This window comes from Streptomyces scopuliridis, from assembly GCF_042790125.1.
Taxonomy (GTDB): Bacteria; Actinomycetota; Actinomycetes; order Streptomycetales; family Streptomycetaceae; genus Streptomyces; species Streptomyces scopuliridis_A.
In genome coordinates, this window is sequence record NZ_JBHTZS010000005.1 from 224,252 (window position 1) to 281,922 (window position 57,671).

37 protein-coding genes (2 of these 37 running past the window's edge) are annotated in these 57,671 nt (G+C 72.9%); 16 read left to right on the forward strand and 21 right to left on the reverse strand.

Going from position 1 to position 57,671, the window contains the following annotated elements:
- The 9 genes in view from ACFRKB_RS10130 to ACFRKB_RS10170 are tightly spaced (at most 31 nt apart) and all read right to left on the reverse strand, a layout consistent with a single transcriptional unit that may run on beyond the window.
- A protein-coding gene (locus tag ACFRKB_RS10130; protein ID WP_383104848.1) for an amino acid adenylation domain-containing protein crosses the window boundary here: on the reverse strand, positions 1-6,203 show its 5' portion. It extends 3,133 nt beyond the left edge of the window; the window shows 6,203 of its 9,336 coding nt (coding positions 1-6,203); the start codon lies at positions 6,201-6,203; the stop codon falls past the left edge of the window.
- Positions 6,200-13,390 carry an amino acid adenylation domain-containing protein gene (locus tag ACFRKB_RS10135; RefSeq protein WP_383104850.1) on the reverse strand — a complete coding sequence of 2,397 codons (7,191 nt, stop codon included), beginning with the start codon at positions 13,388-13,390 and terminating at the stop codon, positions 6,200-6,202. The genes ACFRKB_RS10130 and ACFRKB_RS10135 overlap by 4 nt, the downstream gene beginning before the upstream one ends.
- Positions 13,383-14,378: a 3-hydroxyacyl-CoA dehydrogenase family protein gene (locus ACFRKB_RS10140; RefSeq protein WP_383104851.1), complete on the reverse strand. Its 996-nt coding sequence runs from the start codon at positions 14,376-14,378 to the stop codon at positions 13,383-13,385. The genes ACFRKB_RS10135 and ACFRKB_RS10140 overlap by 8 nt, the downstream gene beginning before the upstream one ends.
- Positions 14,379-14,405: 27 nt before the next feature.
- Positions 14,406-19,976, reverse strand: coding sequence for a condensation domain-containing protein (locus ACFRKB_RS10145; protein WP_383104852.1), 5,571 nt, complete (start codon positions 19,974-19,976; stop codon positions 14,406-14,408).
- 31 nt (positions 19,977-20,007) lie between these two features.
- The gene (locus tag ACFRKB_RS10150; protein WP_383104853.1) at positions 20,008-22,053 is read right to left on the reverse strand and encodes a non-ribosomal peptide synthetase; all 2,046 of its coding nucleotides are present in this window, start codon (positions 22,051-22,053) and stop codon (positions 20,008-20,010) included.
- Positions 22,054-22,068: 15 nt separating this feature from the next.
- Positions 22,069-23,142, reverse strand: coding sequence for an HAD-IIIC family phosphatase (locus tag ACFRKB_RS10155; protein ID WP_383104855.1), 1,074 nt, complete (start codon positions 23,140-23,142; stop codon positions 22,069-22,071).
- Positions 23,139-24,413: an acyl-CoA dehydrogenase family protein gene (locus ACFRKB_RS10160; RefSeq protein ID WP_383104856.1), complete on the reverse strand. Its 1,275-nt coding sequence runs from the start codon at positions 24,411-24,413 to the stop codon at positions 23,139-23,141. Before ACFRKB_RS10160 ends, ACFRKB_RS10155 begins: the two co-directional genes overlap by 4 nt.
- Entirely contained in the window at positions 24,397-24,666 is a 270-nt protein-coding gene (locus ACFRKB_RS10165; RefSeq protein WP_383104858.1) for an acyl carrier protein, read from the reverse strand. Before ACFRKB_RS10165 ends, ACFRKB_RS10160 begins: the two co-directional genes overlap by 17 nt.
- Complete coding sequence (locus tag ACFRKB_RS10170) at positions 24,663-25,676, reverse strand: 3-oxoacyl-ACP synthase III family protein (protein WP_383104860.1); 1,014 nt, start codon at positions 25,674-25,676, stop codon at positions 24,663-24,665. The genes ACFRKB_RS10165 and ACFRKB_RS10170 overlap by 4 nt, the downstream gene beginning before the upstream one ends.
- A gap of 437 nt (positions 25,677-26,113) precedes the next feature.
- Between ACFRKB_RS10170 and ACFRKB_RS10175 the strand changes: the two genes are divergently transcribed.
- Positions 26,114-29,326: an amidohydrolase family protein gene (locus ACFRKB_RS10175; RefSeq protein WP_383104861.1), complete on the forward strand. Its 3,213-nt coding sequence runs from the start codon at positions 26,114-26,116 to the stop codon at positions 29,324-29,326.
- Positions 29,327-29,358: 32 nt separating this feature from the next.
- On the opposite strand, the gene ACFRKB_RS10180 is transcribed toward ACFRKB_RS10175, so the two are convergent.
- The gene (locus ACFRKB_RS10180; protein WP_383104863.1) at positions 29,359-29,508 is read right to left on the reverse strand and encodes an ATP-binding protein; all 150 of its coding nucleotides are present in this window, start codon (positions 29,506-29,508) and stop codon (positions 29,359-29,361) included.
- A 121-nt stretch (positions 29,509-29,629) separates the two neighbouring features.
- Here ACFRKB_RS10180 and ACFRKB_RS10185 point away from each other — a divergent pair, with 121 nt between their 5' ends.
- The 4 genes from ACFRKB_RS10185 (at position 29,630) to ACFRKB_RS10200 (ending at position 33,929) form a co-directional block, all read left to right on the forward strand.
- Positions 29,630-30,349, forward strand: coding sequence for a GntR family transcriptional regulator (locus ACFRKB_RS10185; RefSeq protein WP_383104864.1), 720 nt, complete (start codon positions 29,630-29,632; stop codon positions 30,347-30,349).
- A complete protein-coding gene (locus tag ACFRKB_RS10190) occupies positions 30,346-31,338 on the forward strand; it encodes an ADP-ribosylglycohydrolase family protein (RefSeq protein ID WP_383104866.1) in 993 nt (330 codons plus the stop codon). The genes ACFRKB_RS10185 and ACFRKB_RS10190 overlap by 4 nt, the downstream gene beginning before the upstream one ends.
- A gap of 147 nt (positions 31,339-31,485) precedes the next feature.
- Positions 31,486-32,964, forward strand: coding sequence for a purine-cytosine permease family protein (locus ACFRKB_RS10195; RefSeq protein ID WP_383104868.1), 1,479 nt, complete (start codon positions 31,486-31,488; stop codon positions 32,962-32,964).
- Positions 32,961-33,929, forward strand: coding sequence for a PfkB family carbohydrate kinase (locus ACFRKB_RS10200; RefSeq protein ID WP_383104869.1), 969 nt, complete (start codon positions 32,961-32,963; stop codon positions 33,927-33,929). The genes ACFRKB_RS10195 and ACFRKB_RS10200 overlap by 4 nt, the downstream gene beginning before the upstream one ends.
- A gap of 112 nt (positions 33,930-34,041) precedes the next feature.
- Here the strand turns inward: ACFRKB_RS10200 and ACFRKB_RS10205 are convergent, their stop codons facing one another.
- From ACFRKB_RS10205 to ACFRKB_RS10215, 3 genes are all read right to left on the reverse strand, one after another.
- On the reverse strand, positions 34,042-34,755 hold the full coding sequence (locus ACFRKB_RS10205; RefSeq protein ID WP_383104871.1) for a ribonuclease H family protein: 714 nt from the start codon (positions 34,753-34,755) through the stop codon (positions 34,042-34,044).
- A gap of 105 nt (positions 34,756-34,860) precedes the next feature.
- Entirely contained in the window at positions 34,861-35,766 is a 906-nt protein-coding gene (locus ACFRKB_RS10210) for an NADP-dependent oxidoreductase (RefSeq protein WP_383104873.1), read from the reverse strand.
- 169 nt (positions 35,767-35,935) lie between these two features.
- Complete coding sequence (locus ACFRKB_RS10215; RefSeq protein ID WP_383104874.1) at positions 35,936-36,457, reverse strand: MarR family winged helix-turn-helix transcriptional regulator; 522 nt, start codon at positions 36,455-36,457, stop codon at positions 35,936-35,938.
- Between the two features lie 125 nt (positions 36,458-36,582).
- Here ACFRKB_RS10215 and ACFRKB_RS10220 point away from each other — a divergent pair, with 125 nt between their 5' ends.
- Positions 36,583-36,999 carry an organic hydroperoxide resistance protein gene (locus ACFRKB_RS10220; protein ID WP_383104875.1) on the forward strand — a complete coding sequence of 139 codons (417 nt, stop codon included), beginning with the start codon at positions 36,583-36,585 and terminating at the stop codon, positions 36,997-36,999.
- Positions 37,000-37,063: 64 nt separating this feature from the next.
- Here ACFRKB_RS10220 and ACFRKB_RS10225 read toward each other — a convergent pair whose 3' ends face one another.
- From ACFRKB_RS10225 to ACFRKB_RS10240, 4 genes are all read right to left on the reverse strand, one after another.
- The gene (locus tag ACFRKB_RS10225) at positions 37,064-38,389 is read right to left on the reverse strand and encodes a DUF3089 domain-containing protein (protein WP_383104876.1); all 1,326 of its coding nucleotides are present in this window, start codon (positions 38,387-38,389) and stop codon (positions 37,064-37,066) included.
- Between the two features lie 297 nt (positions 38,390-38,686).
- A complete protein-coding gene (locus tag ACFRKB_RS10230) occupies positions 38,687-39,562 on the reverse strand; it encodes an LLM class F420-dependent oxidoreductase (protein ID WP_383104878.1) in 876 nt (291 codons plus the stop codon).
- Between the two features lie 252 nt (positions 39,563-39,814).
- The gene (locus ACFRKB_RS10235; protein ID WP_383104879.1) at positions 39,815-41,407 is read right to left on the reverse strand and encodes a glycerol-3-phosphate dehydrogenase/oxidase; all 1,593 of its coding nucleotides are present in this window, start codon (positions 41,405-41,407) and stop codon (positions 39,815-39,817) included.
- Positions 41,404-42,003 (reverse strand): TetR/AcrR family transcriptional regulator, encoded by a 600-nt coding sequence (locus ACFRKB_RS10240; protein ID WP_383104881.1) that lies wholly within the window; start codon positions 42,001-42,003, stop codon positions 41,404-41,406. Before ACFRKB_RS10240 ends, ACFRKB_RS10235 begins: the two co-directional genes overlap by 4 nt.
- An 84-nt stretch (positions 42,004-42,087) precedes the next feature.
- Here ACFRKB_RS10240 and ACFRKB_RS10245 point away from each other — a divergent pair, with 84 nt between their 5' ends.
- Together ACFRKB_RS10245 and ACFRKB_RS10250 are read left to right on the forward strand one after the other, a co-directional pair.
- On the forward strand, positions 42,088-43,731 hold the full coding sequence (locus ACFRKB_RS10245) for an FAD-binding oxidoreductase (protein WP_383104882.1): 1,644 nt from the start codon (positions 42,088-42,090) through the stop codon (positions 43,729-43,731).
- Between the two features lie 2 nt (positions 43,732-43,733).
- The gene (locus tag ACFRKB_RS10250; RefSeq protein ID WP_383104884.1) at positions 43,734-44,615 is read left to right on the forward strand and encodes a diacylglycerol/lipid kinase family protein; all 882 of its coding nucleotides are present in this window, start codon (positions 43,734-43,736) and stop codon (positions 44,613-44,615) included.
- A gap of 30 nt (positions 44,616-44,645) precedes the next feature.
- Here ACFRKB_RS10250 and ACFRKB_RS10255 read toward each other — a convergent pair whose 3' ends face one another.
- Complete coding sequence (locus ACFRKB_RS10255) at positions 44,646-45,317, reverse strand: TetR/AcrR family transcriptional regulator (protein WP_383104886.1); 672 nt, start codon at positions 45,315-45,317, stop codon at positions 44,646-44,648.
- A gap of 78 nt (positions 45,318-45,395) precedes the next feature.
- Between ACFRKB_RS10255 and ACFRKB_RS10260 the strand changes: the two genes are divergently transcribed.
- The 7 genes from ACFRKB_RS10260 to ACFRKB_RS10290 all read left to right on the forward strand — a co-directional run bounded on the left by ACFRKB_RS10260 (position 45,396) and on the right by ACFRKB_RS10290 (position 53,951).
- Positions 45,396-46,277 carry a sterol desaturase family protein gene (locus ACFRKB_RS10260; RefSeq protein ID WP_383104887.1) on the forward strand — a complete coding sequence of 294 codons (882 nt, stop codon included), beginning with the start codon at positions 45,396-45,398 and terminating at the stop codon, positions 46,275-46,277.
- A gap of 91 nt (positions 46,278-46,368) precedes the next feature.
- Complete coding sequence (locus tag ACFRKB_RS10265) at positions 46,369-47,529, forward strand: substrate-binding domain-containing protein (protein WP_383104888.1); 1,161 nt, start codon at positions 46,369-46,371, stop codon at positions 47,527-47,529.
- 101 nt (positions 47,530-47,630) lie between these two features.
- On the forward strand, positions 47,631-48,995 hold the full coding sequence (locus ACFRKB_RS10270; RefSeq protein WP_383104889.1) for an ABC transporter substrate-binding protein: 1,365 nt from the start codon (positions 47,631-47,633) through the stop codon (positions 48,993-48,995).
- A gap of 44 nt (positions 48,996-49,039) precedes the next feature.
- Positions 49,040-50,071 (forward strand): carbohydrate ABC transporter permease, encoded by a 1,032-nt coding sequence (locus tag ACFRKB_RS10275; protein WP_383104891.1) that lies wholly within the window; start codon positions 49,040-49,042, stop codon positions 50,069-50,071.
- Complete coding sequence (locus tag ACFRKB_RS10280) at positions 50,068-50,943, forward strand: carbohydrate ABC transporter permease (RefSeq protein ID WP_383104893.1); 876 nt, start codon at positions 50,068-50,070, stop codon at positions 50,941-50,943. Before ACFRKB_RS10275 ends, ACFRKB_RS10280 begins: the two co-directional genes overlap by 4 nt.
- Before the next feature lie 60 nt (positions 50,944-51,003).
- Complete coding sequence (locus ACFRKB_RS10285) at positions 51,004-52,032, forward strand: hydroxyacid dehydrogenase (RefSeq protein ID WP_383104895.1); 1,029 nt, start codon at positions 51,004-51,006, stop codon at positions 52,030-52,032.
- The gene (locus ACFRKB_RS10290; RefSeq protein WP_383104897.1) at positions 52,029-53,951 is read left to right on the forward strand and encodes a DUF2264 domain-containing protein; all 1,923 of its coding nucleotides are present in this window, start codon (positions 52,029-52,031) and stop codon (positions 53,949-53,951) included. Before ACFRKB_RS10285 ends, ACFRKB_RS10290 begins: the two co-directional genes overlap by 4 nt.
- 101 nt (positions 53,952-54,052) lie before the next feature.
- On the opposite strand, the gene ACFRKB_RS10295 is transcribed toward ACFRKB_RS10290, so the two are convergent.
- The 3 genes from ACFRKB_RS10295 to ACFRKB_RS10305 all read right to left on the reverse strand — a co-directional run bounded on the left by ACFRKB_RS10295 (position 54,053) and on the right by ACFRKB_RS10305 (position 56,885).
- Complete coding sequence (locus ACFRKB_RS10295) at positions 54,053-55,399, reverse strand: 6-phospho-beta-glucosidase (RefSeq protein ID WP_383104899.1); 1,347 nt, start codon at positions 55,397-55,399, stop codon at positions 54,053-54,055.
- Between the two features lie 185 nt (positions 55,400-55,584).
- Positions 55,585-56,277: a hypothetical protein gene (locus tag ACFRKB_RS10300; RefSeq protein WP_383104900.1), complete on the reverse strand. Its 693-nt coding sequence runs from the start codon at positions 56,275-56,277 to the stop codon at positions 55,585-55,587.
- On the reverse strand, positions 56,277-56,885 hold the full coding sequence (locus ACFRKB_RS10305) for a SigE family RNA polymerase sigma factor (RefSeq protein ID WP_383104902.1): 609 nt from the start codon (positions 56,883-56,885) through the stop codon (positions 56,277-56,279). Before ACFRKB_RS10305 ends, ACFRKB_RS10300 begins: the two co-directional genes overlap by 1 nt.
- Before the next feature lie 363 nt (positions 56,886-57,248).
- On the opposite strand from ACFRKB_RS10305, the gene ACFRKB_RS10310 reads away from it, so the two are divergent.
- On the forward strand, positions 57,249-57,671 hold the beginning of the coding sequence (locus tag ACFRKB_RS10310) for a lysyl oxidase family protein (RefSeq protein ID WP_383104904.1). It continues 1,269 nt past the right edge of the window; the window shows 423 of its 1,692 coding nt (coding positions 1-423); the start codon lies at positions 57,249-57,251; its stop codon lies off the right edge, out of view.

The window sequence follows — 57,671 nt, forward strand, 5'->3', positions numbered from 1 at the left end:
GGCAGTGCGGCCCGGTCGAGCTTGTGATGGCGGGTCAGCGGCAGCCGGTCCAGGACAACGACAGCCCCCGGCACCATGTACTCGGGCAGCACACCGGCCGCGTACTCCCGCACCGCCGCCTCATCGACCCTCCGGCCCTCCTCCGGGACCGTGTACGCCACCAGCCGCCGCTCCCCGGGCCGGTCCTCCCGTACCACCACCACGGCCTGGCCGACCCCGTCGCACCCGGCCAGCACCGCGGCGACCTCATCGGTCTCGACGCGGAATCCGCGCAGCTTCACCTGACCGTCGACGCGGCCCGCGAACGCCAGCACACCACCGGGCAGCCACCGGGCCAGATCGCCCGTACGGTACATCCGCCGCCCCGGCGGGCCGAACGGGTCGGCCACGAACCGCTCGGCCGTGAGTCCGGGCCGGTTCAGATAACCCCGCACCACACCCGCGCCCGCCACATACAGCTCGCCCGTCACTCCGGCGGGTACGGGCCGCAGGAAGCCGTCGAGCACGTAGACGCGGACGCCGTCCAGTGGGCGCCCGATCGGCACACCCGACCGGGCCGCCGGATCCCCGGGGCCGGCCGGCACGGGGCCGGTGAGCGGGTGCCGGGTCGCGAACGTCGTCGCCTCCGCCGGTCCGTAACCGTTCACCACACGGGTGGACGGGCAGTGCCGGCGCACCGCGTTCACCGCGCGCGGCGCCACGACGTCTCCCCCCGTCCACACCGCGTCCAGCTCACGCAGACAGCCCGGATTCTCCTCGGCGACGAGCTGGAAGAGCCCCGCGGTGAGCCACAGCGTCGTCACGCCCGTACCGGTGATCAGGCGCTCCAGCGTCGCCAGGTCCAGCTCGCCGGGCGGGGCCACCACCACTTCCCCGCCGTTCAGCAGCGGGACCCACACCTCCAGGGTGGACGCGTCGAAGGAGAGCGGGGAGTGCATCAGGATCCGCTGCGGCCGGCTCTCCTGCCAGCAGCTGTCGAGCGCGAGAGCGAGCACATCGCCATGGGTGACGGCCACGCCCTTGGGCACACCGGTCGAACCGGAGGTGTAGATGACCTGGGCCAAGCCTGCCGGGCTGCCCACCGGAAGCGGCCACACCGTACCGGCCGCCGCCTGTCCCTCCTCATATACGTCGACGGTCCGCGGGCCCTCGGGAGGCCCGTCGACCAGGGGCGCGCCCCCGTCGGCAAGGATCAGCTCCGCGCCCGATTCGGCCACCACCCGGTCCCGCCGGGCGCGCGGCGACCGTGCGTCCAACGGCACATACGCACCACCGCACTTGAGGACCGCGAGCACCGCCACCACGAACTCCGCGCCCCGCTCCATCAGGACCGCGACCCGGGTTTCGGTACCGACACCGAACCCGGCCAGCCGTGCCGCCAGCCGGTCGGACCGGGCGTCCAGCTCCGCGTAGGTCAGCACCCGGCCCGAGGCCCGGACCGCCGGGGCCCCGGGCGTACGGCGCGCCTGCTCGGCGAATCTCCGTGGCACGGTGTCATGCGTGAGCCGCGCGGGGACCGGGGAGGCGCCCCAGGTGGTGAGCAGCCGGTCGCGCTCGCCGCTCTCCAGGATGCCGGCCAGACGGAGGGGACGGTCCGGTGCGGCGGCCACGCCCTCCAGCAGGCGCGCGAAGCGGTCGCCGATCGCCTGTGCGGTGGCCCGGTCGAACAGTCCGGTCCGGAAGTCCAGTACGCCGTCGATTCCCAGGAAGGCACCGTCCGGGCCGCGGTGTTCGTACAGGCTGAAGGAGAGATCGAACTTGGCGGCGCCGGTACCGACCGTACCGATCTCGGCCGACAGGCCGGGGAGTTCGAGCCGTCGCGGAGGCGCCGCGGTGACGACCAGCATCACCTGGAACAGTGTCTGCCCGTTCGCGGAACGGTGCGGTGCGAGGGCGTCCACCACCAGGTCGAAGGGGATGTCCTGATGCGCGAAGGCCGCCAGATCGGCGTCCCTGACCCGTCCGAGCAGCTGCCGGAACGTCACCGTGCCCGAGGGGTCGGCGGTATCGGTGCGCAGCACCAGCGTGTTCACGAAGTATCCGACGATCCCGTCCCAGCGCGCCTCCGCGCGGTCCGAGACCGCCGTTCCCACCGGGATGTCCGTACCGGCGCCGAGCCGGGTGAGCAGTGCCGCCAGCCCGGCGTGCACCACCATGAACACACTGGCGCGCTCGGTGGCGGCCAGCTCCGCGAGCCTGGTGTGCACCTCGGCGGGGACACGGAACGCCACGGTGTCCCCGCCGTCCACCGCCTCTTCGTCCGCCGCTTCCTCGTCCACCGCACCCGCCGTCCGGTCGGCGGGCAGCTCGATCCGCTCCGGCAGTCCGTCCAGCTCCCGGCTCCAGTGCGCGAGCCCGCGCTCCGCGGACGGGGTGGGGCGGGCGGCCGTACCGAGCGCTCCGCGCTGCCACAGGGTGAAGTCCGCGTACCGCGCCGGCAGGGGCGCCCAGTCGGGCGCCCGGCCCCGCAGGCGTGCCGTGTAAGCCGTACGGAGATCGGCCAGCAGCGGAGCGAGGGACGCGTGGTCGCAGGCGATGTGGTGCAGCAGGAGCAGCAGCACCTGTTCGTCCGGGCCGGTCACGAACAGTTCGGCCCGCAGCGGGCATTCGGTATCCAGCCGGAACCGGTACCGGGCACCCGCCGCGAGCGCCTGTGCCGCCTCCCCCGCACCGGTCCGCGTCACGGTCAGCCGGGGACGGGCAGCCGCCGGTGACAGGATCCGCTGGACCGGCGAGCCGTCCACCTCCTGGACGACCGTGCGCAAGGACTCATGACGTGCCGTCAGATCCGCGAGTGCCGCCCGCAGCGCCTCCTCCTCGGCCTGCCCGGTCAGCCGCAGCACCAGAGGCACGTTGTAGGCGCTGTCCGGCCCGGTGAGCGAGTGCAGGAACCACAACCGCTGTTGGGCGAAGGAGAGCGGAAGGTGCTCCGGCCGCCCGCCCCGCGCCGGAGCCGGTACCGGATCCCCGCTCTCAGACCCGTCCGGTTCCCGTCCGCCGTCCGGGGCGTGCCGCCACAGGTGCGCGGCGAGATCCGCCACCGTCGGATACGCGAACACGTCCCGTACGTCCAGCTCCACCCGGAACCTCTCGCGCACCGCGCTGACCAGCCGCGTCGCGCGGAGGCTGTCACCGCCGAGATCGAAGAAGCTGTCCCGCGGCCCCACCCGCCCGGTACCGAGGAGTTCCGCGTACAGGGAGGCGAGCCGCGTCTCCTGAGGGGTACGGGGTGAGCCCTCGGCGCGTACGGGCTCCGCCGGGACGGGGGCGGGCAGCGCCGCCCGGTCCAGCTTCCCGTTGGCGGTGAGCGGCAACGAGTCGAGGACCGTGAACAGCGCCGGGACCAGGTGTCCGGGCAGCCGCTCGCGCAGGTGTTCCCGCAGGCGCGCGGTGAACGGACCGTGACCGCCCACCGCCGCCGTCCCGCCGCGCGCGGGGACCACGTACCCCACCAGCCGCGCGTCACCGCCACCACCGTCGCTGTGCTCGGCGTCGTCCGGTACGGCGGCCACGACCGCCTGGGCGACCCCGGGCACGGCCAGCAGCGCGCCTTCGATCTCGGCGGGCTCGATACGGAAGCCGCGGACCTTGATCTGGTCGTCGGACCTGCCGAGGTACTCCAGGCCGCCGTCCGGCCGCCACCGTACGAGGTCCCCCGAGCGGTACAGCCGCGTCCCCGGCGGGCCGAACGGATCGGCGACGAACCTCGACGCGGTCAGGTCCGGCCGGCCGAGATATCCCCTGGCCACCCCCGGGCCCGCCACATACAGCTCGCCCGCCGCCCCGGGCGGCACCGGACGCAGCCGGCCGTCCAGCACATACAGCCGCGTTCCGGGCAGGGACGTTCCGACCGGGCTGCCCGGTTCCGTGCCGTGACGGGCGGCCAGGTCGAGCCGGGTGGCGTGGACCGTGATCTCGGTGATGCCGTACATGTTGACCAGGACCGGCGAGGCGCCGCCGCGCCGCCGGAACCAGGAGCTGAGCCGCGCGGGCCGCAGCGCCTCGCCGCCGAGGATCACCCAGCGCAGCGCCACGTCCCGGCCCCGGTCCGGCTCCTCGTCGTCGGCCGCCGCCAGCGTGTAGAAGGCGGACGGTGTCTGGTTCAGCACCGTTACCCGCTCCCGGGCCAGCAGGTCCAGGAACTCCCGGGGCGAGCGGCTGACGTCGTGGGGGACGACCACCAGCCGGCCGCCGTGCGCCAGCGCGCCCCACATCTCCCACACGGAGAAGTCGAAGGCGCAGGAGTGGAACATCGTCCACACATCCCCGGCGTGGAACCCGAACCCGGCGGCGGCGCCCTCCAGCAGCGACACCGCGCTGTGGTGCTCCACCACCACGCCCTTGGGCCGGCCGGTGGAGCCCGAGGTGTAGATGACATACGCGGCATGGCCGGGCGTCAACGGCCCCGTACGGTCCGCGTCCACCGGATCGTCCGGCGGGAACTCCTCCAGCGGCCCGGCCGGATCGTCCGGCGTGAGCACACACACCGGCCGCGCGTCCGCCATGATCAGGCCGACACGGTCGGCGGGCCAGGCCGGGTCGATGGGCAGATACGCCGCGCCCGTCTTGGTCACCGCGAGGATCGCCGTCACCAGTCCGACGGAGCGGGGCAGCAGGACGGCGACCGTGTCCCCGGGACCGGCGCCCCGCCGGATCAGCTCCCTGGCCAGCCGGTTGGCGCGGGCGTTGAGGTCTCCGTACGACAGCACCTCCCGCCCGCAGGAGACCGCCGGGGCCCCGGGGGTACGCGCCGCCCAGCGCTCGACCAGCTGGGGCAGTGTCGTGGCGGCCCGGGACGGTGGTGTGGTGGCGCGGGGCACCATACCCCGCCGCTCCCCGGCCGACAGCAGGCCCAACTCCCCGGCCGGGCGGTCGGGTTCGGTGATCAGGCCGCTCAGCAGCCGGACGAAACGGCGCGCCTCGGCCGCGGCCTCGCGCGGGCCGTACCGGGCCGGGTCGGCGTACAGGTCGACCCGCAGCCCGGAACGCTCCGTCTCCGGGTGGACGGTGACGGACAGGTCCTCCACCGGGCCGACGGCCAGGTGGTGCATCGTCATCGGCCGGCCCGCGAACCGCCGGCCGAAGCTGAAGGGCATCACGTTCACGGCGAGCCCGTACAGCGCCCGTCCGGTGCCGGTCAGTCCCAGATCGCGGTGCAGGTCCTCGGCGCGGTAGTGCTGGTGGGCGAGAGCGGACGTCATCTCGGCGTCCACGGCACGCACCAGGTCCGCCGCCGGCCGGTCCACCCGGACCGGCACCCGCAACGGCAGCACATTCGACGTCATCCCGCCCACGGCGCGGGCCACGGCGCCCGTACGACCGGCGACCGGCAGCCCCAGCACCACCTCCTCGCCGCCGCCCACTCCGGCGCGCGCGTGGGCCAGCAGCGCAGCCGCCGCCGTGGGCACCACCGGCCACCGCACCCCGAGCCGGCGGGCCAGCTGCCGCAATGCGGCCAGCCCCGCCCCCGGCAGCCGGGCGGCGCCGCGCGCCGCCACCCCGCTCGGGGCCACTGCCGCTGCCCCCGGCCCCGCCCCGGCCGGGTGGCCGGCCCCGGGCCGGGGGCCGGCCATTCTGCCGGTCCAGTAGGCGCGGTCGGCGCCGTACTCCGGCGAGGCCCGGTAGTCGGACTCGGCCCGCAGCAGGGCCTCCAGCGGCACCCGGGGGCCGGGTTCCGGGTCCTCCCCGCGCTCCAGCGCCGTATAGATCTCGCCGAGGCGCCGGGCGAAGAGCGCGCCCCCCAGACCGTCCATGACCAGGTGATGACAGAGCAGATACCAGCACACCCGCTGGTTCGAGAGCCGGATGAAGGCCGTCCGGAACAACGGGCCCGCCGCGAGGTCGAACGGGCGCGCCGCGTCGGCCCGCATCCACTCCACCGCCGAGGCCATCGGGAACCGCTCGTGCCGCAGATCCACGACCGGCACGTGCCACGACGGCAACTGTCCGATCCGCTGCCACGGCTCCTCGCCCGGCCCGGCGGGGAACCGGGCCCGCAGTGGTTCCGCCTCCGCCACCGTCAGCCGGAAAGCCGTCTCGAACAGCCCGGGATCCAGCTCCCCGGACACCTCGAAACCCGCCGCCACGTGGTACCGGGCCGGCGGGGCGAACTGCTGCCCCAGCCAGACCCCGTACTGCGCGGTGGAAAGGGGGACGGAGCCGGGGCGGTCCGCCGTGTTCCCCGGCTCCGTACCCTGCCTCATACGACGTTCCCCGGGGTGGCCGGACGGACCTTCAGCCGCTGGGCGAGCGCGTGGGCGACCTCGCCCAGCGGGCCGGGCCGCCCCAGCTCACCGTGGGTGCAGTCGATGGGCAGTATGTCCGCGCCGCCGGCGTCCACCAGCGGCCGCCACAGTTCACGGGCGACCTCCGGGGAGGTCTCCCGGGCGGTGAAGACCAGGGGGTCCCCGGCGAACCGGCCGGGCTTGTGGGCGTACGAGAGCGCCGAGTTGTTGGCGAAGATCCGGGCGACCGCCGCGACCCGCTGCTCGTCGAACGAGGCCAGCAGCCCGGCCTGTTCACGGGCGACCTCCACGAACCGCGGATAGGTCAGCGACTCGCCCGCCCAGCCGGAGGGGTCGTAGCCGAAGAACTCCAGCACCATCGCCAGCACATCCCCGCCGGTCACCCGCGCTGCCGGCCCGGCCGCGCTGTCCTTGGCACGGTCCGCGGGATAGGCGTCCAGGGCCGCCAGCAGACCCACTTCCTCCCCGCTCAGCTGGAGCTGTACCGCCATCTCGTGGGCCACCAGCCCGCCGAACGACCAGCCCAACAGCTGGTAGGGGCCGGTGGGCTGCACCTGGCGGATGTGATCCACGTAGTCCGCCGCCATCTCCCGCAGGGACGCCGGCAGCACCTCCTCGCCGTCGAGTCCCCGGGCCTGAAGCCCGTACACCGGCTGGTCCGTGCCGAGCGGTCCGGTCAGTCCGGCGTACGACCAGGCGATGCCGGCCGCCGGGTGGACGCAGAACAGCGGTGGCCTGCTGCCCGACTCGCGCAGCGGCAGCAGTACACCGATGCCGCTGCCGCTCCCGGGGTCCCGCCGCGTACCCGCGAGCAGCACCCCGGCCGCCGTCCCCGTGCCCGCACCGGCCGCCGTCCTCGTGCCCGCACCGGCCGTCCCGGCGTGTGTCATGAAGCCGCCGACGCCGCGGGTGGGCTCGGTCGCCGCCGTCGTCAGCAGCCGCGTGAACCGGTCCGCGAGCGATTCCACCCGCTCGCGCTCCATCAGATGCGGACGGTAGTCGCATCGCAGCAGCAGCCGCTCGCCCCGCGCGGACACCACCAGATTCAGCGGGAAGTGCGGGGCATCGTCGCCGTAGGCCCGCGCCAGCTTCAGACCGGGCGCCGGCTCGGCCAACTCCTCCGTGTCGAGGGGGTAGTTCTCGAACGCCATCACCGTGTCGAAGGGGTTCCCCACATCCGTGATCCGGCGGATCTCACCGAGACTGATGTGGTGGTACGGCAGCAGCCGGGCCTGTTCACGCTGAAGCCTGACCAGCAGCGCGCCCAGCGACTCCGCCGGGTCCAGCCGCACCCGTGTCGGTACGGTGTTGATGAAGAGCCCCACCATCGTTTCCACCCCGGCGAGTTCCGCGGGCCGTCCCGAGACCACGGAACCGAACACCACGTCGGTGTTACCGGTCTCCTGGCCCATCAGGATGCCCCAGCCCGCCTGGAGCACCGTGTTGGTCGTCACGCCATGACGGCGGGCCATGTCGACCAGGGCCACCGTCGTCTCCGCGCTCAGCTCCACGGTGACATTGCGCGGCGCCATCGGCTCCGCCGTGCCCTCTTCCCGCGCGACCCGGGTCGACGCCGTCAGCCCCGACAGCGCCTCCCGCCAGGCGGCTTCCGCCTCCGTGGTGTCGACCCGGCCGAGCCACGACAGATACTCCCGGAAGGGGGTGGTGGCCGGGAGGTCCGCGGCCGTGACCGGTTCCGTGGCCGTGACGGAGCCCTCGCCGCCGGCCTCCCGGTAGAGCGCGAACAGCTCACGCAGCACGATGGGCAACGACCAGCCGTCCATCAGGATGTGATGGGTCGTCAGGACGACCCGGTGGCGGTTGTCGCCCAGCCGGATCAGCATCAGCCGCATCATCGGCGGAGCGGTCGGCGTGAACCGGCGGTTGCGCTCCAGACCCAGCAGCCGGTCGATCTCCGGCTCGCGTCCGTCCTCCGCCAGTGCGCTCAGATCCTCTTCCCGCCAGGGCAGTTCGGCCGCGGCGCCGAGCACCTGGACCGGCTCGGCCAGACCCTCGTGGACGAAGGCGGCGCTCAGGTTGGTGTGGCGCCGCAGCAGCGCCCGGCCCGCGGTACGCAGCCGGCCGGGATCCAGATCACCGACGAGTTCCAGCCAGACCTGCACGGTGTAGACGTTGTGCTCACCGGCGGGTACGTCCGACTCGTCCGCACCCTGCCCCGCGCCCTCTTCCGTCTCCGTATCGGTGCCCAGTCCGCTGACCAGGACGTGGTAGAGGAGACCCTGCTGGAGCGGCGACAGCGGAAGGATCTCCTCCAGGCCGGGGTAGTCGCGCTCCAGCCGCTCGACCTCGTCCTGGCCGAGGTTCGTCAGCGGGAAGTCGGACGGCGTACGGCCGCCCGCCCCCGGCTCCGCCGCGTGCGCCGCCAGCGCGTCCAGGATCTCGAACCAGGTGTCCGCGAGACCGTCGACCAGCCGCTCGTCGAGAATGCCCTCGGGCCAGGTGAAACTGACGCCCAGTTCCGGTCCCCGCGCGGTGTCCTGGGTCAGCGCGGTGATCTCCAGCGGATGCGCCAGCGGCATGTCCGCGTCGGCGCCCGCGCTCATGCCCGACTCGGGCGCCGGACCCCAGTCCGCTTCCCCCGACGCCGCGGGCAGCAGGAACCGCCCGAAGTAGTTGAATCCGATCTCGCGCGGCGGGGCGGCGGCCAGCGCGCCCGAGGTCTCCGGGTTCAGGAAGCGCAGCAGACCGAAGCCGATGCCCTTGTCGGGGATCGCCCGCAGCTGCTCCTTCACGCGCCGCAGCGCCCGGCCCAGTTCCTGGCGGGAGTCGCGCGGGCCCGGGGTTCCGGTGGCACCGGGCGCGAGCCGTATCGGGTACATGCTGGTGAACCAGCCCGCCGTACGCGACAGATCGGCGCCGGGTACGACCGGCTCACGGCCGTGTCCCTCCACATCGATCAGCACATCCCCTTCGCTGCCGGCACAACGCCGCACGGCCAGCGCCAGGGCGGTCAGCAGCACATCGTTGATCTCGCAGTGGAAGGCAGCCGGAATCGTACTGAACAGATGCCGTGCCCGGTCGGCACCGTAGGTCACGGCGCGGGAGCGCGCGCGTCCCGTGGTGTCCACGGCCGGGTCCAGCGCCCGCTTCGCCAGCCGGGGTCCCGGCGTGGACAATATGCCGGTCCACAGGGGGAGTTCGGACGTACGGCGCTCCTCGCGCGCCTGCGCCGAGAGCGCGCGGCTCCAGTGCCGCAACGACGTCTCCACGGGACGCAGCTCCGGAACCCGGCCCGCTTCGAGATCCTGGTACGCCCCGACCAGATCGGGCACCAGAATCCGCCACGACACCCCGTCACACGCCAGGTGGTGCGCCATGAACAGCAGCCGGCCCGGTACGCCGTCCCCCGCGTCGAACCAGACGATCCGCACCATCACACCGGCCTGGACGTCCAGTTGCCCCTTCGCCCGGCCGGCCTCGTCGGCAAGGACGCGCTCCAGATCGCCGGCATCCCTGACATCGACCCGCCGCACACACGACGCCCCGGACACCGAGCCGGGCGCCCGTACCGAGAGCCGCCACTCGGCCGACGACCGGTCGAGCCGCAGCCGCAGGGCGTCATGGTGGTCCAGGAGCTTCTGTACGGCGGCGACCAGCCGGTCCTCGCGGACCCCGCCGGGGACCTGGAGCAGCACGGCCTGGTGGAAACCGTCGACCGGGCCGTCCAGCTCACGGAGCCACCGCATGATCGGGGTGAGCGGTACGTCACCGACCCCCGAGCCGGTGCCCCCGGACGCGGCGCGCGTGGTCTCACGGGCGGCCCCGGCCAGCGCCTTGACGGTCTTGTACTCGAAGATGTCCTGCGGGGTGAGCACCAGACCCACCTGACGCAGCCGGCTCACCAGCTGGATCGACATGATGCTGTCGCCACCGAGGTCGAAGAAGCTGGCGTCCACGGGGACTTCGGACTGCCGCAGGACCTCGGAGAACACCCGCGCGACGTGCTGCACGCGGATGTCGGCGGGCGTCACCACGGGCGTGACCACAGGCGCCTCCACAGCCTCCCGAGCCTCCGGAGCCGACGACTCCGGCGCGGCGGGCTCGGCCCGCGTCGCGGCTTCGGCGGGCTCGGCGACCCGTGCGGGTGCGGGTGTGGGTGTGGGTGTGGGTGTGGGTGTGGGCTCCAGTGTGGACACGGACTCGGGCTCCGGCGCGGACACGGGCTCGGGCTCCAGCGCGGCGGCGGGCTCCGTGTCGCGGTCGATCTTGCCGCTCGGCGTACGCGGCAGCGACGCGGCGAGCCGTACCTCCCCCGGGACCAGATACGCGGGCAGCCGCTCGGCGGCCCACCCCCGCAGCGCCTCGGGATCCGGACGCCCTGCCCCCGCCACGGGCACCGCGTAGGCGACGAGCCGTGCGTCGCCGGCCGTGTCCTTCCGTACCGCCGCCATGGCCTCGCTCACCCCGGGGTGCGCGGCGAGCACGGTCTCCAGCTCTCCCGGCTCGATCCGGAATCCGCTGATCTTGACCTGTGCGTCCGCCCGCCCCAGGAACTGGAGTTGTCCGTCCGCGCGCCAGAAGGCGAGATCCCCGGTCCGGTACATCCGGCTGCCCGGCGGACCGAACGGATCGGCCACGAAGCGCTCCGCGCTCAGTCCGGGCCTGCGCAGATAGCCGCGGGCCAGCCCGGCACCCGCCAGATACAGCTCACCCCGCCGCCCCTGCTCCACCGGCTGGAGCGCCCCGTCGAGTACGTACGCGCGCACATGCGTCAGCGGACGGCCGATGGGCGGCGCACCGCCCGACGACGAGGCGCCGGACAGTGCGTCCTCGGACGGTGACGCGTCGGAGGACCACGCGGTGGCGTACACGGTGGCCTCGGTGGGCCCGTAGACATTGAGCAGTCTGCTGCCCGGCATGGTGCGCGCCACGCGGGAGGCTAGCGAGGCCGGAAGCGCCTCTCCGGCCATCGCGAGCGTCTTGGCGGACAGCTCCACACCGCCGAACTCCATGAGCTTCGCGAACACGGAGGGGATCGCGCACAGCAGCCCGCCCGACCAGCGCGGCGGGTCACCGTCGAGCAGCGACAGCAGATTTCCGACCACCTCGACACTGCCGCCCGTGGCCAGCGCGGGGAAGATCTCCGCCACCGACACATCGAAGCTGAACGAGGTGGCGGCCAGCGTGTGCGCGAGCGCCTGCGCGCCGAACTCGGCGGCCACCCAGGCGATCAGCGGCACCACACCGCGGTGAGCGACCACGACACCCTTCGGCGTCCCGCTGGACCCCGACGTGTAGATCACATACGCCGGATGCCCGGGGAGCAGCGGCGCGGCACGGTCCGCGTCGGTGGGCGGCTTCGGTGAGCAAGTCCCCAGCTCGTCGGCGGTCTTCGCGTCGTCCAGGACGAGCGGCTCGCCCGGCAGACCGCCGAGGTAGTCCGCTCCGGCGGCGCCGGTCACCACGCACCGGGGCCGCGCGTCCTCGATCATGAACCGGAGCCGCCGCGCCGGGTAGGCGGGGTCGAGCGGCAGATACGCGGCGCCGGTCTTGAGCACCGCCAGCATCGCGACGATCGCCTCGGCCGACCGGGGCAGCAGCAGCCCCACCACCTGCTCGGGTCCGGCCCCCCGGCGGATCAGCAGATGGGCCAGGCGATTGGCCCGCTCGTGGAGTTCGCCGTAGGTGAGCCGCGTCGTACGGTCCCGGACGGCGATAGCGTCCGGGTGCCGGGCCGCCGCGGTCTCCAGCAACTCCGTGAGCGTGCCCTGCTGGGGGCGCTGCTCCCGCACCCCCGTCCAGCCCCCTACGGTCGCCCGCCGGCCGGCGTCCAGCAGATCGAAGGAGCCCACCGGGCGCCCGGGAGCGGCGACGACGGCGGACAGCAGACGTCCGAACCGCTGTCCGTGGGCGGCCAGTTCATCGGCGGCGTACCGGCCGGGGGCGCCCAGGAAGGCGAGCCGCAGACGGCCGTCGCCGGGGTGCTCGTCGATCACCACGCGCAGATCCTGGACGGGCTCGTGGCCCACCCTGCGGACCAGAGCGGGCAGCGCGCCGAACCGGATCTCCGGGCCGGGGTCACGGATATCGGCGACGGGCCCGTAGAGCCGCGGGCGGGTACCCGGCACGCCCAGCTCCCCGCACAACTCCTCGTGCCGCAGCCGCTGATGAGCGCGGACGCGGCGGCTCTCCTGGGCGGCGCGCTGGACGAGTCGGCCGAAGCCGCTGCCGGGGCGCACCGTCAGCCGCAGCGCCGCGATGTCCTCGGCGGCGCCCGGCACGCGCTGGGAGACGCGGCTCGGCCGTCCGTCGACCGGCAGGCCGAGCACGAGGTCCGTACCGCCGCTCAGCCGGTGCGTGTACGCGGCGACGGCGGCCAGCAGCACGGCCCGGGACGGGGTTCCGCTGTAGCGGGCGGCGGCGCGCACCCGGTCGGTGTCGGCGGTGGTGAGGACGGCCGGGAGCGAGGGCTCGACGGGAGCGCCCGCGCCGACGGCAGCGTCCGGGGCCGCTTCCCCGGCGAGGGTCACCGGCTCGGTCCGGCCCGCGGCATACTCCCGCCAGAACGCGAGATCCCGGCCGTGGTCCGCCGACGCGCGGTACTCGGCCTCCTCCGCGAGCAGCGCCGCCGGTGACACCAGCGCCGAGTCCCCCAGGTCCTGTCCGGCCGATCCTCGCGGCCATCCCTCGGCGCGCGCCGTATAGATCTCCGCGACCCGGCGGGTGATCAGGGAACAGCCGAACCCGTCGAGTACCGAACGGTGATGCCGGTGGAACCAGTGGAAGCGCCGCGCCGAGAGACGGATCAGCGCCTGCGCCGACGCCGCGTTCCCGGCCGGACGGGCCGACCGGGCGAGCTGAGACCGTACCCACTCCTCCGCCGCGGCGACCGGATCGGGCTCGGTGCTGAGATCCACCAGGGGAAGCGGCAGGCCGCCGGCGGACTCCAGGACCGGCGGCCCCTCCGTAGCCGGATCGCTCCCGGGCAGCCGCACGCGCAGCGCCTCGCTCTCCTGGACGACCCGCGCCAGCGCCTTCTCGAACGCCGTGACGTCCAGCGCGCCGTGGATCTCCACGACCTCCGCGACGTACAGGCCCGGCGCCCAGGGATCGGCCGACGACCCGCGCCAGACCTCCCGGCCCGCGGCGGACATCGCGGTGCGCACACTCTGCTGGTCAGCCATGGCTGGCTCCTCCCCGGGAGACGAGATGGTGTTCCGGACGCTGCCTCTGCTCCGGGTACTGGTAGAAACCGCGGCCGGACTTGCGGCCCACGCTGCCCTCCGCGACATGGCGGGCCAGCAGGGCACACGGCCGGAATCGTTCGTCGCCGGTGGACTCGCGCAGCACGTCGAGTGAGTCGACCACGGTGTCCAGCCCGATGAGGTCCGCCGTACGCAGCGGCCCCATGGGGTGGCCGAAGCAGTCCTGGAAGATACGGTCCACGGTCTCGGCGTCGGCCGTTCCCTCGCCGAGCACCGTCGCGGCCTCGTTGAGCGTCAGCATCAGCACCCGGTTCGTCACGAAGCCGGGCGCGTCACGGACCACGAGGGCCCGCTTGCCGAGCTCCGCGAGGAGGTCCACGGTCCGCCGTACGGTCCGCTCGCTCGTCAGCGGCGCGCGGATGACCTCCACGGCGTCCTTGAGGGGAGCCGGGTTCATGAAGTGCGTGCCGATCACCCGGTCGGGACGGCCGGTGAACGAGCCGAGCCGGGAGATCGGAATGCACGAGGTGCAGGACGCGAAGACCGTGTCGGGGCCGCAGACCTGATCCAGCCGCCGCAGGATCTCCTCCTTGACCGGCACCTTCTCGCGGGCGCACTCGACCACGAAGAAGGCCGGGGCCAGGTCGGGGAGTTGCTCCGACCAGACGACACGCCCGGCTTCGGCGCCCGCTCCGGCCCTCGCTTCTGCCAAGGAGGAGGACGAGGAAGAGGACGAGGAAGGAGAGGACGAGCGTCGTCGCAGCAGCCTCGCCATCCGTACACCGGCACGGAGGCGGGCCGGCCCGCTGCCGAGTGCCGCCGGATCGGGGTCGACGACCACCACGGGATACCCGGCCTCCGCGAAGCACTGCGCCACCCCGACCCCCATGGTTCCGGCACCGACGACGCCCACGGGCGCGCCGGTCGTGCCGGCCGGCTCACTGTCCTTGCGTTCACGCACGGTCACGGATCTCCTTCGGCTCTGTCCGGGATGTCAGTCGGCGAGAGACGCGACGGCGCTGAACCACAGGCGGGACAGCGGCGCGTCGGGCTCACGGAGGGCGGCGCGCACGAGCGCGACCAGGTCGTCGGCGAAGGCGGTGACCGTCGACGCGTCGAACATCTCGGTGCGGTACTCCACCGACACCTGCAACGCGCCCCGCTCCGGTCCTTCGACGACGGAACAGGCCAGATCGGGGCCGCCCTTACCGGTGGGCAGGGTGAGGCATCCCGCCTCCTCCCCCGGCCACCGCACGGCACCGGCCTCCATGCCGGCCGCCGCGCCGAGCGACGCGGGCAGGCGGTGGTGGACGTAGCCGACATCGAACAGCGGCGCCCGCCCCGGCTCCTGGGGCACCCCGGCCGCGCGGACGATATCGGCGAGCGGCACATCCCGATGGCTCTCCGCGTCGGCGGCCACGCGTCGGATCCGCTCGGTGAGCCGGTCGAAGGAAGGGTCGTCGGCGAGCGCGATCCGCAGCGGCAGCGTGCGCGCGAACGGGCCGATCAGTTCGCCCGCCCCGGTCCGCTCCGGGCTGTCTCCCGGCTCCCCGGGGTCCGGCGCCGCGGTGACCCCGATGACCGCTTCGTCCGTCTCGGAGCGCAGGGCGAGGAGTGTGGCGATACCCGCGAGCAGCCCCTCCCGCGCTCCGGTCCGGCCCAGTTCGACGGCGAGTTCCGCCGGAATCCGGAAGGTGTGGGCGGCGCGGGCGCCCGTACCGGCCAGAGGACGCGGCCGGTCGGCGGGCAGGCCGACGGCGCGCAGCCCGGTGAGAGCGCGCTTCCAGTGATCGAGCCGGCCGTTGAGCGAACCGTCCGCGGGCGGACCCTCCTGCCGACGCCCGTATTCCGTGTACGGGACGGGGAGTTCGGGCAGGGCGGGCAGTCGCGCCGGGTGTCCGCGCAGCCGCGCCCCGTAGAGGGCGAACAGGTCCCGGAAGAACACGCCGGGCCGCCCTCCGTCATAAACCGCGGGGTGCGTGGTCACCACGAGGATGTGCCGGGCCGGGCCGGTGGTGATCAGCAGCGCCCGCAGCGGGCGGCCCGCCGGCGGTCCCAGCGGCCGTCGTCCTTCCGCGAGCGCGAGTTCATGGGCGGCGGTCAGTGGTTCGTCCCGGCCGGAGGTGTCGACGGCGGTGAAGAAGTCACCGCGTACGGGGCGCAGCACCGCGTGCCGCTCGGCCAGTTCCCGCAGAGCGGTACGCAACCGGGCGCCGTCCACCTCGCCGCGCAGCTCCACGCAGACACTGACCGGGTCCCCGGGAGCGACGGACTCGCCGGCGGTCCGCTCGACGGCGGTCCGCCGGGCAGGGGCCGGCCGGACAGGCGCCGGCTGGGCAGGGGCCGGCTGGGCAGGGGCCGGCTGGGCAGGGGCCGGCTGGACGGGAATCGCCCCGTACGGGGTGTCCTCATCCGCCGCGACGGCGTGCAGCAACCCCATCAGAGACGCCGACAGGGCCTCGACCGTACCGGCGTCGAAGAGCTGCGTGGCGTACTCGATCACCACGTCGAGCGACTCCTCGCCCGCCCGCTCGGCGACCACCACGGTCAGGTCGAACTTGGCCGTGCCCTTCGGCAGTCCGGGGAAATAGGGACCGGTGTCCTCGTGTCCGGCGGGGCCGAACAGGTCCTCGCCGAACGCGAGGCCGGCCGGGAGCGTCTGGTGGACGTACATCACATCGAAGATCGGGTTCCGGCTGGGATCGCGCTCCGGTGCGACCTCGCGCACGATCTTGTCGAACGGGATCTCCTGATGGTCCAGCGCGCCGAGCACCACACCGCGCACCTGACGCAGCAGTTCCCGGAAGGTCGGATCGCCGGAGAGGTCGGAGCGCAGGGCGACGGTGTTGTTGAAGAAGCCGAGCAGGCCCCACAGTTCGGGTCGGCTGCGGCCGATGGTCGGCGTGCCGATCACGATGTCCCGCTGGCCGGACCAGCGCGAGAGCAGCACGGTGAGACCGGTGAGCAGCACCATGAAGAGCGTGGCGGTCTCCCGGCCGCCCACGGCCCGCAGTCCGTTGACGAGTTCGCCGGGGACGGTGAAACCGTGCGACGCTCCGGCGAAGTCCATGCGTGTGGCACGCGGCCGGTCGGTGGGCAGCGCGAGCGCGGGAGGGTCGCTCAACCGGCCGCGCCAGTAGTCCAGTTCACCGTCGAGCCGGGAGCCCTCCAGCAGTTCCCGCTGCCAGCGCGCGTAGTCCCGGTACTGCACGGGCAGCGGTGCGAACCGGTGTACGCGGCCCTCCAGACGGGCCGTGTAGAACGCCAGGAACTCCTTCATCTGGATCTGGGGCGCCCAGCCGTCGTTGACCGCGTGGTGCATCGCCCAGCAGAAGAGGTACTCGTCGGGCGCGACGCGCACCAGCGTCACCCGGACCAGCGAGTCCCGGGCGAGGTCGAAGACCCAGCCGGTCTCGGTCCTGATGACCGCGCGCGCCGCGGCCTCCGGGTCCGGGCCGGCGGAGACGTCCTCGTACCGGAAGAAGTCGCCCAGCTCCGGGCGGATCACCAGTCGCGGTCGTCCGTCGGCCTCGACGAAGTTGGAGCGCAGGGTCTCGTGCCGTTGGGCGAGGTCCTCCCAGGCGAGCCGTACGGCATCGGGATCCAGCGGGCCTCGGTGACGGGAGACGCCGGGCAGGTTGTAGAGCGTGGTGCTCGGGTCCAACTGGTGGTGGAACCACATGCGTTCCTGCCCGTAGGACAGCACCAGCTCCTCGCCCGGGAGGATCGGCGGCAGCGAGTGGCCGTCGTCCTGGGCGGCGGGCGCCACGGCCGCCGGCTCCGGCCGTGCCCCCTCTTCCGCCACGACCCGTGGCAGCCGCGCCGAGAGGGCGTCCGCGAGATCGCCGACGATGGGGTGGTCGTAGATGTCGACCAGCTTGAGGTGGGCGCCGTACCGCCGCTCCATGCCCTGGACGAGCTGGAGCGCGATGACGGAGTTTCCGCCGATGGTGAAGTAGTCGGCGTCGGCGGGGACTTCGTCCGCGCGCAGCAGATCGGTGAGGGATTCCTGGAGCCAGCTCAGCACCGTCTGCGCGCCGGACGGCGCACCCGGACCGGGCTCGGGCACAAGCACGGGTACGGGCGCGGTCGCGTGCTCGGTTTCGGGCGTCACGGGGACGACGGGTACGGGGGCAGGTGCCGGGGCCGGTACCGCCCTGGGCGCGGGGACATGGACAGGCGCCCGGACATGGGCAGGTGCGGGGACAGGCGCGGCGTCGGGCGCGAGGGACGGCACCGCCTCGGCGGCGGTCCCCGTCGGCGCGGCCGTTCCGAACCCCTCGAAGGAGATGATGTCGCCGACCGGCCGGGCCCAGCAGCGCACGCCCCGGAGCCGGTGGCCGGGCAGCGGGACCCGTCGGCCGGCGCCGCCCCCGCGCTCACCGGCAGCCGCCGACAGCGCCGGCCAGTCGGGATCCCAGCCCAGCTCGTAGAGCCGGGCGAGTACGTCGAGCACTCCGTCCGTACCGGACCCCAGGGTGAGGACGGAGGCACCGGGGCGGCCGTCCAGATACTCCGCCAGCCGCTCGCCGAGCTCTCCTCGGGCCGCCAGCTCGACGAAGACGACGGCACCGCCCGCGAGCTGCTCGTCCGCCGCCGCCCGCAGTTGTTCCAGCCGGAGTGCCTGGCCGGCCACGGCCGGGTCCTGAGCGCTCGTCGCCCGCTCCAGTGCGGTGGTGTCGGCGGGCGTCAGGGTGTTCCGGAGATGCCGGACGGTGTACCGGGATATCCCGGAGCTCATCAGCCCCTCGGGGGCCACGCCGGCCCGGATGAGCCGGGTGTACGCGGCGAGCTGGCCGCGTACCATCGCGGCGCGATCGGCCGGTACGGGCAGCCGCTCGGGCAGCGGGTCCAGGCCCGTCCCCGGCGGCCGGCCGGGGTCGGCGTCCCCGGAGAACAGGAACACCACACGGGGCCGGGCTTCGGTCCGGCCGTCCTGCGGGGACGCTGCCGTGCCCGGGGTCTCCAGTCGCAGCCAGGTGGCCTCGGCCGCCAGTGCGACGGCCAGTTCTGCGGTCCCGCGGGCCACCGCGCCGACCCGGCAGGGGTGGTGCTCACGCCCCTCGTTCACGGTCCTGGCGATATCGGCCAACGGCCGGGCGCTGTGGCGCAGTTCCCGTGCGAGCCGTTCGCAGAGCGCGATCAGCTCCGCGGGCGTACGGGCCGAGACGCCGACCAACCGCGCCTCGCCGTCGCCCGATCCGCCATCGGCACCGTCCGCCGCGTCACCGCTCGCGTCCTCCGGGCGCCGTACGGCCGTCGCGGGCGCCTGCTCCACCACACAGTGCGCGTTGATGCCGCCGAGGCTGAACGAGCTGACACCGGCCCGGCGCACCTCGTCCCGCCAGGGCCGGACCGATGTCACGACCTCCAGACGGGCGGCGTCGAGGTCGATCTCCTCCGGCGCGCGTTCGAAGTGCAGCGAGGGGTAGAGCTCTCCGTGCCGGACGCTGAGGATGGCCTTGACCAGCCCGGCGATTCCCGCCGCGTGGTCCAGATGTCCGAGGTTGGTCTTCACCGATCCGACCGCGAGGTCGCGCCGGTCGCCGGGGCGGGCGAGCGCCAGCCCCTCCACCTCGATGGCGTCGCCGAGCCGGGTGCCCGAGCCATGTGTCTCGACATACCCGGCCGTCCCGATGTCCAGGCCCGCGCCGCGCCACGCCTTGCGGATGACCTCCGCCTGGGACCGGGCGCTCGGTGTGCTGATGGTGGCGGAGTGCCGGCCGTTGTGTACGACGGCGCTGCCGCGGATCACGGCGTGGATGAACGCGCCGTCCGCCATCGCCCGCTCCAGGGTGGTGAGCAGCAGGACCGCGCCCCCCTCACCGCCGCCCGCCCCGTCCGCCGCGTGGTCGAACGCCCTCGACCTGGCGGTCGGCGAGCTGATGCCGGGGAAGGCCGCCACGGTGGCGGCCGGGGCGACGACATGACGCAGACTCACCCCGCCGGCCACCGCGTACTCGGCGTCGCCGTCGCGCAGCTCCCGGCATGCCTGGTGTACGGCGACGAGCGATCCGTTGCAGCCGGTGTCGACGCCGTAACAGGGCCCTGTGAGCCCGAAGATATGGGACACCCGGGCGGGCAGCCCGCAGGGGATGTTGCCGATCATGCTCAGCGTGCCGTGCTCGCGCACCAGCGGCGCGTAACCGTTGCTCGGGGAGCTGAAGATCACGGCGGTCTGGCTGTCGCGCAGGCCCGAGGGGGCGTACCCGGCGTTCTCCAGGGCCTCGTGGGTGAGTTCGAGGGCGAGCCGGTGCTGCGGGTCGGTGACCTCCGCCTCACGCCGGGACAGACCGAAGTACTCGTGGTCGAAGAGATCGATCCGGTCCAGATATCCCATCTCCGGATAGTCCACGGAGGGGTCCAGACAGGTGGATTCGACCCGCTCGGGCGGGATCGGGCGCACCGAGTCGACGCCGTCGCGCAGATTCGCCCGGAACGCGTCGAGGCTGTCCGCCTGGGGGAAGCGCGTGGCGATCCCGATGACCGCGACGGCCGGTCGCGCCCCCGTCGGACCGTCCGCCTGCGGCGTATCGGTCCCGTACGCCGTGCCCGTCCCGCTCATGTCGCCCTCCCGTTCATGCGGCACCCTGCCTTCACAGCTCATAAGCGGTCGGGGGTGTGTGGTCCTCTCGCCGGGCGTCCGCGCCCGCGCCCACGCGGCTCGTGATCGCCTCCGCCTGGGCGGAGATGGTGATGAGATCGAACAGCTCCCCCATGCGCAGCACCCCCGGCCACCGCTGGTTCAGCCGGGCGTGCAGATCGATGATCTTGAGGGAACTGCCGCCGACCGCGAAGAAGTTGTCGTCGGGCCCGGTGCCGGGATGTCTGAGCACGGCCGCCCAGATGGCGCCGACGGTCCGCCGGTGGCCGGTCCATCGCTCCCAGGGGGAGTCCTCGCCCGTCAGCCCGTCGGCCGGGCCGTCGGCCGGCCCCATCGTCGTTCCGCCCCCGGACCCGTCCGCCGGCACCGAGTCGCGCAGCAGTGCCGCCCGGTCGGCCTTGCCGCTGCTGTTCAGCGGCATCCGCGCGACCGGCACGAACACCGTGGGAACGGCCTGTTCCACCAGATGTCCGAGGCAGTGCCGGCGCAGCGCCATTCCGCCGGGCGGCGTGATCCGGGGCCCGGCGGGCGTGACGAAGGCCATCAGCCGCGGCTCGTCGTCCTCGGCCGGTGCACAGACCACCACCGCCTGGCCGATGGCGGGATGGCGCTCCAAGACGCTCTCGATCTCACCGAGTTCGATACGCGTGCCACGGATCTTCACCTGGAGATCGGTTCTGCCGTGGTAGTGCAGCGCTCCCCGTTCGTCGACGAGGGCGAGATCGCCGGTGCGGTACAGACGCGCCCCCGGCCGCCCGAACGGGTCCGCGACAAACCGCTCGGCCGTCTTCCCCGGCTGGCCGGCGTAGCCGAGAGCCACGAACGCGCCCCCGATGTACAGCTCGCCCTCCACCCCGGCCGGTACCTCACGCAGCCGGTCGTCCAGTACCCATGCCTCGGCTCCCGGCCAGGGCCGGCCGATGGGAACGCGTGGCCGGGAGGCGTCCGGGTCGGGCTCGACGGTGCAGGAGATGATCGTCTCCGTGGGGCCGTACTCGTTCGCCAGCCGCACCCCGGGCAGCCGCTCGTGGTGGGTACGCACCAGCTCCGGCGTACACACCTCGCCCGCGACCACCACCAGCCGCAGCGAGTCGGGAAGCAGCCGGCTCTCCTCCAGCAGCGCCCGGTAGTAGGAGGGAACGACGATGAGATGGGTCGCCCGGTGCGTGGCGGCCAGCCGGGCCAGTTCCCGTACCTGCCTCAGCTGCCGCAGATCGGGCAGCAGCAGGGTGTGGCCGTTACGGAACGACCAGAACATCCCGCCGAGCATGCCGTCGAACGACAGCCGCATCGCCATCAGGAACGTGGAGGGCTCGGTGCCGTACACACCGGCGCGGGAGCCGATGGACGCCGCGAGCTGGGCGCGGCTGACGACGACCCCCTTGGGGAGCCCGGTCGATCCCGAGGTGTAGACGAGGTAGGCGGGGGCGTCCTCGGAGACCGGCGGACACCCTTCGTCGGCGTCCGCGACGCGCGCGCCCGTCTCGATGAGATCGGGTATCCGGAGTCCGGCGGCGTCGAGCCGCTCCGGCGGGTTCACCAGGCCCGTCATGGCCGGGTCGTCTCCCGCGCTCAGCACCACCGCGCAGTCGGTGTCCCGGAACAGCGCCCGGACGCGCGAGAGGGGCAGATCCGGTTCGAGCGCGGACCAGGCGGCGCCGGTCCGCAGGGCGGCCAGTACCCCGATCACGGCGAGGGCGCTCTGCTCGACGCGGATACAGATGACCCGGCCGGGCCGCGCGCCGCGCCGCCGCAGGAGCCGGGCGAGCCCGGCCGAGGCGTGGTCGAGTTCGCGGTAGGTGAGGACCGCTTCCCCGATGATGAGGGCGGTCGTCTCCGGCGAGCGGGCGGCCTGCCACCGGAAGGCGTCCAGGAGGGACCCGTGTTCGTCCGGGCCCTGTTCATCCGGGCCCTGTCCGGCCAGGCCCTTCACGTCCGGGCCCTTCACGTCCGCGATCGGCACGTGTCCCGTCGCGGTCGCGCCCCGGGTCCGTGCCCCGGCGGCGCCGTCACGGTCGCGCGCGTAGCTGTACCCCACCGTCGTCTCCCCCTCTCACTCGGCGCCGGTGATCACACGGGTGTGGCTGTGGTGTTCCGGAGCCGGACGGTCCTGATCGACCACGAGCACCATGTGACCGTCCTCTCCGGCGACCGGCCGGTACCCCGCGAACCGGAGCGTGACCAGCATGTTCCGGTTGACGTCGGTGGGTACGAAATGCGCGACGGGCCGGCGCCCCTCCGCCAGCGCCTCCCGGACCAGATGGTTGAGGAGAACGCCGCCCACGCCCCGCGAGGCGACCCGGCAGGACATCAGCATCAGCCGCAGGACCGAGTCCGCGGGCGTCAGTTCGGTGACGGCCAGCCCGATGATCCCGTAGTCGCCGAACCGGTCGCTGAGCCGCGCCACCCGTACCTGATGGTCCGGCGAGCCGCTCAGCGCCCGCAGCTCGTCCGCGTCGTAGGTCAGGCCGGTGCTGTTGAGCTGATGGGTCCTGACGGTCAGTTCGCTGGCCCGGGAGAGATCGTCCTCGGTGGCCGGGCGCAGCCGCATGACCAGGTCGAGCGAGGCGAGGAAGGCCTGCCGGTCCTCGCCGAACTCCTCTTCCGCCTCCCGGCGCCGCCACTCGGTGCGGTAGAGCGCGCGTCGCCGCGACGCCTCCTCGGTGACCTGCTCCGGCTGGAATTCGGCGCGGTCCGGCAGCAGGCCGGCCTCGTCGGCCGGGTAGCACCGGACCATGGGCAGCGCCGCCTCGACCTCGGCACGCTCCGCGGGGTCGTTGTCGACGAACGCGAGGGTGTCCAGACCGATGTTGAGCGTCTCGGCGATACGGCGCAGCGCGGCGGACTTGGCGCCCCAGCCCACCTGCACCGCGCAGAACCAGTCGTCCAGGCCGCGTTCGGTCAGATGGCGGGTGACGGCGCTGTGTTCGCTGCGGCTGGCGGCGGCGTGCAGGATGCCGCGCTTGTCGAGGGCGCTCAGGGTCTCCAGCGCTTCGGGGAAGGGCTCCGGGTCGTCGTTCTCCAGCACGACCCCGTCCCACAGCGTGTCGTCCAGGTCCCACACCAGGCACTTGACGACGGGGGCGGTCAGCGTGGCGCGCGCCTGGGCGCCGGGGTCCGATGTCATGCCGGCTCCCCGGAGTGCCGGGTGCCGGTGGCGGCGGCCGGAGCGCCGAACTGGCGCAGGAGGCGATCGGCTATGTGGAGTTCGGACACGTGCTGCGCTCCTTCGATGATCTCCATGACCTTGGCGTCCCGGAAGTGGCGTCCGGGCCTGCTGTCGGGTTCGCAGCCGGCCGAGCCGAGGATCTGTACGGTGTCGCGGCTGACCGAGGCGGCGGCCGCGGCGGCCGCGTACTTGGCGACGATGGTCTCCGTGACGCCCCTGCCGGGGCCCGGCGCGCGGAACTCCGCCGCCCGGCGGGCCAGTTCACGCGCGCCGGCGGTGTCCACCGCGCAGCGGGCCAGCAAGGACCGGACCAGCTGGTGATCGGCGAGCGGCACACCGCCCTGGGTACGGGTGGCGGCGTGCGCCGCGGCGTCGGCGACACACGCCTCGGCCATGCCCACGCATCCCCAGGCGACCGTGAAGCGTCCGTGGTCGAGCGCGGTGGCCGCGACATGGGACAGCCCGAGCCCCGGCGGGGCGACGAGATGGCGCCTGGGGACCCGTACCGCGTCGAAGGTCACGTGTGCGATCCGTGCGGCGCGCATACCGAGCTGACCGGTCACCGGCTCCCGGCTCACGCCCGTACGGTCCGCCTCGACGAGCACGGCGGCCGGCTTGCCCCGGCTCTTCCCCAGCACCAGGAAGACATCGGCGACCGCCCCGAAGGTGATCCATTTCTTGCGGCCGCTCACCTCGATGTCCGCGCCGTCGCCGGTGTCGTCGATACGGGTCTCGACGGCCCCGAGCGCACTGCCCGCGGCCTGCTCGGTGGCCGCGAAGCCCGCGGTCAGCTCACCGCTCGCCAGCCCCGGGAGCCAGTCGGCGCGCTGCTCCCGGGTGCCCCAGCGCGCCAGCGCCGCCGCGACCATTCCCTGAACGGTCAGCAGCCCGCGCAGGGCGCTGCACACCCCGCCGAGGTGCGCGGCCACCTCGCCGAGCGCCGCGGGGCCGAGGCCCGCTCCGCCGTAGCGCCGGGGCAGACCGGCGCCGAGCAGACCCGCCGCGGCCATGTCCTTCCGTACGGAGTCGGGCAGTGCGCCGGTCCGGTCCCAGCCGGCCGCCGGACCGCGGGCCCCGGCGGCGAGTTCGGCCGCCGTGCGCACCAAGGCCGCTTCCGTGGAGTCCAGTTGGCCGTCCCCGGTCCCGCCGCCGGCCGCCGGCGCGTCGTGCATCAGGGTGTCGTCCGGCGGCCCGGCTCCGGGCGGCGCGGCGTCAGGCACCCTGGTCATGGGTTTCCGCCGGCCGGCCGGCCCCGGTCTTGCGGAGCACGAATTCCGTGATGCGGGTGGCTGTGCGGAAGCTGTCGAGGTCGAGGTCCTCCACCTCCACGGTGAAGGAGAAGCGCTCCTCGACGAAGGTCACGAGTTCCAGCGCGAAGAGCGAGTCCGCGAGGCCCAGGGCGAAGTAGTCGTCGTCCGGGCCGACCGGCCGGCGGAGAGCCGCGGTCAGGAACTCCGTGACCTCTTCGGTGATGCCGTTCACGCCACACCCTCCTGTGGTCCTATCTCGACCAGCAGCAGACTCCAGGCGGCTACCGGACTGGCGTTGATCAGTACGACGCGGTCCCCCGTGGCGAGTTCCTTGCGCTCCAGGGCCGTGTAGAGGTTCAGGAAGACATCGTTCGAGCCGAGGTGTCCGTAGCGCCGGAGGTTCTCCCGGCAGACGGACAGGATGTCGATGCCGAGGGATTCCTCGGTGAAGGTGAAGCTGCCGTCCGACAGGTTGTGGCTGAGGTAGCCGCGGATGTCCGCCGGGCTCAGACCGTTGCGTTCCAGGACTCCGCGCAGCATCGCCGAGAGCGCGGCGCGTGTCTCCATGGCGAGCCGGAAGGAGTAGGTGGCGGGGTCGCCGCACTCCTCGCGCCACTGCGCGGTGGGCCGGTCCCGGTACTTCACCTGGAAGAGGTCCCAGTACTGGCCGTTGGTCCGCTGCGCGATGTCGAGGATCCTGACCGGACCCCGGCGGGAGAGGAGCAGCGCCTGCCCGCCGTCCCCGTTGACCGTGACGGGGTGGCGGTAGCGCAGCGCCGCGGCCGGTTTGCTGCCGTGTACGACCAGGACGTTGTCCATGGCGGGGTCCCCGGCCAGCAGTCCGCGGGCGGTGATCAGCGCGGCGCTGATCGAGACACAGCCGAGCCCGCCCACCGTGAGGGTCGTCGCCGCGCCGGCGCCGAGCAGATGCTGCAGCCGGGTCGCCTCTGAGCTGAGCAGGGTCTCCGGTGCCCGTGATTCGACCAGGATCAGGGCTCCCAGCTCCCGGGCGTCCACGCCGGAGCGGTCGAGCACGCGGCGCGCGGCGCGCTCGCCGAGGTCCACCGCGCCCAGCCGGTCGTCCGCCCGTACGGTGTCGATCCCGAGGCCGCCGCGGGTGCGGATTTCGGTCTCGTCCCGTGCCGCCAGTCCGGCGACCGGCACGACCGGCTCCGGCAGATACCAGGCGGCCTCGCGTACGGCGAGCGGTGCCGTGTCACGGCGCTCGGCTGGATCGGTCACGCGCGCTCTCCCTCTCGGTCCTGGGGTGGGGGGAATCCTGGGCTTCTGAGCATCGGCGCTGTTCGGCACGGGAGTTGGGGAGAGGCGGGGACGGCCCACGGGCTGTGTTCGCTGAACCGACCACCACACCGTGCGGACGGATGTAAGCACCGACCCAACTCCGCGTCATATGACGCAGATCACAGTCCAATGAGGAGCGAGAGCGTCCATTTCCTGACATACATCACACCCGGCCATGACATCCGTCACCGGGAGCCAGGACAGCCTTCTTTGGCGCACGCACCCACGAAGGGCGGCGATTTCCGGCGCACACACCGATCCGGCCACGACTGTGACCCAAATCACTTCCGGATGACGCGCCGCCGGCCTCACACTCACCCTTCCTTCGCCCGCGCCAACTCGCTTTCCACGCCCCCGCATCCCCTACGTTCTCTCTCATGGAACGATTCAGTGAGTTATCCCGTCGGGGCTTCGTCAGGGCGGCGGCGCTGAGCGGTGCGGGTGCCGCCGCGCTCTCGCTGCCGGGTACGCGAGCGGTCGCCTCACCACTCGCCGGACCAGCCACCACGACCACCCCGACCTCCACGACCCCCACGACCCTCGCGTTCACCGCCGGGACCAACGCCGCCGTGACCGCCTCACCCGCCGGCGATCGCCTGGTCATCGAGGTGCAGGGCGTGTTGTGGTCCCTGCCGCCCAAAGGCGGGACCGCGACCGCGCTGAGCGCCCCCGGCCTGGAACCGACCCGGCCCGTCTGGTCCCCCGACGGCTCGTCGATCGCCATGTGCGCCTATCAGGGCGGCGGCTTCCATCTCTGGACCATGGCCGCGGACGGCTCCGGGCTGCGGCAGCTGACCTCCGGTCCCTGGGACGACCGGGGAGCCGCCTGGGCGCCGGACGGCCGGCGCCTCGCCTTCTCCTCCGAGCGCGGCGGGGACGCTGTGACCGGTGCCTCGTACAACATCTGGACGCTGGACACCCGTTCCGGTGAACTGACCCGGCTCACGGGTGACCCGGGCGTCGAGGACTACGACCCCACCTGGCATCCGGACGGCGACCGGGTGCTCTTCGTCCGGGCCAACAGCGCCGGCGGTGGTGGCCGTACGCTCGCCTCGGTGCCCGCCGGGGGCGGCGAGGTGACGGTCGAACGGACCGTGGACACGGGGACGTTGGTCGGTCCCGCGGTCTCCCCCGACGGCCGGGTGGCCTGTGTCCTGGTGGCCGCCGCCGCGGCGCCCGCCACCCCGCCCGCCGTCACGCTGCTGGTCGACGGCGAGCCCGTGACCGAGGGCGAGGACGTCTCCCCGCAGCCGCCGTCGTGGACCTCCGACGGCGCGCTGTTCTATGTGTCCGACGGACGCGTCCGGGTCCGGCGCCCGGGGAAGGACCCCGCCGGGGCGGCGGCACGCGACATCCCCTTCTCCGCCTCGCTGGAGGTGCCCCGGCCGCGATACCGGCGCAAGACATACGACTTCGACTCGACCGCGGCCCGCCCGGTGCGGGGCGTCCACCTTCCGGCGCTCTCCCCGGACGGCCGGTCGGTCGCCTTCGTCGCGCTCAACACCCTGTGGGTGATGCCGATCGGCGCCAGACCCCGCGCCCTGGTACGGGGGATCGCCTCCCGGTATGTCCAGATGCCGTCCTGGGCGCCCGACGGGCGGAGCGTCCTCTACGCGTACGACGGCCCCACCGGCGGCGACGGTCTGATCAGCGTCCGCCGCGCGTGGCTCGACGGCGGCGCGGACGACGTGCTGGCGACGGGTGGCCGCGTCCACCCCGCCCTGTCCCCCGACGGCACCCGGCTCGCCTGCCAGGACACCACCGGCAATCTGATCGTGCGGGACCTGGAGACCGGTGAGGAGCGGACGCTCGTCGCCCCGCTCGGCGCGAACGGCCTGCCGGGGCCGCCCAGTTGGTCCCCGGACGGCCGGTATCTCGCCTTCTGCGACCGTAACCGTCTCAACGGACGGTTCCGCGAGGGCTACCACCTGATCCGGGTGATCGACACCCGCACCGGCGCGTCGGCCGTGCATCTGCCGCTGCCGCACGCGTCGTTGTCCGACCGCGGCACCGCCGGTCCCGTCTGGTCGCCGGACGGCACCCACATGGCGTTCATCATGGAGTCCGCGCTGTGGGTCATGCCGGTCGGGCCGGACGGGGCACCCGCCGGTGAGCCGCGCCGTATCACCGACGAGGCGGCGGACCACCCGTCCTGGTCGGGCGACTCGCGCACCCTGCTGTATCAGTGCGGCGGCCGGCTCCGGCTGATCGGCCGTGACGGCGAGGGGCGGCGTACGGTGGACGTCCCGCTGGAGTACCGCCGCCGGACGCCGGCCCGGCCCGGTGTGATCCGGGTGCACGCGGGGCGGTTCTGGGACGGTACGGGCGAGACGGTGCGCGAGGACGTCGACCTCGTCATCCACGGCAACCGGATCCGGGCCGTGGAGCCGCACCGCGCGGCGGCGGCGCGCTCCGGGGAGAGGCTGGTCGACGCGTCCCGGTCCACGGTCATCCCCGGGCTGTGGGACTCCCATACGCATCCGTACCAGAACATCTACGGGGGCCGGCAGACGAGCCTGATGCTCGCCTACGGCGTCACCACCAATGTCTCCCTCGGCGGCTTCGCCCATGAGGCCGCCCGGATCCGGGAATCGGTGACCGCCGGGACGCTGGCCGGGCCCCGGCTGTTCGCCACGGGTGAGCTGATCGACGGCAGCCGCGTCGCGTACAGCATGGGCCGCGCCCACCGCACCAGGGACGGGGTACGGCGCACCCTGGAGCGCGCGGTCGCGCTCGACTACGACTTCGTCAAAACGTATGTCCGCGCGCCCGGCTGGATCATGCGGGAGGCCGCCCGGACGGCGCACGAGAAGCTCGGGGTGCCGTCCGGGAGCCATCTGCTGTCACCGGGCATCAATGTCGGCCAGGACCTGACGACCCATCTCCAGGCCACCCAGCGCATGGAGTACGGCCGCGCGTTCTCCCCGACGGGCCGCGCCTACCAGGATGTGTACGAGACCTACCGGGGCGGCGGCTTCCAGCTGATCATCACGCCCTTCACCGCCACGCCCCTGATCGGCGCCGATCCCTCGCTGGCCGACGATCCGCGGGTGACCACGCTCATGGCCCCCTGGGACGCGGCCCTCGTCAAGAGCCTTGCGGCGACTCCCCCGACCGCCGACCAGACCCTGGCGCTGACCAGGGAGATGGCCGTCTACCGGCGGATCCTCGCCGACAGCGGCACGCTGGCGCTGGGCACCGACGCGCCGCTGACGCCCATCGGTCTCGGCCTGCACCTCGGGCTGCGCGCCCTGCACCGTACGGGCGGCCTGTCCCCGGCCGAGGCGCTGCGCACGGCGACGGTGATCCCCGCGCGGCTGTTCGGGGCCGGTGACGATCTCGGCACGCTGGAGCCCGGCAGACTCGCGGATCTGACGGTGATCGACGGGAACCCGTTCCAGGACTTCGACGATCTGGTCCGTACGTCCTGGGTGATGCGGGACGGTGTCATCCACCACCGGGACGATCTGGTGGCGGAGTTCGGCACCGGTGGCGAGGAACGGCGTGCCCTGGCCCGCACCGACTGGCTGGACGTCAGCCGGGAGCTGCGCCGTGAACCGTGCTGCGCCGAGGCGGTGTTCGGCGGGTAGGTCGCCGTTGCGAGCGGAGGGGCGTCCCGAGGTCAGCCGGCGACCGGCTCGGGCAGCGGTTGCCCGGTCCAGACGGACTTGCCCGGCGCGGTGAACCGGGCTCCCCAACGCTGCGCGAGGGCGGACACGAGCTGCAGCCCGCGTCCGCCCTCGTCGCGAAGGTCCTCCCACCGCGTCGTCACGGCGGGGCAGACCATCCCGCCGAGGCCGCCGAGGGCGGCGTGTCTCTCCCGGCACCTCCGCCGGAAAGAAAATCCCCGCGGACTATGGACCGGAAGGATCCTGTCCGTTTACCTTCTAGACATGCCTGGACAGGTACACAAGCACCATCGCATCGCCCGCGTTCTCGCCGACGAGATCCGCGCCGGCGTCCATACCGACGGCAGCAGGCTGCCCGGGGAGCACGCGCTCACCCAGCGGTTCGGCGTCAGCCGCACCACCCTGCGGCAGGCGCTCCAGGTCCTCGGCGAAGAGGGGCTGATCTCCACCCACGCGGGGATCGGCTCGTTCGTCACCTTCGACGGGACGCCGCTGGACAACCGCCTCGGCTGGACCCGCGCGCTGGCCGAGCAGGGCACCGAGCTGACGACCGAGACCCTCCGCTTCGAGGAGGTGACCGACCCGGAGCTGGCCGCCGAACTGGGGCTCGCGTCGAGTACGTTCATCGCCCTGGACCGGGTCAGACGCCTCGCCGGCGGACAGGGCGTATCGCTCGAACACAGCAGGGTCCCCGCCACCGGGGACCTCGCCGGACTGCCGGAGCGCGGCCTCGACGGCGGCTCGCTCAACCGGGCGCTGATCGCCGCGGGCCGGATCACCGACTCCGGCGAGGGGCTGGTGTCGGTCCGCGGGCTCGACGCGGCGGAAGCCGCCGTACTGCACCGCTCCCCGGGGGAGTCCTTCCTGCGGCTCGCCCAGGTCTACCGGGCCGCCGACGGCTCGGTCACCGAGCAGGTCACCAGCCTGCTGGACCCCGCCAGATTCGAACTGCACGTGCGCTCGGGCCGAGGAGGCCGACTGTGACCGACCGACTCGACCGCGCCCTCGGCGCCTACTACGGACTCGCCCTCGGCGACGCTCTCGGCATGCCCACACAGGTGATGTCACGGGAGGAGGTCGTACGGGTCTACGGCACCCTCACCGGCTTCGAGCCCGCCCTCCCCGACAACCCGGTCAGCGCGGGCATGCCGGCCGGCTCCGTCACCGACGACACCGACCAGGCCGTCATCGTCGGCCGGCTGCTCGACGAGGGCCGCGGCCGGATCGACCCGCTGCGCCTCGCCCATGAACTGCTCGACTGGGAGAAGGAGATGAAGGCCAAGGGCTCCTTCGATCTCCTCGGCCCGTCCACCAAGGCCGCTCTGGACGCGGTGGCCCGTGGCGTACCGACGCACGAGGCGGGGAGGTACGGCACGACCAACGGCGCCGCGATGCGCGTCACCCCCGTCGGGATCGCCTTCGCAGTCGAGCCGCTGGAGTCCTTCCTCGACCATGTCGTGGAGTCCTGCCAGGTGACGCATGACACGACCATTGGGATCGCGGGCGCGGCGGCCGTCGCCGCCGCCGTCAGCACGGGTGTCGGCGGAGGCACACTGGGGGAGGCCGTCGCCGCCGCGGTGGCCGCCGCCCGCGCGGGAGCGCGGCGTGGACACTGGATCGCCGGGGCCGATATCGCGTCCCGGATCGAGTGGGCGTGGGAGCTGGTACGGGGCCTCCCGGAGGCCGAGGCCCTGGACCGGATCTGCGCGCTCATCGGCACCAGCGTCGCCAGCCAGGAGTCGGTGCCCGCCGCCTTCGCGGTACTCGCCGTGGCCGACGGCGATCCCTGGCGCGCCGCCCTGCTCGCCGCCAACCTCGGTGGCGACAGCGACACCATCGGCGCCCTCGCGGGCGCGGTCGCCGGGTCGGTCGCCGGGCTCTCGGCGCTGCCCGCCGAAGCCGTCCGGACGCTCCGTACCGTCAACGCCCTCGCCCTGGAACCCCTGACCGCCCGGCTGCTCGCGCTCCGCTGAGCCGCCCCGAAACCCCCTGTGCCCGCCGTGCGGACCCCCGGGTCTCCGGCACCCCAGGACCCCGCTCCACCGCTTCACCGATCTTCCGCCCCACCGCTTCTCCGCTTTCGCCACCCACCCCTTCGCACCTTGCTAGGAGGTTCCGTCATGGCCGCTTCGAAGACGAACGATCGCGTCGGTGCCGTTGAGACCCGAGGGATCGAACCGGTCCCCGACAACGAGCGGCACGGCCAGGCCGGCCAGATGTTCTGGACCTGGTTCGCCGCGAATATCAGCATCCTCGGGCTCCCGCTCGGCGCGACCCTCGTCGCCTTCCGCGGCCTGAACATCTGGCAGGCGGCGCTGGTCGCCGTCGTCGGCGCCTTCGGCTCCTTCGCGCTGGTGGGGGCCCTGAGCCTGGCGGGCAAGAAGGGCGGCGCCCCGGCGCTCACGCTCTCCCGCGCGGTCTTCGGGCAGCGGGGCAACGCGGGTCCGACCCTGATCACCTGGCTGAGCCGGGTCGGCTGGGAGACGATCACCACGACCACCGCGGCGTACGCGCTGCTCGCGCTGCTCAGCATCGCCTTCGGTGTGGACCAGAACACCGTGCTCACGCTCGTCTGTCTGCTGGTCTTCATCATCTGCACCCTGCTGATCAGCGGGCTCGGCCACGCCACCATCATGTGGATCAACAAGTGGGCCACGGTCGTCTTCGGCATCCTCAATCTGGTCGTGATGGGCTTCCTGGTCGCGACCGTCGACTGGACCAAGGTCCTCGACGCCCCGACGGGTCCGACCAGTGGTGTCGTCGCGGGCATCGGGTTCATCGCGGCGGGTACGGGTATCGGCTGGGCCAACGCGGGTGCGGACTACGCCCGTTATCTGCCCCGCGAGATTCCGGGCAGACGGCTGATCGTGGCCTCGGCGTTCGGCGCGGGCATCCCGCTCGTGCTGCTGATCTCGCTCGGCTCGCTGCTCTCCGCGGGCGATCCGACGCTGGCCACCTCCTCCGACCCGGTGGCGGCCATCAACGCGATGCTGCCCTCCTGGATGGCGATCCCCTATCTGATCGCGGCCTTCGGCGGACTGCTCATGTCGAACCATCTCTCCACCTACTCCGCCGGGCTGACGATGATCACGCTGGGGCTGCGGGTGCCGCGCCCCGTGGCCGTCGCCCTCGATGTGGTGCTGATGTTCGCCGGCGGTATCTACTTCATGCTGATCGCCGACGACTTCTACGGCCCCTTCTCCACCTTCCTGACCCTGCTGGCCGTCCCCATCTCGGCGTGGATCGGGGTGATCGCGGTGGACTCACTGCGCGGACGTACGTACGACCCCGAGGCGCTGATGGACACCACCCGCACCAGCCGGTACTGGTACGCGGGCGGCTTCCACCTTCCGGCCGTCCTCGGCTGGGCCGCCGCCATCGTGGCCGGTCTGCTCTTCACCAAGGCGTCGACGAGCGAGACCGACGTCTGGTTCGCGGGCCCGCTCTCCGGCACCTGGTTCGGGGTGAACGGGCTGGGCTGGGCGATCTCGATGACCGTCGGCGCGGCGGTGTACGCGCTGTTCGGCCGCCGTACCGGCGCCGCGACCGGCACCGGCACCGAGCCCGTCTCCCCCGCCCTCCAGGAGGCCGGACGATGAGCGGCCGTCTCATCCTCGCCGGGAACGTCATCGCCGATCTGGTGATCGAGGTCCCCGCGCTGCCCGAACGAGGCGGTGATGTCATCGGTACGCGTACCGAACTGACCGCGGGCGGCGGTTTCAACACCCTGGTCGCCGCCCGCCGCCTCGGTACGGAAGCGGTCTTCGCCGGGCTGCACGGCACGGGTCCGTACGGCGATCTCGTACGCGAGGCGCTGGCCGCCGAACACATCGGAACGCTGCTGCCCGCCCGTACGGACGGCGACACCGGCTTCACCGTGGCCCTGGTCGACGGCGGCGGCGAACGTACCTTCGTCACCAGCTTCGGGGTCGACGCGGAGCTGACCCGGGCTGACGTCGACACGGTCGCCGCGCGGCTGCGGCCCGGCGATGTGGTGCAGCTCTCCGGCTACGGGCTGGTGATGCCGGTCAACGGCCCGCTGCTGTCCCGCTTCACGGCGGGGCTGCCGGCGGACATCACGGTCTGTCTCGACCCGGCGCCGCTGGTGGCCGACATCCCCGAGGCGGTGCTCGCCCCGGTCCTGGCCCGTACGGACTGGCTCAGCGGCAATGCCCGCGAGGCCCGGCTGATGACCGGCCACGAGGATCCGCGCGCGGCGGCCGAGGCGCTGCGGGAGCGGCTGGCTCCGGGGGCGGGGGTGCTCGTACGGGCGGACAAGGACGGCTGCTGGCTGGCGGCGCCCGGGGAAGAGCCGCGGCATGTGCCGGGGTTCCCGGTCGACGCGGTCGACAGCAACGGGGCGGGGGACGCGCATGTCGGCTCGTTCCTGGCCCTGCTCGGCCAGGGCCACGACCCGCTGACGGCCGCGCGCGGAGCCAACGCGGTGGCGGCGTTCGCGGTGGGACGCCGCGGCCCGGCGACCGCGCCGGACCGCGCGGAGCTGGCGGCGTTCCTGGACGGGGATCCCCTGGCGGAGCGACTGTTCGGCGCGACGGGCGGCTGACGGCGCACCCGCGTACGAGCGGCCGGATCGCCCGCGGCGCCCGGCACGCCCGCTCGCCGCGTCGGCCGAAAGCCCGGGTAGCACCGCTACAAGGGCTCTCGGCCAACGCTGTCTAGGTCTGGGCGGGCGCCGTCGCCGTGGCGCACGCGGGGTGGCCCCAGCCGTCCGGGTTCTTCGCGATGGATTCACCGGCGGCGTAGGAGCGCCCACAGCGGCAGCGGCCGGGGAACTTCGCGTTGAGCGTCCTCTTCGGGCTCCCCGAGGTGCGCTGCCGCGACGGCGCCGCCTTCGCGGCGCCTCCTGAACCCTGGCGTACGGTGTCGGGCGCGGCCGGGGGCTCCGGGGAGGCGTACGCGCTGCCCGCGGCCTGCTGGGCGATCGCCGCCTGGCTGGCGGCCCGGTCGGCGAAGTCATTGAACCGGTCGCCGTTCACCTGGTGCGCGGGCACATACCGGAACTCCACCGAGCGCCCCGTGAGCAGCGCGTCGATACGGACGACCAGTTCCTGATTGGCGACGGGCTTGCCGGCGGATGTCTTCCAGCCCTTGCGCTTCCATCCGGGCAGCCAGGTGGTGACCGCCTTCATGGCGTACTGGGAGTCCATCCGGATCTCCAGCGGGACGCCCGGGTCGACGGCGGCCAACAGGCGCTCCAGGGCGGTGAGTTCCGCGACATTGTTGGTCGCCGTGCCCAGCGGGCCCGCCTCCCACCGTACGGAGGTTCCGTCGCCCTCGGCGATGACCCAGGCCCAGCCGGCGGGCCCGGGATTTCCTTTCGACGCCCCGTCACACGCGGCGATAACGCGTTCAGCCATGCCACCGATCATGCCAGTGCCCCGCCGCCCGCCGAGCACCGCACCCTCGTCTTCCCCGCCGGCCGGGCTCCGCTCGCACTCCGCTCATGCTCCGCTCGTGCTCCGGTCAGACTCCGGTCAGACTCCGGTCAGCCGCAGGATGATCTTGCCCATGGCGTGTCCGCCCTGGCTGATCTCGTGGGCCTTCGCCGCGTCGGCGAGCGTGAACTCCGCGGCGATGCGGACGTCGAACTTTCCCTCGTCGGCGAGGCGCGCGGCCCTGCCCAGGGCGTCGAACGCCGACGCCTTGGTGGTGACCCGTACGCCGTGCTCGGCGGCGGAGAGGTCGGCGATGGTCACCACCTTGTCGGGGGAACCGGTGATCGCGACCAGATCCGGCAGGGATCCCTTGCCGGCGGTGTCGAGAGCGGCGTCGACCCCGTTCGGGGCGAGGGCGGCCACGCGTTCTGGCAGCCCCGGTCCGTAGGTGGTGGGCTCGGCGCCGAGGGAGCGCAGATACGGGTGGTTGGACTCACCGGCCGTGCCGATCACGGCGATTCCGTCGGCGCGCGCGAACTGCGCGGCGGCGCTGCCCACGCCGCCCGCGGCACCATCGATCAGAAGCGTCTGTCCGGGGGACGGATCGAGGATCTCCAGGGCGCGCGCGGCGGTCTCCGCGACGAGCGAGAGCCCGCCGGCCTGGGACCAGTCCAGCGAGGCGGGTTTCGCGGCGAAGTGATCCAGGACGGCGAACTGCGCGGAGGTCGCCGTGCCGAGTCCGAACACCTCGTCCCCCACGGCGACCGCGTCGACGCCCTCACCGACCTCGTCGACGACACCGGCCGCTTCCCTGCCGGGGATCGCGGGCAGTTTCTGCGGCATCAGGTCCTTGAGCTCTCCGGACCGCATCTTCCAGTCGACAGGGTTCACCCCGGCGGCGTACACCACGATGCGCACCTGTCCGGGGCCGGCGTGCGGTTCCGGCATGGTGGCCACCCCGAGAACCGACGGGTCGCCGTACTCCGCGTACTCCACTGCCAGCATGTCTGTGCGTCCTCTCGGTCCGGTCCCGTCCTCCCCTCAACCCCCACTCTGTGGCACACCTCGGTGCGGCACATCTCGCGTGGCGGCCGTTCGGCGACGGAGCCAGGACGGGCCGTCCCGACGCGCCGGCGTCCGGGGGCCCCGCGGCCCGTGACGCCACGGTCGGGGCTCAGGAACGGCGCGCGGTGGCGCCGTCCAGAGCCGCGGTGAGCCGGCCGAGCGACTGGTGCAGCGCGGTGAGTTCGCCCTCGTCGAAGCCGGTTGAGGCGAGGACCGTCTCGGGCAGCACCCGGGCGCGCCGCTTGAGCGCGGTACCGGAGGAGGTCAGCCGGACACTGACCGAACGCTCGTCGGCGCGGCTGCGCTCGCGCACCACGAGTCCGGCCGCTTCCAGCCGCTTGAGCAGGGGCGAGAGGGTCCCGGAGTCGAGTCGGAGGGCGAGGCCCAGTTCCTTGACGGTCAGCACGTCGTGCTCCCAGAGGGCGAGCATCGCCAGGTACTGCGGGTACGTCAGGCCCAACTCCCCCAGGAGCGGCCGGTAGAGCGCGTCGAACGCGCGGGAGGCCGCGTGCAGCGCGAAGCACACCTGACGGTCCAGGCGCAGCAGCTCCTCCGAGCCCGCTGCGCCGCGTACCGACGGTGCGGGGTGTGCCGCCGCGCCCTCCAGGGCTGTGTCCGCCGAGCGTTCCATGAGGCCATCGTACTCTTCAGTTGTGCACAATTGAATTGCGCTACGCTGTTCTCGTGAGGTCGGCCGGCATCGCCCGTCGCCGGCCGCACCCGCAGTCATGCCGCGCCACTCCTGAGGAGATCGAGATGACCACGACGCACTACACCGCCATCGCGACCGCGAACGGCCGTGACGGCCGGGCCGTCAGCTCCGACAGCCTTCTGGATGTCCAGCTGGCACCGCCGCGCGAAATGGGCGGCAGCGGCAAGGGCACCAACCCGGAGCAGCTCTTCGCCGCCGGTTACGCCGCGTGCTTCGCCAGCGCCCTGGGCGCGGTCGGCCGCGCGGGCGGGCATGACACCAAGGACGTGTCCGTGACGGCCGAGGTCGGCATCGGCGGGGACGTGGCCTCGGGCTTCGGGCTCTCCGTCGTCCTGCGGGTCGAGCTGCCCGAGCACCTCGAAGGTCCGCTGGGCCAGGAGCTCGTCGACCGGGCCCACCAGGTCTGCCCGTACTCCAACGCCACGCGCGGCAACATCCCCGTCGAGCTGGTCATCGAGTAACAGTCCGGTCGTGTAACAGCCCGGTCGCGCCGCCGGCTCGTGGCGCGGCGGCGCGACCGTACGGTCATGGGCTCCGGCGGTCCAGCCACGCCTGGGCCTGTGCCGTGGCCAGGGCGATCAGGTCCCCCTGGGCCACATTGAAGTCCATGGCGTGCAGACCGCTCAGTCCGGCGGGCGCGGCGGCGGGGAAGTACGAGAGATCGCCGCTGACCTGCAGCCAGTCGGCGCTGACCGTTCCGTCCGTGGCATGGGTGCACTCCCCCTTCAGCGCGTCGGGGTGGCGGGCGAAGCCCGTGGACAGGTCCGGGAGCCGATAGCCGTTCAGGGGCACCGCCAGAGGTCCGTTCGGCAGCAGTGCGCTGCCGCCGATCAGCCGCCGGGTGGGCAGATACAGATCGAGCGGTACGCGGGCGCCCGCGGCCTCACCGCGCAGCAGCGCCGCCGGGTTCACGCAGACCACACGGTGGCCGGGGCTCGACGTTCTGCCGATCACGGCGGGCAGGGAGCCCCGGGGCAGGGAGTACGTGGCGTACGCGACCACGCAGCCGGTGGGCAGCGGGGCGCCGGCGGCGCGCCGGCAGGCCGGGATGTGCTGGAACGTCGACGCGGGGTCGGAACCACCGCCCGCGTCCCGGCCCTCGGGCACCTCGATGTTCCCGCCGAGCAGCGCTGCGGTGACGAGCTGTCGTCGTACCTCCGGGTGTGTGTCCACCCGCTCCCGTATCAGCGCGGCGGCGACGGCCGTGCCCTGGGAGTGGCCCAGGATGACGACCCCGCGTCGCTCGCCGGTCGCCGGGTCGCGGTTGTCATGGGCCCAGTAGTCGTCCCAGGCCCCCCGGATGTCCATGATGGCCGTGGTCGGGTCGGCGCCCGTGCCCGTGACGATTCCCGCGAGCAGGGCGGGCAGCGGCACCTGGCGGTAGACCGGAACGAATATCCGGCACAGTCCGGCGAAGCGGGCGCTCTGCATGAGCGTCACGGCCTGATGAACGTCCTGCGGCACCGGCGGCCGACTGCCGGTCTGAAGGAGTGGATTGGGCAGCAGATCCACCGTCGGATAGGCGTAGAAGCAGTCGACGGGCGGCTTCGCGGTGACGGTGAACGGCTCGCGCTTCCCGCTTCCGCCGGGCGCGAACCGGGTGGCGTCCAGCAGCCGGGTCCCGCCGCTCGGGTAGCGGGTGACCAGCTCGGGACCGGCCGACTGAGGCATACCCTCGGCGTCCTGCCCGCAGGGGTTGTTCACCAGACCGGGCCGGCACAGCCAGACCGTACGGTCCAGCGGTCGTGCGTCCGGGCCGGCGGCCGCTCCGGTCGCCGGGCGCGCTTGCGCGCCCGCGGGCAGCAGCGCCACCGCGAGAACGGCGGTCACCGCTATCAGAAGTCTTCGCACAGCGTCCATACGAGACACGGGTGTTTCCTCCGATCGGCAGGCGCGCGGTCGCTCGGCCGGCGGACCGGTCCGGCCCGTCTCCCTCACCTTGATCCAGAGGGACAGACTTCACACCTCGGGCACCGAGGATGGCGACAACCGGCCAATGCGATCGGCACCCGGCCGTGACTGTCTCACCCTCCGCCTGAGGGTTGGACCCGACGGTGACGGTGTCGAGGAGAGGCTGACGCCCGTACGCCCGGCCGCATGACGTCGGGTGTCAGGGCGTCAGCGCGTCAGCGCGTCAGGCGTCGCGTGTCAGGCCAGGACCTCGGCGAGCCGGCGCCACTCGGCGCGCGGCAGGGCTCCCGGCGCCCCGGAAGCGGTGTCGCCCGTGACGATCTGGAGCGCGACATGGTCGGCGCCGGCCGCGTGGAAGGCGTCGATTCGGCTCCGGATCCGGCCCGCGTCGCCCCAGGCGTAGACGGCGTCGATGAGCCGGTCGCTGCCGCCGCCCGCGAAGTCGTCCTCGGTGAACCCCAGTCGCAGGAAGCTGTTCGTGTAGTTGGGCAGGGCGAGATACCGGGCGAGATAGCCGCGGGCCGTGGCGCGGGCGGTGTCCGGATCGGCGTCCAGGACGACCTTCAGCTCCGGGGCGAGCAGGGGGTCGGGGCCGAGGAGTTCACGGGCCTGTGCGGTGTGTTCGGGGGTGACGAGGTACGGGTGCGCACCGCCCGCGCGGTCGCGGGAGAGTTCGAGCATCTTCGGGCCGAGGGCGGCCAGCACGATCCGCCCGGCCGGCACCCCTGCCGCGTCCAGCGCGTCGAGATAGCCGGCCATCGCCGAGTAGGGGCGCCGGTACTGCTCGGCGAGCTTGGCGTGGCTGGCGCCGATCCCGAGCAGGAACCGCCCCGGATGCCCGGATTCCAGCTTCAGGTAGCGGGCGGCCGCGTCGGCGGCCTCGTACTGCCAGATGCTGAGGATGCCGGTGGCGACGGTGAGCCGGGAGGTGGCCTCGATGAGGGGCACCGCGTGCTCGACACCGCTGCTGCCGCCCAGCCAGACGGCGCCGAAGCCGAGCTGCTCCAGTTCGGCGGCGGCCTCGGGAATCTCCGCGCGCAGGGCGGCGTCCTCGGAGCGGAGTTCCACACTCCAGATCCCGTAACGGCCCACGGACTCCCGCAGATTCACCATCGTGTGTCTCCCGCTCGGACTCGAATCCAGTGACTGACCGTGCCAACCCGGGTCCCGCACGGCCTATTCCGGAGACGTCCGGGACTTCCGGGGCTCCGTTGCTTCCGGGGCTTCCGGGGCTTCCGATGCTTCCGGGGCTTCTGGAGCGCGTGGGGCGGCTGTTCCGCGAGACCGGGGGCAAGGCCGGGCGCCCCTGTCATCATCACCGGCCTGGACGGCGCCCGCCTCGCCCGCGCCGCCGAACAGCTGAACTCATGTGCCCGCGGCTTTTCCCGCGGCGGTCTGCGCCGTCGCCGCCAGGGCCTCGTGTGCGGCGTCCAGCGCGGCGGCACGGTCGGCCGGTACGAGTCCGACGCGTGTGCGGCGGTCCAGCAGGTCGGACGCGTCGAGAGCACCCTCGTGCCGCACCGCCCACAGGAGTTCGGCCCGCGTGATGTCCAGCCCGTCGGCCACGGGCGCGCGCAGGTCCGGCTCCCGCTCTCCCAGCGCGTGGATCGCGGTCGCCTCCGTTCCGTAGCGTTCGACCAGCCGGCGGGGGGCGGAGAGAGTCGCCAGAGTGGCCCGTGAGGCGGCGCCGACCAGCGGAAGGCGGGCCGTGCCGCGGCCCGGCGGGGCGGACAGCTGACGGGCGGCCAGTGCGGCGTCGACGGCGTCCTGGGCCATCCGTCGGTAGGTGGTGAGCTTGCCGCCGACGACGGTCACCACCCCTTCCCGGGAGGTCACCACGGCATGCCGGCGCGAGAGATCGGAAGTCCGGGAGCCCGCCGCCACCTCGTGGGAGGTGTCGAGCAGAGGGCGCAGCCCCGCGAAGGCGCCCACCACGTCACGGCGGCGGACCGGCGTGTCCAGTACGGTCCCGAGGATGTCGAGGAGGAAGCCGATGTCGGACTCGGGCACCTCCGGCACGTCCGGCACGGGTCCGTCGACCGGTTCGTCGGTCAGCCCCGCGTACACCCTGCCGTCGTCCTGGGGGACCACCAGCACGAACCGGCTCGTCTCTCCCGGGATGGGGATGTGCAGGCCGGTGTGCAGACCGGCCAGGCTCTCGGCGCGGAGCACCAGATGGGTGCCGCGGGACGGGCGGAGCCGGATGTCCTCGACGAGTCCGCCGGCCCAGACGCCGGTGGCGTTGATGACCATCCGGGCCCGGATCCGGGTTTCCCGCCCGGTCAGTTCGTCGCGTACGAGGGCTCCGGTGCCGGTGACGGACAGCGCGCGCGTGCGGGTCAGCACCCGGGCGCCATGACCCGCGGCGGTACGCGCTATCGCGGTCACGAGCCGCGCGTCGTCGACGAGCCTGCCGTCCCAGGAGCACAGTCCGCCGCGCAGACCGTGCCCGCGCAGGCCGGGCGCCGCCCGCAGCGTCTCGACGGCGGAGAGGCGCCGCGGTCGCGGCAGCGTGCCCCGACCGGTTCCGGCCACCGCGCGCAGGAGGTCACCCGCCCGCAGCCCGGCCTCCGCGAGGGCGGCGTTCCGGCGTGAGGTGAGCGCGGTCAGCGGCATGACGAAGGGCTGGGCGCGTACGAGGTGGGGAGCGGTGCGTTCCATCAGCACGCCGCGTTCCACCGCGCTCTCGTGGGCGATGCCCAGCTGACCCGACGCCAGGTAGCGCAGTCCGCCGTGGACGAGCTTGGAGCTCCAGCGGGAGGTGCCGAAGGCCAGGTCGTGCGCGTCGATCGCGGCGACCGACAGACCGCGTGAGGCGGCGTCCAGCGCCGTACCCGCACCGGTGACACCGAGGCCCACCACCAGGACGTCGATCCTTCCCCCCGCGGCCAGTTCCGCCAGCTCACGGGACCGGCGTACGGCATTGAGGGAGAAGTCCGGGCGGGCGTCGGGGCTCATGGGGCCAGGGTCCTTTCGAGAAGGTGCCGGAGTTCGTCGTCGAAGGCGGCCTCGGTGAGCTCGGGGTCGGAGTCATCGGCCATGGTCCGCGCCGAGAACACGAACGACTGGAGTACCAGCAGCAGGCAACGCGCCTGCCGTACCGGATGGTCCGCGCGGATGGAGCCGTCCGCGTGCCCCCGCCGCAGGGCGTCCTCGATGAACTCCAGCACCCTGTTCTGGCTCGCGCCGCGACGGTCGAAAAGGTAGGGGAGCAGCAGTTCGGGGTCGACGTCGAGGATCTTGCGCAGCAACGGGTGGTCGCGCAGCGCCCGGAGTCCGGCCACGAGGGTGTCGACCAGATGGGGACGTGTCCGCCGTGTTCCGTCGTCCGGCGGGACCGCCCCGAGGGTGACCGCCACCCATTCACGGGTCATGACATCGCCGACGAGCGCGCGTACATCGGGCCAGCGCCGGTAGAGCGTCATGCGCGACACGCCTGCCCTGCGGGCGACGTCGGTCAGGGTCGTCCGTCGCACACCGACCGCGAGGACACAGTCCCGCGCCGCGTCGAGAACAAGATTGTCATCCCGCGGGGTGTTTCGTTTAGGCGTCACGTGTCACAGTGTAACGACGGGACCGGCGACGGCAAGCGGCAGCGCGAACCGCGTCCGGCCCGACGGCCGCGAGGACAAGCGAGGATGCGGATGGACCCGACGCACATGCTGTGGAGCGGATGGGGAGACCCGGGCAGAGCGGCGCCCCTGCCCGGCCGGATCACCGGCGTACTGGGCGAACTGCTCGGCGTGCGGCCCGGTGACGGACGGCCGGTGGAGCTGACGGCCGTCGAGCCGCGCGCCGGCCGGCTGACCCCGGACGCCGAAGCGGCGGTCGGACGGATCGTGGGCGCCGGACATGTCCTCACCGACGCCGAGAGCCGGGTCCGCCACACTCGCGGCAAGTCGACCAGCGACCTGCTCCGGATACGTACCGGCGCGGTCGACGACGCACCCGACGCGGTGGTCCTGCCCGCCGGCCACGACGAAGTGCTGGCGGTCCTGCGGGCCTGCTCCCGGCACCGGGTCGCGGTCGTCCCCTTCGGGGGCGGCACCAGCGTGGTCGGTGGGCTGGCCCCCGGTACGCATGACTGCTTCATCGCTCTCGACCTGCGCAGAATGAACCGGCTGATCTCCTTGGACACGGTCTCCCGTACCGCGGTCCTGCAACCCGGACTGCGCGGGCCCGAGGCCGAGGCGCTTCTCGCCGGACAGGGCTTCACCCTCGGCCACTTCCCGCAGTCCTACGAGTGGGCGACGATCGGCGGTTTCGCCGCCGCGCGTTCGAGCGGGCAGGCGTCGGCGGGTTATGGCCGTTTCGACGACATGGTGACGGCCCTGCGGGTGGCCACGCCCGAAGGGACCCTGGACATCGGGCGCGCTCCGCGTTCGGCCGCCGGGCCCGACCTGCGGCAGCTGGTGCTGGGCTCCGAGGGCGCGTTCGGCGTGATCACGTCGGTGACGGTGCGCGTGCACCCCGCCCCCGGGACCCGTGCCTACGAGGGCTGGAGTTTCGGCTCGTTCGCGGCGGGCCGGGACGCGCTGCGGGCGCTCGCCCAGAACGGGCCGCCGCCCACCGTGCTGCGGCTGTCCGACGAGACCGAGACGTTCATCGGCCTGGCCGACCCAGGCTCCATCGGTTCCTCCCCCGGTTCCGGCACGGGCTGTCTGGCGGTCGTCGGCTACGAGGGCACCGCGGTGGAGGTGTCGGAACGCAGAACGCGCACCCACGCCGAACTGCGCGACCGCGGCGGGGTGTTCCTCGGCGAGGCACCCGGGGAGAAGTGGGTCGGCGGCCGCTACTCCGCGCCGTATCTGCGCGATGCCCTGCTGGACATCGGGGCGTTCGCCGAGACGCTGGAGACCGCGGCGTTCTGGTTCGACATTCCCGCGCTCTACGAGAACGTACGGGCCGCGCTCACCACCACCCTGACCGGCGCGGGCGCTCCCCCCGTGGTCATGTGCCATGTCTCGCACGTCTACCCGACGGGCGCGTCGCTGTACTTCACGGTGCTCTGCGCGCAGGGCGACGACCCGGTGGACCGCTGGGCGCTCGCCAAACGGGCGGCGGGCGAGGCGATCCTCGCGTCGGGCGGCACCATCAGCCATCACCACGGTGTGGGCACCGACCACCGTGACTGGTACGCCCAGGAGATCGGGCCTCTCGGCGTCGGGATCCTGCACGCGGTGAAGGACCGGCTCGATCCGTCCGGCATCCTCAACCCCGGCATTCTTCTGCCGCCCGTGCCACCCGTGCCGCCCGTACCGTCCCCGCCCACCGGAGCGTAGCCATGCGACAGTTCACGGCCGTCGTCAACCCGACCGCGGGAGGCGCGAGGCCGGCGGCGGCCCTCATCCCCCTCGCAGGACTGCTGCGCGAGGCCGGCGCCGAGCTGGAAGTCGAGTACAGCCGCAGTCTCTCCCACGCGCGGGAACTGGCCCTGGGGGCCGCGGGATGGGGCCGGATCGTGCTGGGCGTCGGCGGTGACGGCTTGACGGGCCGCGTCGTCGGCGCTCTCGCGGGGACCGACGCGGTCGGCGGGATCGTGCCCGCCGGCCGTGGGAACGACTTCGCCCGCGCGGTCGGGCTGCCCGCCGGGCCGGGCCGGCTCGCCGAACTGCTCCTGCGCGGCGAACCGAGGGCGACGGACGTCATCGAGGTCGAGTCGGCCGTCCACGACCGCATGCCCGTCCTCGGCAGCGTCTACGCCGGCGTCGACGCGCTGGCCAACCGCCATGCCAACCAGAGCCGTCTGCTGCGCGGCGCCGCCTCCTACTACGCGGGCGGGCTGCGCGCCGTGATGAGCTGGCGCCCGGCCGGATACCGCGTCACCGTCGACGGCACCGTCCATCACCGCAGGGGCTTCACCGTCGTCGTGGCCAACTCCGGTTACTACGGCTTCGGCCGGCGCATCGCACCCGCCGCGGCCGTGGACGACGGCGTGCTCGATGTCGTCATCATCCACCAGGTCTCCCGGCTGCTGTTCTTCGCCGTGATGAACGAGCTCAGGAGCGGCGCACATGTGCACCGGCGGCAGGTGGAGACCCTGCGAGGGCGGGAGGTGCGCATCGAGTGCGACCGGGACCTGCCCTACGGCGCGGACGGCGAGGTCGAGGCCGCCCTGCCGGTCACGGTTCGTGTGCTGCCCGGAGCCCTGAACCTGTTGTGCTGACACGTCCTGACGACCGGGACCGGCGGGCCGTCAGCCGTGCTGCCACGTCCTGCGGTAGTCGTCCCACTCCGGTCGTGGACCGGGCAGTTCGGGGCTCCCCGGGCGCAGCCCGTCCAGGGCGATGGCGAGCATCCGTCGCTGGGCGAGCCGGTCCTCGTCGGTGCGCCGGGGGTAGCGGCTGAACAGCTCGATGGTGTGGGTGATGTCGAGCGCCGTGACGTCCTCGCGCACCGATCCGTCCTCGTACCCCTTCCTCATGAGCCGCTCCAGCTGCTCCCTGGCCTCCTCGTTGTGGCGCGCCACCTCAGGGGTCACGGGAAAGGTGCCGGCCAACGAGGCGAAGGCACCCACGCGTTCGTCGACGGCGCGGCCGACGTAGCGGGCCAGGCTGTCCCAGCCGCCGCTGTCGTCCGCCGTCGCTTCCCGGAGCGCGTCGATGGTCAGCGCGATGGCGACGGCGCACAGGCGCTGGACGAGCTGGACCTTGCTGCCGTACCGGCGGTAGAGGGTGCCCACCCCGACCCCGGCGCGCTCGGCCACGGCCGAGACGGGAGCGTCGGGTCCCTGCTCCGCGAAGACGGCGCGGGCGGCCGAGAGCACCAGGAGATCGTTGCGTTGAGCCTCGGACTGCCTGCCGTGACGGCCTCCGGCGCGGCGCCCGAGGGGGGTCGGCGTATCCCCGAGGGGGGTCGGCGTATTCACGGCGTCCAGCCTATTGCCTGTCGGAGCGTTCCGCTCCGATACTCCGAGTCGGAGGGAATCGCTCCGACAGGAGGTTCGATGAACTACGAGCACGTACTGATCTGGTCGGCTCCGGCCTTCGTCCTGCTGATCATCATCGAGATGATCTACTACCGCCTGCATCCGGACGAGAGCGCCAGCGGCTACAGCGTCCGGGACACCGCGGCCAGCCTCACCGTCGGATCGGGCGCCGCCCTTGTCGACGTTTTGTACAAGGCGATCGCGCTGGCGGGATTCGTCCTGCTCCACGAACTCACCCCGCTGCGGATCGAGGTCACCTGGGTGACCTTCCCGCTCATCCTGCTCGCGCAGGACTTCTGTTACTACTGGATGCACCGCGAGCACCATCTCGTCCGGCTCCTGTGGGCCGCTCACGTGGTCCACCATTCGAGCCGGAAGTACAACTTCTCCACGGCCGTTCGCCAGCCGTGGACCGGGCTGACCTCACAGCTCTTCTTCATCCCGCTCGTGCTGGCCGGAGTGCCTCCGTGGGCGGTCTTCCTCAGCGGCGGAATCAATATGATCTCCCAGTTCTGGCTGCACACCGACCGGATCGGCCGCCTTCCGAGGCCGATCGAGAGGGTGATCAACACCCCTGCCAACCACCGGGTGCACCACGCCTCTCAAGGCGACTACCTGGACCGGAACTTCGGCGGGATCCTGATGATCTGGGACCGGATGTTCGGCACCTACGCCGAGGAGGCGGAACGTCCCGTCTACGGACTCACCAAGAACATCGACACCTTCAACCCCCTCAGGGTCGCCACTCACGAGTACGCGGCCCTCGGGCGCGATCTCGCGCGGGCGGACAGCTGGCGGGACCGGCTCGGGCACCTGGTGAGACGGCCGGGCTGGCAGCCCCGAACGCCTCCCCCGGCCACGGGCCCCGCCGCGGCGCCGCCGGGGAACGCCGACGGCTGATCGCGGGCGATCGCTATGCTGCGGCTCCAAGCGCTCATACGAAACATGCAAACGAACAGAGCGCGGTGGTAGCGGCAAGGGGGCCAACAGCATGCGGGAGCCGGTCGAGCTCAGGCGTCAGCGGATCCTGGCGGTGGTGCGGTCGCGGGGCGCGGTCAAGGTGAGCGTGCTCGCCTCGGAGCTGGATGTCTCGGTGGTCACGGTACGGCGGGACGTCGAGGAGCTGGCCCGCGCCGGGAGGCTGCGGCGCGGGCACGGCGTGGCCCGTCCGGTGGGGGCCGTCGAGGAGGTCACGGTCCCGGCGGCGCGGACCGAGGAGCCGGGGCGGGAGGGCGGGCCCGTCGCGCTGGTGGTGCCGGAGCGGCATTCGTATCTGTACGAAGCGGCGTACGGCGCCCGGCCCGTGCTGGAGGAGGCCGGGATGCGGATCGCCCTGCATATCGCGCCGCAGGCGCCCGGCGCCGAACGGCCCCTGGTGGAAGCGGCGCTGGCGGCCGGCGCGCGTGGGCTGCTGATCGCGCCGAGGTGGCGCGGCGCGGTCTCGGAGGCGGCGGATTACGGCTGGCTGTCCGAGGTGGCGGTGCCGACCGTGCTGATGGAGCGGCGTCCCCGGCCGGGCAGCGCGCTGCACGCCCTGGACTCGGTGTGTTCCGATCACTGGTACGGGACGTATCTCGCGGTCGATCATCTGGTCACGCTGGGCCACCGGCGGATCGTGCTGGCCGCCCGCGACGACAGTCCGACGGCGCGCAGCGTGCGCCACGCCTTCGCCGAGATCGCCGCCGCCCGGCCCGAGGTGGAGGACTGGTCGGTGGTCCTCAGCTCACCCGACGCGGTGCCGGGCCCCGAGCAGGACGACCCCGCCAGGCTCGGCGACGCCACGCGTGACCGTACCCCCCTCGATCTCGCCGCGCTGCTGGCCGAGCGCCGGGCCACGGCCGCCGTCCTGCACGGCGACGTCGACGCGCTGATGCTGGTGCAGCGGCTCGCCGAACAAGGGGTGCGGGTGCCGCGTGACTGCTCGGTGGTGGCGTACGACGATGTGGTCGCGGCGCTGGGCAGCACCCCGTTGACGGCGGTCTCCCCGCCCAAGGCGGAGGTCGGGCGGGCCGCCGCCGAACTGCTGTTGCACCGGCTGGCCCGGCCGCTCGGCGCCGCCGGCCCGGTGCGCAGGATCGAGCTGCTGCCCACGCTGAAGGTACGCGGTTCGACACAGCCGCCGGTGTCCCGTCCAACCCCCGGAGATAACTGAGCGTTTGACCGCTTTGATTTTCTTCTGAGCGATCTATTGACCCCTTCTGATCAGGCGATCAGGATTCCCCGTGTCTCATACCGGAGCCGCGGGAGGCGCCCATGCCTGGTCGACAGAGCCGTCGATCCGTGCTCGCCACGATCGCCGCGCTGCCCCTGACAGGTGCGCTCAGCGCCTGCACCGGGGGCGGCGCGGACTCGGGATCGCGCAGCACGAGCAGTACGAACACCATCTCCGCACGCAGCGGACGGGCCACGCGCATCACCTTCTGGTCCGCCCTGCGCGGCAGCCAGGAAGTGGTGGACGCGTTCAACCGGAGCCACGACCGCGTCCAGGTCGACTTCCAGCAGATCCCCTCCGGGGGCCAGGGCGGTTACGCGAAGCTCAGCAACGCCGCCCGCGCGGGCAACGCGCCGGACATCGCCACCATCGAATACCCCCAGGTGCCCGGCTTCGCCATCGACGGTGTCGCCCGTGACATCACCGATCTGGTCAGCGACGGACTGCGCGCCAAGCTGCTGCCGCAGGCGCTCGGCCTGACCACCTTCGAGCAGCGCGTCTTCAGTCTGCCGCTCGACTTCGAGCCCATGGTGATGCACTACCGCACCGATCTCTTCAGGGAGTACGGGCTCGAAGTACCCCGCACCTGGGACGAGTTCGAGGAGACGGCCAGGAGGGTACGGAGCGCGTCGCGCGACCGGCGTCTCGCGCTCTTCGCCACCGACGGAGGCCCCCAGTTCGCCTCGTTCGCCTGGCAGGCGGGCGCCCAGTGGTTCGACACCGCGGGCGGTTCCTGGACCGTCTCGCTCACCGACGCGCCGACCCGCCGCGTCGCGGCGTACTGGCAGCGGCTGATCGACCAGGATCTGGTCTTCGCGAACCCGGTGGAGAGCCGGCAGAGCGACGCCCAGATCGGCACCGGCAAAGTGCTGGCCCGGCTCAGCGGCGCCTGGGACGCCGGGGCGCAGATGAAAGCCCGGCCCGGCCAGAAGGGCGACTGGGCCATCGCGCCGCTCCCCCAGTGGGACCCGGCCCGACCCAGCGTCGCCACCCACGGCGGCTCCACCTTCGCGGTCACCAAGGACAGCGAACACCCCGAGGCGGCCATGGAGTTCATCGAGTGGCAGATCTCGCACCCCGACGCGCTGCGCGCCCGGCTCTCCAGCGGCGCCAGCAGCCAGTATCCGGCCGCGCCCGGCCTCGTCGCCGTCGGCCGCGAGGCGTTCGACCGTTCCTACTACAGCGGTCAGGACATCTACCGGCTCTTCGAAGAGGAGGCGCGCAAGGTCCGTGACGGCTGGATCTGGGGACCTCGGATGACGGCCACCATCAAGGTCATGCAGGACGGTTTCGCACGGGCGAGCGGCGGCCAGGGCTCGCTGATCGAGGCGATGCGCGCGGCCCAGAAGGGCACCATGCCGGATCTGAGGGCGCTGGGGCTGGCCGTCACCGAGCGCGACAGCTGACCCGCGACCCCTCGTACCAGCAGCAGAAAGGCAGGTGACACCCCATGAGCAACCCCGTCAGCAAGTCCCTGGCCGGCACCCTCACCACCCCGGCCACCGCGACCGCGACGGCCGCGGCCACGGCCGGCCGGCCGGACCGCACCACCGGCGCGCCCGCACGCGGCGGCCGGAGGTCCGCCCGGCGCCGTGAACTCGGCGCCGCCGGCGTCCTGATGACCCCCTTCTTCGTCCTTCTGGTGACGGTCTTCCTGATCCCCGTCGGGACGGCCGTCTGGCTGAGTTTCTTCAGCGACGACCAGCCGGGACTGGGATTCGGCCCGGAGCGCACGGTCTTCGCCGGACTGCGCAGCTACACCGCCGTCCTCACCGACCCGACCTTCCTCGGCGGACTCGGCACCGTCGTCCTCTACTGCGTGGTCTATATCCCCGTGCTGGTGATCGGCGCGTTGGTGCTGGCGCTGCTGCTCGACTCCGGGGTGGTGCGCCTGCGGTCCTGGGCCCAGCTCGCACTGTTCCTGCCGCACGCCGTGCCCGGCATCATCGCCGCCCTCATCTGGCTGTATCTGTACACGCCCGGCATCAGTCCGGTGATCGACCTGCTCGGCAAGGCCGATATCACCGTCGACTTCCTCGGTGTGCACACCGTGCTGCCGTCCATCGTGAACATCGCCCTGTGGAGCAACCTCGGCTACAACATGGTCGTCTTCTACGCCGCCCTCCAGGCCGTACCGCGCGAGGTCATCGAGGCGTCGGTCGTCGACGGGGCGGGGCCGGTACGTACCGCCCTCCAGGTCAAGACGCCGCTCGTGCGCTCGTCGATCGTGATGGTCGCGATGTTCACCCTGATCTTCGCTCTCCAGCTCTTCACCGAGCCGATGCTGCTCAGCCAGTCCACCCCGATGATCAGCTCGCGTTTCTCGCCCAGCATGTACATCTACGACGCGGCGTTCACCCGTAACAACTACGGACTGGCGGCCGCCGCCTCCGTCGTCCTGCTGCTCTGCACGATCGCCCTCTCCTACGGCGTGACCCGCTGGACCAACCGCGCCAACGCCCAAGAGGAGGCCGCCCGATGAGCGCGACCGGCACCACCCCCGTCGCGGCCTCGCTGCGCCCGCGTCTGCTCGGCCGCTCGGTCGTCAACCTCGTCGTGGGCATCTCGGTGCTGTACACCCTGCTGCCGGTGCTCTGGCTGGTGCTCGCCGCCACCAAGGACCGCGACGCGCTGTTCAGCAGCGATCTGCTGTCGCTGAGCGACTTCTCCTTGCTGCGCAACCTCAAGGACGTGTTCGCGATGGACGGCGGGCTGTACGGCCGGTGGTACGGCAACAGCCTGCTGTACGCGGTCGTGGGCGCCGCGCTCGGTGCGCTGGTCTCCATCGCCTGCGGTTACGCGTTCGACAAGTACCGGTTCCGCCACAAGGAGAAACTGTTCGGTCTCGTCCTCGCGGCCGTGATGGTGCCGCAGACCGTGCTCGCGCTGCCGCTCTATCTGATGGCGTCGGGCACGGGTCTGGTGAACACCTTCTGGTCGGTCTTCATCCCGGTGCTCTTCAACCCCTTCGGCGTCTATCTCGGCCGGATCTTCAGTCAGGGGTATGTGCCCAACGAGGTCCTCGAAGCGGCGCGGGTGGACGGGGCCGGTGAACTGACCACCTATGTACGGGTCGCCCTGCGGATGCTCGGCCCCGGCCTCGTCACCGTCTTCCTCTTCCAGCTCACCGCGATCTGGAACAATTTCTTCCTGCCCATGGTGATGCTCTCGGACCAGGACCTCTATCCGGTGAGCCTCGGCCTCTACACATGGAACAGCTCCGCCTCCGTCTCACCGGAGTACTACCCCGTGGTGATCATGGGTTCGCTGCTCGCGGTCCTGCCGCTGCTCCTCGCCTTCGCACTGCTCCAGCGCTTCTGGCGGTCGGGCCTCACCGCCGGCGCCGTCAAGTAGCCGGCCGGGCCCCACCGGCCGCCGTCTTCCCGTACCAGGCCCCGTCGTACCAGGAGAGAGATGCCCACCGCACCGACCGTACGTGCCCGTCCGCGAGCCGCCCTCGCCATGAAACCGGATGCCGCGGCCGCGGTCCTCGGGCCCGAGACGCTGGCCGCCCTCGGCGCGGTCTGCGAGCTGACACCACCGCCCGTCCTCGACGACTTCACCACCGGCCGCGCCCGCGCCACGCTCGCGGATGTGGAGATCCTCATCACCGGCTGGGGCTGCCCGCCCCTCGACCGGGCCGTACTGGACCTGGCGCCCCGGCTGCGTGCCGTCGCCCACACGGCGGGCACCATCCGGGGCCATATCACCGAAGCCTGCTGGGAGCGCGGCATCGAGGTGTCCTCGGCCGCCGCCGCCAACGCCCTGCCGGTGGCGGAGTACACCGTCGCGATGATCCTGCTCTCCGGCAAGCGCGCGCTGGAACGGGCCCGCGGCTACCGCGCCGCGCGCGATCGCGACGACTGGCTCGGCATGAACGGCAACGTGGGCAACTACGGCCGTACGGTGGGCATTCTGTCCGCCTCGCTGATCGGCCGGCGCGTCATCGAACTGCTGCGGCCGTACGACTTCCGGGTGCTGCTGCACGATCCGTATGTCTCCGACGAGGAGGCGGCGGCGCTCGGTGTCCGGCCCGTCGGACTCGGCGAACTGTTCGCGCACAGCGACACAGTGAGCGTCCACACCCCCCTGCTGCCCGCCACCCGCGGGCTCGTCAGCCGGGAACTGCTCACCTCCATGCGCCCGGACAGCGTGCTCATCAACACCTCGCGCGGCGCCGTCGTCGACCAGGACGCCCTCACCGATGTCCTCGGGCAGGACCGGATCCGGGCCGTCCTCGATGTCACGGAGCCGGAGACACTGCCGCCGGACCATCCGCTGTGGACCTGTGAGAACGCGCTGATCACCCCGCATCTCGCCGGTTCGCAGGGCAATGAGACCCGGCGGCTGGCCGATCTGGCGGTCGGCGAGGTCGAACGCTGGGCCGCGGGCGACGGCTTCGCCCATCCCGTACGACGCGAAAGGCTGGCGTTCCTCGCATGACCTCACCCCTCGTACAGCCCGTGCCCGCGAGGCCCGCGTTCGAACTCCCCGCGGAGGACCGGACGCTGAGCCCGTACACCGGTTACACCCGCGCGCACTGGGAGGCCACGGCGGACGGTCTGCTGCGGGCCGCCTGGCGGTGGGCCACCCCCGGCCGCGCGCTGCTCGATCTGCCGGGACGGCCCTCCCGCTCGGGCGTGCGCTCGGACGGTCTGGAGGGCTACGCCCGTACGTTCCTCGCCGCCGCCTTCCGGGTGGCGGGAGCGGGGGGCGAGGATCCGCACGGCTGGCTCGACCGGTACGCGGACGGGCTCGCGGCCGGGACCCGTACCCCGGGACGGGAGGACACCGAGTCCTGGCCGCTGATCCTCGACCACCATGTGCGGGGCCAGCCCATGGTCGAGTCCGCGTCCGTGGCCCTCGGGCTCCGGCTGACCAGGGCCTGGCTCTGGGACCGGCTGGACTCCGGGGTGCGCGACCGCGCCGAGGAGTGGCTGCGCGGCGCGCTCCGGCACACCCCGGCGCCCAACAACTGGTATCTGTTCCCCTATTCGGTGGCCGGGTTCCTGGAGTCGGTGGGGCGTGGCGACGCGGAGACGGCACGCGCGCGGGAGCGGGCGCGCGATCTGATGGAGGGGTGGTACCGCGGCCAGGGCTGGTACGCCGACGGTGACGGCCGCGCCTTCGACCACTACAACGGCTGGGCCCTGCACCTCTATCCGGTCCTGGACACTCTGCTGGCCGGTGACACGGAGGCGTCCTCGCCCTACGGCGGCCGGCTGCGCGAGCATCTGGAGGGCTTCTCCCTGCTGTTCGGCGCCGACGGGGCGCCGGTCCACTTCGGCCGCTCGCTGACCTACCGGTTCGCGGCGAGCGCGGCGGTCGGCCTGGGCGCGGTCACCGGACACACCCCGCTCGCGCCGGGCGTGTCGCGGCGGCTGGTGAACGGCTCGCTGCGCTACTTCCTCGACCGGGGCGCGACGGGTACGGACGGGCTGCTCAGCCTCGGCTGGCACGGTCCGCACGAGGCGACCCTCCAGTCCTACTCGGGTCCCGCCTCGCCGTACTGGGCGTCCAAGGCGTTCGTCGCGCTGCTCGCTCCCCGGGACCATCCGCTGTGGACGGCCACCGAGGAAGCGGCGCCCAGCGAGGGACCCGACCGGGTGCTCGCCCTCCCCGCGCCGGGGCTGCTGGCGCACTCCACCCGGGCGGACGGGATCGTACGGCTGCACAACCACGGCAGCGACCACATCCGGCCGCACGAGGGCGAGTCGGGTGTGGCGGACGATCCGCTCTACAGCCGGCAGTCGTACTCGACCCACACCGGTCCCACGGCGGCGGCGAATGCCGCGGACAACCAGCTGACCGTCGAGATCGCGGGCGCGGTCAGCGGACGGCGCCGGATCCAGCCGCTCGGCGCGGGGGACGGGGACGGCTGGGGCTGGGCCGCCTCCGCTCATCTGCCCGTCTTCTCCTCGGGCGCGCCCATGGTGCCAGGTCTGCGGGTGGAGAGCGTCATCGTGGTCCGGGGCCGGTACGAACTGCGCGCGCACCGGGTACTCGGCGCGCCGCCCGGATCGCTCGTACAGCAGACGGGCTGGGCGACCGGCCCCGAGGAGACCGTGCGCTCAGCCCTGCACGGTCTGCACGGCTGGCAGACGCGGGACGAGGTCCGCGCACCGCAGGGCACGGCGTACACCCGCTGGGCGGTGGTCCCCCGGCTGACCGGAGAGGCGGAGGGGACGGCGCTGTTCGTGGCGCTCGCCTCGCTCACCGCCGAGCCCGGCGCGGCGCCGCTGTCCGGGGCGGTGAGCGAGGTGACCGTGGCCGGGGACACGGGAACGGTCGAGGTGAGGTGGGCGGACGACGGGTCGCGGACGCGCGTCGTCTTCGACCCGCTGACGGTCGGACACGGATAGCGGCCTGGCGATCCGGACGGTGAGCATCCGGAAGGGACGCGGGGTGGTCCGGGCCCGGCCCCGGGGGGGGGCCGGGGGGGCCGGGGGGCCGGGGGCGAAGCCTACTTCCGGTTCAGATAGGCGAGGCCGGGGTGTGCGCGCGTATAGCCGTCCACGAGACGGCGCGCGACGGTGACGGAGTCCACCAGCGGGTGCAGGGCGAACGCCTTGGCCGCGGTGGCGCGCGAACCGCTCTCCGCGGCGGCCAGGACCTCGCGCTCGACGGCCTTGACGCCGCACACCAGTCCTGTGGCGTGGTGCGGCAGGGGGGAGACGGCCAGCGGATGGGCGCCGTTCGCGTCCACGAGGCAGGGCACTTCGATGACGGCTTCCTCGTCCAGCACACGCAGGGTGGTGCGGTTGCGGACGTTGAGGATGAGTGTGGCGCGTTCGTCGCGGGCGATGGCCCGCATCAGGGCGAGGGCGACCCTCTCGTAGCCGCCGGACTCCAGATCGCGGTCGTCGCGCTCGCCGACGCCCGCCGCCTCGCGGTTCGCCGCCATATAGGTGGCCTCGCGTTCGGCGCGGGTACGGTCCCAGGTCGCGAGCGCGGGGGTGCCCGGCCGCTCCATCTCGTCGTAGAAGCGCGCCTGCTGGTCGCGGAGGAACGCGCCGCGGGTCTGCTCGGCCTCCTGGTAGGCGCGTACCGCTTCCCGGTTGAAGTAGTAGTAGTGGAGGTATTCGTTGGGGATCGCGCCGAGGGACTGGAGCCACTCGGCGCCGAAGAGCTTGCCCTCCTCGAAGGAGCCGAGGGCTGCGGTGTCGGCGAGCAGCCGGGGCAGTTCGTCGCGTCCGGCGACGCGCAACCCGCGCAGCCAGCCGAGGTGGTTGAGGCCGACGTAGTCGATCGACGCCTCGTCCGGGTCGGCGCCGAGGGCGCGCGCGACGCGCCTGCCCAGGCCCACGGGCGAGTCGCAGATACCGATCACACGGTCGCCGAGATACCGGGCCATGGCTTCGGTGACCAGACCGGCCGGGTTGGTGAAGTTGATGACCCAGGCGTCGGGGGCGAGCCGGGCGACGCGTCGCGCGATGTCGACGGCGACGGGGACCGTGCGCAGTCCGTACGCGATACCGCCGGCGCCGACCGTCTCCTGGCCCAGCACGCCCTGGTCCAGGGCGACGCGCTCGTCGGCCGCGCGGCCTTCGAGTCCGCCGACGCGGATCGCGGAGAAGACGAAGTCGGCGCCGCGCAGGGCCTCGTCGAGATCGGTGGTGGCCGTGACGGAGGGGGCGTCGGGGACGGAGGCGGCCTGCTCGGCCAGGACGCGGGCGACGGCCGTGAGCCTCGCGGCGTCGAGATCGTGGAGGGTGACGTCGGTGACGCGGCCCTCCGCGTGGTCGCCGAGCAGTGCTCCGTACACGAGCGGCACCCGGAATCCGCCGCCGCCGAGAATGGTGAGCCTCACGCCTGAACCGCCTCCGGTACCCGAACCGACTTCATACCTGGACCACCATTACACCGGCCTCCCCGAGCGCGGTCCGCCACCGCGGCCGGACCGCCGGAGCGGAGGGCGCGCAGGATCAGTTGATGTCGTCGCTCAGCCGGCACGCCGTGGACACTACTCGTCCGGGGGTCGCGGCCCCGGCGGCGCTACGGCGCGGTGGTGAAGTCCCCCCGGACCTCGGCGGTCCGGCCTGAACCGGTCGCTACCGCCGTGTACCGGTCGTCCCCGGCGTCCCGCGCGCCTTCCGCGTGGTCGTACTGCGCCGCGAAGACATGCTCGCCGGCCGGGACCGTCACCCCGTCCTTGAGCGTCCACCGGTAGACCAGCGCGCCGGCCTCGGGGCGTACGGAGACGGTGAAGTCCTCCTCGGGCAGCGACCGCCAGGAGCCGGTGTCCCGTACCCCTCCGGTCTGCGCGACACGCACTTCGAGGGTGAGTGCGGTCAGCGGCCGGTCGGTGCCGAGGGTGATGTTGCTCTGCGCCCAGTAGGCGTTGCTGTTCGGGTCGATCACGCCGTCCGACCGGAGATAGCCGTCCCGGGCGGCCACGGGCGGACCGTCGGGCGTCCCGCTCACCGGGCCCGGGGTGGTCGCCACCGTCCCCGCCGGATCGGTGCCGCCGTCCATGACGGCGGCGAGGGCGAACGCGCCGACGGCGAGGACGCCGGCCGCCGCTGCCGCCGTGGTGACCCGGAACCAGGACGCCGGGCGGTGGGCCGGCGCCTTCGCGGGGTGCGTTCCCGGCCCGGCCATGCCCCGCTCGACGCGCGCGAGCATCCGCTCCCGGTCCGGGCGGTGGGCCCGCGCCGTCTCCCTCAGCCGTCTGTGCAGCTCGTCCATCAGCCCCTGCCTTCAGCACGTGTCGCGGCGCGCCCGGAACGACGGGCCGGGGTGGGCCCCGCGGCACGCTGCGAGGCCACCGTCGCCTGCACCTCTTCCACGGTGGCGCCCGGCCCGAGCAGCCGTCCCAGCTCGGCCATCCCCCGCGACGACTGGCTCTTGACCGTACCCACGGAGATGCCCAGGGCGAGCGCCGTGTCGCGTTCGGAGAGGTCCAGGGCGTACCGCAGCACCACGCAGGCGCGTTTACGGAACGGCAGCCGCCGTAACGCCGCCCGGACATCCAGCACGGCGGGTACGTCCGGATCGTCGAAGCGCTCACCGCGCTGCGACCAGAACAGCGAGACGCGGCGGCGCTCCCGTACCGCGCTCCGGATCCGGGAGCGGGCCAGATTCGCGACCACCCCGCGGGCGTACGCGACCGGGTGATCGGCGGCCCGTACCCGGTCCCAGCGGCGCCACATCGCGAGCAGGGCGTCCGCGGCCAGATCGTCGGCCGTGGACGCGTCGCCCGTCAGCAGATAGGCCAGCCGGGACAGTTCGGCGTAGTGCCGCTCGAAGAACGCGTGGAACTCGGCAGCGGTGGCGTCATCGACCACTGTGCCCACGGAGCCGCTCCTTGTCCGCTGTCCGCTCCCGCACCGGCCGTTCCCGCCACGGCGGGATTGCGCGAGCCCAGCACTCGCGCGACGCCGCCCCGTGCCCCTCACGGCCTCAGTAGCACAGCCGAGAGGGGCACGGGGCAGGAATCACGCACTGATGGCTTGATCCGCGATTCGTCGCACGATTCCGGCCAACCATCGGCGACTTGTGGGTCCGCGGGCAACCCGAAGTGACGCACTCCTGATCTCACAGGTGGCACATAGATGACGCATAGGTCCCGTCATGAAACGTCCGGACATTCCCGGTCGGCAGGCCCCGCGCCGTCCATGCGCACCACTGTTGTTGTGGCACTCGCAGACGAGGAACCGATGACCAGACCTCACCACCACAGCCGTACGCGGCGCCCGGCGATCGCCGCCGGCGCGGCGCTCGCGGTGATCGCGGGCGTGGCAGGAGCCGCGCCCGTCGCCGGAGCGGCGGCCCCCGCGGGCCCCAAGCTCTCCCTGATCGCCGCCTCCAACTCCGTGATAATCGACCGCTACGAAGGCGAACCGGGGGTCTTCCTCGACCTCGGTACGTATGTCACCGCCGATGGCGGGCCCCTGGAGTTCCGGGTGACGCGGAAGTCCTACAAGGACCCCTTGGTCGCCGAGCAGATCATCCGTGAGGGCAAGAAGACCCGGACCAGGACCCTGCCGAAGGGTCTCGTGAAGGACTTCTCCGGTCTGCCGGGCTTTCTCCAGGTGACCGTCAGCGACGCCGCGGGGACGGCGGTCGTGAAGACCACCGAG

Coding starts and splice junctions, on each gene's coding strand:
- ACFRKB_RS10230 (WP_383104878.1), bottom strand. CDS start 39,562: ATGGTGAATCTGCGGGAGTCCGTGGGCCGTTACGGGATCTGGAGTGTG.
- ACFRKB_RS10195 (WP_383104868.1), top strand. CDS start 31,486: ATGGCCGCTTCGAAGACGAACGATCGCGTCGGTGCCGTTGAGACCCGA.
- ACFRKB_RS10250 (WP_383104884.1), top strand. CDS start 43,734: ATGCGACAGTTCACGGCCGTCGTCAACCCGACCGCGGGAGGCGCGAGG.
- ACFRKB_RS10160 (WP_383104856.1), bottom strand. CDS start 24,413: ATGACCAGGGTGCCTGACGCCGCGCCGCCCGGAGCCGGGCCGCCGGAC.
- ACFRKB_RS10260 (WP_383104887.1), top strand. CDS start 45,396: ATGAACTACGAGCACGTACTGATCTGGTCGGCTCCGGCCTTCGTCCTG.
- ACFRKB_RS10220 (WP_383104875.1), top strand. CDS start 36,583: ATGACCACGACGCACTACACCGCCATCGCGACCGCGAACGGCCGTGAC.
- ACFRKB_RS10155 (WP_383104855.1), bottom strand. CDS start 23,142: ATGACATCGGACCCCGGCGCCCAGGCGCGCGCCACGCTGACCGCCCCC.
- ACFRKB_RS10280 (WP_383104893.1), top strand. CDS start 50,068: ATGAGCGCGACCGGCACCACCCCCGTCGCGGCCTCGCTGCGCCCGCGT.
- ACFRKB_RS10275 (WP_383104891.1), top strand. CDS start 49,040: ATGAGCAACCCCGTCAGCAAGTCCCTGGCCGGCACCCTCACCACCCCG.
- ACFRKB_RS10145 (WP_383104852.1), bottom strand. CDS start 19,976: ATGAGCGGGACGGGCACGGCGTACGGGACCGATACGCCGCAGGCGGAC.
- ACFRKB_RS10270 (WP_383104889.1), top strand. CDS start 47,631: ATGCCTGGTCGACAGAGCCGTCGATCCGTGCTCGCCACGATCGCCGCG.
- ACFRKB_RS10245 (WP_383104882.1), top strand. CDS start 42,088: ATGCGGATGGACCCGACGCACATGCTGTGGAGCGGATGGGGAGACCCG.
- ACFRKB_RS10215 (WP_383104874.1), bottom strand. CDS start 36,457: ATGGAACGCTCGGCGGACACAGCCCTGGAGGGCGCGGCGGCACACCCC.
- ACFRKB_RS10235 (WP_383104879.1), bottom strand. CDS start 41,407: ATGAGCCCCGACGCCCGCCCGGACTTCTCCCTCAATGCCGTACGCCGG.
- ACFRKB_RS10175 (WP_383104861.1), top strand. CDS start 26,114: ATGGAACGATTCAGTGAGTTATCCCGTCGGGGCTTCGTCAGGGCGGCG.
- ACFRKB_RS10135 (WP_383104850.1), bottom strand. CDS start 13,390: ATGGCTGACCAGCAGAGTGTGCGCACCGCGATGTCCGCCGCGGGCCGG.
- ACFRKB_RS10265 (WP_383104888.1), top strand. CDS start 46,369: ATGCGGGAGCCGGTCGAGCTCAGGCGTCAGCGGATCCTGGCGGTGGTG.
- ACFRKB_RS10290 (WP_383104897.1), top strand. CDS start 52,029: ATGACCTCACCCCTCGTACAGCCCGTGCCCGCGAGGCCCGCGTTCGAA.
- ACFRKB_RS10200 (WP_383104869.1), top strand. CDS start 32,961: ATGAGCGGCCGTCTCATCCTCGCCGGGAACGTCATCGCCGATCTGGTG.
- ACFRKB_RS10210 (WP_383104873.1), bottom strand. CDS start 35,766: ATGCTGGCAGTGGAGTACGCGGAGTACGGCGACCCGTCGGTTCTCGGG.
- ACFRKB_RS10205 (WP_383104871.1), bottom strand. CDS start 34,755: ATGATCGGTGGCATGGCTGAACGCGTTATCGCCGCGTGTGACGGGGCG.
- ACFRKB_RS10300 (WP_383104900.1), bottom strand. CDS start 56,277: ATGGACGAGCTGCACAGACGGCTGAGGGAGACGGCGCGGGCCCACCGC.
- ACFRKB_RS10285 (WP_383104895.1), top strand. CDS start 51,004: ATGCCCACCGCACCGACCGTACGTGCCCGTCCGCGAGCCGCCCTCGCC.
- ACFRKB_RS10185 (WP_383104864.1), top strand. CDS start 29,630: ATGCCTGGACAGGTACACAAGCACCATCGCATCGCCCGCGTTCTCGCC.